This window comes from Citrobacter sp. wls716, from assembly GCF_005280975.1.
Classification (GTDB): domain Bacteria; phylum Pseudomonadota; class Gammaproteobacteria; order Enterobacterales; family Enterobacteriaceae; genus Citrobacter; species Citrobacter youngae.
This window is the reverse complement of the sequence record NZ_SZWX01000011.1, coordinates 1-57,671: the sequence shown is the minus strand read 5'-3', so window position 1 is coordinate 57,671 and position 57,671 is coordinate 1. Positions and strand designations below refer to the sequence as shown.

General features: G+C 51.7%; 55 protein-coding genes, 1 other RNA gene, 1 pseudogene and 1 other annotated feature (1 of these 58 running past the window's edge). Of the genes and pseudogenes, 34 read left to right on the top strand and 23 right to left on the bottom strand.

What is annotated here, in order from left to right:
• From FDX24_RS00395 to FDX24_RS00300, 19 genes are all read left to right on the top strand, one after another.
• Positions 1-945 carry the 3' portion of a phage major capsid protein gene (locus tag FDX24_RS00395; protein WP_137363657.1) on the top strand. It extends 273 nt beyond the left edge of the window, so 945 of the gene's 1,218 nt are visible here — the last part of the coding sequence; its start codon lies beyond the left edge, outside the window; it ends in the stop codon at positions 943-945.
• Positions 946-1,025: 80 nt separating this feature from the next.
• The gene (locus FDX24_RS00390; protein ID WP_137363656.1) at positions 1,026-1,349 is read left to right on the top strand and encodes a head-tail connector protein; all 324 of its coding nucleotides are present in this window, start codon (positions 1,026-1,028) and stop codon (positions 1,347-1,349) included.
• Positions 1,346-1,759, top strand: a complete 414-nt coding sequence (locus FDX24_RS00385) for a phage head closure protein (protein ID WP_137363655.1) — start codon at positions 1,346-1,348, stop codon at positions 1,757-1,759. The genes FDX24_RS00390 and FDX24_RS00385 overlap by 4 nt, the downstream gene beginning before the upstream one ends.
• Positions 1,734-2,237, top strand: a complete 504-nt coding sequence (locus tag FDX24_RS00380; protein ID WP_137363654.1) for a hypothetical protein — start codon at positions 1,734-1,736, stop codon at positions 2,235-2,237. Before FDX24_RS00385 ends, FDX24_RS00380 begins: the two co-directional genes overlap by 26 nt.
• A complete protein-coding gene (locus FDX24_RS00375; RefSeq protein WP_137363653.1) occupies positions 2,237-2,797 on the top strand; it encodes a hypothetical protein in 561 nt (186 codons plus the stop codon). The genes FDX24_RS00380 and FDX24_RS00375 overlap by 1 nt, the downstream gene beginning before the upstream one ends.
• An 8-nt stretch (positions 2,798-2,805) precedes the next feature.
• Entirely contained in the window at positions 2,806-2,982 is a 177-nt protein-coding gene (locus FDX24_RS00370; protein WP_137363652.1) for a DUF2635 domain-containing protein, read from the top strand.
• On the top strand, positions 2,972-4,471 hold the full coding sequence (locus FDX24_RS00365; protein ID WP_137363651.1) for a phage tail sheath subtilisin-like domain-containing protein: 1,500 nt from the start codon (positions 2,972-2,974) through the stop codon (positions 4,469-4,471). The genes FDX24_RS00370 and FDX24_RS00365 overlap by 11 nt, the downstream gene beginning before the upstream one ends.
• The gene (locus FDX24_RS00360; RefSeq protein ID WP_088583004.1) at positions 4,471-4,827 is read left to right on the top strand and encodes a phage tail tube protein; all 357 of its coding nucleotides are present in this window, start codon (positions 4,471-4,473) and stop codon (positions 4,825-4,827) included. Before FDX24_RS00365 ends, FDX24_RS00360 begins: the two co-directional genes overlap by 1 nt.
• The gene (locus FDX24_RS00355) at positions 4,827-5,114 is read left to right on the top strand and encodes a phage tail assembly protein (RefSeq protein WP_137363650.1); all 288 of its coding nucleotides are present in this window, start codon (positions 4,827-4,829) and stop codon (positions 5,112-5,114) included. Before FDX24_RS00360 ends, FDX24_RS00355 begins: the two co-directional genes overlap by 1 nt.
• Positions 5,115-5,234: 120 nt before the next feature.
• Positions 5,235-7,007 carry a phage tail tape measure protein gene (locus tag FDX24_RS00345; protein WP_137363649.1) on the top strand — a complete coding sequence of 591 codons (1,773 nt, stop codon included), beginning with the start codon at positions 5,235-5,237 and terminating at the stop codon, positions 7,005-7,007.
• 71 nt (positions 7,008-7,078) lie between these two features.
• A complete protein-coding gene (locus tag FDX24_RS00340) occupies positions 7,079-7,534 on the top strand; it encodes a hypothetical protein (RefSeq protein ID WP_137363648.1) in 456 nt (151 codons plus the stop codon).
• 58 nt (positions 7,535-7,592) lie between these two features.
• Complete coding sequence (locus FDX24_RS00335; RefSeq protein WP_137363647.1) at positions 7,593-8,894, top strand: DNA circularization protein; 1,302 nt, start codon at positions 7,593-7,595, stop codon at positions 8,892-8,894.
• On the top strand, positions 8,891-9,970 hold the full coding sequence (locus tag FDX24_RS00330; protein ID WP_137363646.1) for a phage baseplate assembly protein: 1,080 nt from the start codon (positions 8,891-8,893) through the stop codon (positions 9,968-9,970). Before FDX24_RS00335 ends, FDX24_RS00330 begins: the two co-directional genes overlap by 4 nt.
• Positions 9,970-10,518: a phage baseplate assembly protein V gene (locus FDX24_RS00325; protein ID WP_137363645.1), complete on the top strand. Its 549-nt coding sequence runs from the start codon at positions 9,970-9,972 to the stop codon at positions 10,516-10,518. Before FDX24_RS00330 ends, FDX24_RS00325 begins: the two co-directional genes overlap by 1 nt.
• On the top strand, positions 10,518-10,943 hold the full coding sequence (locus FDX24_RS00320; RefSeq protein ID WP_137363644.1) for a phage GP46 family protein: 426 nt from the start codon (positions 10,518-10,520) through the stop codon (positions 10,941-10,943). Before FDX24_RS00325 ends, FDX24_RS00320 begins: the two co-directional genes overlap by 1 nt.
• Positions 10,930-11,988 (top strand): baseplate J/gp47 family protein, encoded by a 1,059-nt coding sequence (locus FDX24_RS00315; RefSeq protein WP_137363643.1) that lies wholly within the window; start codon positions 10,930-10,932, stop codon positions 11,986-11,988. The genes FDX24_RS00320 and FDX24_RS00315 overlap by 14 nt, the downstream gene beginning before the upstream one ends.
• The gene (locus FDX24_RS00310; RefSeq protein ID WP_137363642.1) at positions 11,979-12,560 is read left to right on the top strand and encodes a YmfQ family protein; all 582 of its coding nucleotides are present in this window, start codon (positions 11,979-11,981) and stop codon (positions 12,558-12,560) included. Before FDX24_RS00315 ends, FDX24_RS00310 begins: the two co-directional genes overlap by 10 nt.
• An 11-nt stretch (positions 12,561-12,571) precedes the next feature.
• Entirely contained in the window at positions 12,572-13,165 is a 594-nt protein-coding gene (locus FDX24_RS23570; RefSeq protein WP_252362796.1) for a hypothetical protein, read from the top strand.
• Between the two features lie 3 nt (positions 13,166-13,168).
• Positions 13,169-13,582: a tail fiber assembly protein gene (locus FDX24_RS00300; RefSeq protein WP_137363641.1), complete on the top strand. Its 414-nt coding sequence runs from the start codon at positions 13,169-13,171 to the stop codon at positions 13,580-13,582.
• Positions 13,583-13,647: 65 nt separating this feature from the next.
• Here the strand turns inward: FDX24_RS00300 and FDX24_RS00295 are convergent, their stop codons facing one another.
• A complete protein-coding gene (locus FDX24_RS00295) occupies positions 13,648-13,890 on the bottom strand; it encodes a DinI-like family protein (protein ID WP_115642623.1) in 243 nt (80 codons plus the stop codon).
• A 72-nt stretch (positions 13,891-13,962) separates the two neighbouring features.
• On the opposite strand from FDX24_RS00295, the pseudogene FDX24_RS00290 reads away from it, so the two are divergent.
• Positions 13,963-14,358: pseudogene (locus FDX24_RS00290) on the top strand (S24 family peptidase); the annotation flags it as partial.
• Positions 14,359-14,524: 166 nt separating this feature from the next.
• Here the strand turns inward: FDX24_RS00290 and FDX24_RS23375 are convergent.
• The 3 genes from FDX24_RS23375 to FDX24_RS00280 are packed head-to-tail and all read right to left on the bottom strand — an operon-like array spanning position 14,525 to position 15,563.
• Positions 14,525-14,686: a hypothetical protein gene (locus FDX24_RS23375; RefSeq protein ID WP_164972480.1), complete on the bottom strand. Its 162-nt coding sequence runs from the start codon at positions 14,684-14,686 to the stop codon at positions 14,525-14,527.
• Entirely contained in the window at positions 14,673-15,212 is a 540-nt protein-coding gene (locus FDX24_RS00285; RefSeq protein ID WP_232190549.1) for an ImmA/IrrE family metallo-endopeptidase, read from the bottom strand. Before FDX24_RS00285 ends, FDX24_RS23375 begins: the two co-directional genes overlap by 14 nt.
• Positions 15,213-15,563, bottom strand: coding sequence for a helix-turn-helix domain-containing protein (locus FDX24_RS00280; protein WP_065944644.1), 351 nt, complete (start codon positions 15,561-15,563; stop codon positions 15,213-15,215).
• A 416-nt stretch (positions 15,564-15,979) separates the two neighbouring features.
• Here FDX24_RS00280 and FDX24_RS00275 point away from each other — a divergent pair, with 416 nt between their 5' ends.
• Positions 15,980-16,741: a BRO family protein gene (locus tag FDX24_RS00275; RefSeq protein WP_065944645.1), complete on the top strand. Its 762-nt coding sequence runs from the start codon at positions 15,980-15,982 to the stop codon at positions 16,739-16,741.
• 165 nt (positions 16,742-16,906) lie between these two features.
• Here FDX24_RS00275 and ssrA read toward each other — a convergent pair.
• From ssrA to smpB, 6 genes are all read right to left on the bottom strand, one after another.
• Positions 16,907-17,270: a transfer-messenger RNA gene (ssrA, locus tag FDX24_RS00270) on the bottom strand.
• A gap of 72 nt (positions 17,271-17,342) precedes the next feature.
• On the bottom strand, positions 17,343-18,506 hold the full coding sequence (locus FDX24_RS00265; RefSeq protein WP_137363659.1) for an HlyD family efflux transporter periplasmic adaptor subunit: 1,164 nt from the start codon (positions 18,504-18,506) through the stop codon (positions 17,343-17,345).
• Positions 18,507-18,513: 7 nt separating this feature from the next.
• Positions 18,514-20,700, bottom strand: a complete 2,187-nt coding sequence (locus FDX24_RS00260; RefSeq protein WP_137363639.1) for a type I secretion system permease/ATPase — start codon at positions 20,698-20,700, stop codon at positions 18,514-18,516.
• On the bottom strand, positions 20,697-22,106 hold the full coding sequence (locus FDX24_RS00255; RefSeq protein WP_048212944.1) for a TolC family outer membrane protein: 1,410 nt from the start codon (positions 22,104-22,106) through the stop codon (positions 20,697-20,699). Before FDX24_RS00255 ends, FDX24_RS00260 begins: the two co-directional genes overlap by 4 nt.
• A 101-nt stretch (positions 22,107-22,207) precedes the next feature.
• Entirely contained in the window at positions 22,208-33,130 is a 10,923-nt protein-coding gene (locus tag FDX24_RS00250; protein WP_137363638.1) for a BapA/Bap/LapF family large adhesin, read from the bottom strand.
• 579 nt (positions 33,131-33,709) lie between these two features.
• On the bottom strand, positions 33,710-34,192 hold the full coding sequence (smpB, locus tag FDX24_RS00245) for an SsrA-binding protein SmpB (protein ID WP_003031211.1): 483 nt from the start codon (positions 34,190-34,192) through the stop codon (positions 33,710-33,712).
• A 154-nt stretch (positions 34,193-34,346) separates the two neighbouring features.
• Here smpB and ratA point away from each other — a divergent pair, with 154 nt between their 5' ends.
• Both ratA and FDX24_RS00235 read left to right on the top strand, forming a co-directional pair.
• Positions 34,347-34,790 carry a type II toxin-antitoxin system toxin RatA gene (ratA, locus tag FDX24_RS00240; protein ID WP_003031213.1) on the top strand — a complete coding sequence of 148 codons (444 nt, stop codon included), beginning with the start codon at positions 34,347-34,349 and terminating at the stop codon, positions 34,788-34,790.
• Positions 34,774-35,070, top strand: a complete 297-nt coding sequence (locus FDX24_RS00235) for an RnfH family protein (protein ID WP_137363637.1) — start codon at positions 34,774-34,776, stop codon at positions 35,068-35,070. The genes ratA and FDX24_RS00235 overlap by 17 nt, the downstream gene beginning before the upstream one ends.
• A 50-nt stretch (positions 35,071-35,120) precedes the next feature.
• Here the strand turns inward: FDX24_RS00235 and bamE are convergent, their stop codons facing one another.
• From bamE to nadK, 3 genes are all read right to left on the bottom strand, one after another.
• Positions 35,121-35,465: an outer membrane protein assembly factor BamE gene (bamE, locus tag FDX24_RS00230; RefSeq protein ID WP_003826401.1), complete on the bottom strand. Its 345-nt coding sequence runs from the start codon at positions 35,463-35,465 to the stop codon at positions 35,121-35,123.
• A 149-nt stretch (positions 35,466-35,614) separates the two neighbouring features.
• Positions 35,615-37,276, bottom strand: coding sequence for a DNA repair protein RecN (gene recN / locus FDX24_RS00225; protein WP_137363636.1), 1,662 nt, complete (start codon positions 37,274-37,276; stop codon positions 35,615-35,617).
• 85 nt (positions 37,277-37,361) lie between these two features.
• On the bottom strand, positions 37,362-38,240 hold the full coding sequence (gene nadK, locus FDX24_RS00220) for an NAD(+) kinase (protein ID WP_005130436.1): 879 nt from the start codon (positions 38,238-38,240) through the stop codon (positions 37,362-37,364).
• 122 nt (positions 38,241-38,362) lie between these two features.
• Between nadK and grpE the strand changes: the two genes are divergently transcribed.
• Positions 38,363-38,956, top strand: coding sequence for a nucleotide exchange factor GrpE (grpE, locus tag FDX24_RS00215; RefSeq protein ID WP_048212941.1), 594 nt, complete (start codon positions 38,363-38,365; stop codon positions 38,954-38,956).
• A gap of 49 nt (positions 38,957-39,005) precedes the next feature.
• Here grpE and FDX24_RS00210 read toward each other — a convergent pair whose 3' ends face one another.
• Both FDX24_RS00210 and FDX24_RS00205 read right to left on the bottom strand, forming a co-directional pair.
• Positions 39,006-40,295 (bottom strand): HlyC/CorC family transporter, encoded by a 1,290-nt coding sequence (locus tag FDX24_RS00210; RefSeq protein ID WP_005130434.1) that lies wholly within the window; start codon positions 40,293-40,295, stop codon positions 39,006-39,008.
• An 18-nt stretch (positions 40,296-40,313) separates the two neighbouring features.
• On the bottom strand, positions 40,314-41,105 hold the full coding sequence (locus FDX24_RS00205) for an inner membrane protein YpjD (protein WP_048212939.1): 792 nt from the start codon (positions 41,103-41,105) through the stop codon (positions 40,314-40,316).
• A 165-nt stretch (positions 41,106-41,270) separates the two neighbouring features.
• Here FDX24_RS00205 and ffh point away from each other — a divergent pair, with 165 nt between their 5' ends.
• From ffh to rplS, 5 genes are all read left to right on the top strand, one after another.
• Entirely contained in the window at positions 41,271-42,632 is a 1,362-nt protein-coding gene (gene ffh, locus FDX24_RS00195) for a signal recognition particle protein (protein ID WP_048212938.1), read from the top strand.
• A 249-nt stretch (positions 42,633-42,881) separates the two neighbouring features.
• On the top strand, positions 42,882-43,130 hold the full coding sequence (gene rpsP, locus FDX24_RS00190) for a 30S ribosomal protein S16 (RefSeq protein ID WP_003031228.1): 249 nt from the start codon (positions 42,882-42,884) through the stop codon (positions 43,128-43,130).
• An 18-nt stretch (positions 43,131-43,148) separates the two neighbouring features.
• Positions 43,149-43,697 (top strand): ribosome maturation factor RimM, encoded by a 549-nt coding sequence (rimM, locus tag FDX24_RS00185; RefSeq protein WP_003031230.1) that lies wholly within the window; start codon positions 43,149-43,151, stop codon positions 43,695-43,697.
• A 44-nt stretch (positions 43,698-43,741) separates the two neighbouring features.
• Positions 43,742-44,509, top strand: coding sequence for a tRNA (guanosine(37)-N1)-methyltransferase TrmD (gene trmD, locus FDX24_RS00180; RefSeq protein ID WP_061068379.1), 768 nt, complete (start codon positions 43,742-43,744; stop codon positions 44,507-44,509).
• A gap of 39 nt (positions 44,510-44,548) precedes the next feature.
• Positions 44,549-44,896, top strand: coding sequence for a 50S ribosomal protein L19 (gene rplS / locus FDX24_RS00175; RefSeq protein WP_002914145.1), 348 nt, complete (start codon positions 44,549-44,551; stop codon positions 44,894-44,896).
• Between the two features lie 125 nt (positions 44,897-45,021).
• Here the strand turns inward: rplS and FDX24_RS00170 are convergent, their stop codons facing one another.
• The 4 genes from FDX24_RS00170 to FDX24_RS00155 all read right to left on the bottom strand — a co-directional run bounded on the left by FDX24_RS00170 (position 45,022) and on the right by FDX24_RS00155 (position 47,787).
• Positions 45,022-45,504 carry an OmpA family protein gene (locus tag FDX24_RS00170; RefSeq protein ID WP_048212937.1) on the bottom strand — a complete coding sequence of 161 codons (483 nt, stop codon included), beginning with the start codon at positions 45,502-45,504 and terminating at the stop codon, positions 45,022-45,024.
• Between the two features lie 12 nt (positions 45,505-45,516).
• Positions 45,517-46,743, bottom strand: a complete 1,227-nt coding sequence (dgcN, locus tag FDX24_RS00165) for a diguanylate cyclase DgcN (RefSeq protein WP_048212936.1) — start codon at positions 46,741-46,743, stop codon at positions 45,517-45,519.
• Positions 46,736-47,254 (bottom strand): YfiR family protein, encoded by a 519-nt coding sequence (locus FDX24_RS00160; RefSeq protein ID WP_040234078.1) that lies wholly within the window; start codon positions 47,252-47,254, stop codon positions 46,736-46,738. The genes dgcN and FDX24_RS00160 overlap by 8 nt, the downstream gene beginning before the upstream one ends.
• A 158-nt stretch (positions 47,255-47,412) precedes the next feature.
• Positions 47,413-47,787: a DUF2799 domain-containing protein gene (locus FDX24_RS00155; protein ID WP_137363635.1), complete on the bottom strand. Its 375-nt coding sequence runs from the start codon at positions 47,785-47,787 to the stop codon at positions 47,413-47,415.
• A 213-nt stretch (positions 47,788-48,000) separates the two neighbouring features.
• Here FDX24_RS00155 and aroF point away from each other — a divergent pair, with 213 nt between their 5' ends.
• Together aroF and tyrA are read left to right on the top strand one after the other, a co-directional pair.
• Positions 48,001-49,071 carry a 3-deoxy-7-phosphoheptulonate synthase AroF gene (aroF, locus tag FDX24_RS00150; protein ID WP_005130422.1) on the top strand — a complete coding sequence of 357 codons (1,071 nt, stop codon included), beginning with the start codon at positions 48,001-48,003 and terminating at the stop codon, positions 49,069-49,071.
• A gap of 9 nt (positions 49,072-49,080) precedes the next feature.
• A complete protein-coding gene (gene tyrA, locus FDX24_RS00145; RefSeq protein WP_137363634.1) occupies positions 49,081-50,202 on the top strand; it encodes a bifunctional chorismate mutase/prephenate dehydrogenase in 1,122 nt (373 codons plus the stop codon).
• Positions 50,203-50,244: 42 nt separating this feature from the next.
• Here tyrA and pheA read toward each other — a convergent pair whose 3' ends face one another.
• The 4 genes from pheA to bamD all read right to left on the bottom strand — a co-directional run bounded on the left by pheA (position 50,245) and on the right by bamD (position 52,975).
• On the bottom strand, positions 50,245-51,405 hold the full coding sequence (gene pheA, locus FDX24_RS00140; RefSeq protein ID WP_061068376.1) for a bifunctional chorismate mutase/prephenate dehydratase: 1,161 nt from the start codon (positions 51,403-51,405) through the stop codon (positions 50,245-50,247).
• A 21-nt stretch (positions 51,406-51,426) separates the two neighbouring features.
• Positions 51,427-51,552, bottom strand: a sequence feature (Phe leader region).
• Positions 51,504-51,551 (bottom strand): pheA operon leader peptide PheL, encoded by a 48-nt coding sequence (gene pheL, locus FDX24_RS00135; protein ID WP_100250063.1) that lies wholly within the window; start codon positions 51,549-51,551, stop codon positions 51,504-51,506. Its footprint overlaps the feature before it by 48 nt.
• Positions 51,553-51,654: 102 nt before the next feature.
• Positions 51,655-51,993, bottom strand: a complete 339-nt coding sequence (gene raiA / locus FDX24_RS00130) for a ribosome-associated translation inhibitor RaiA (protein ID WP_003031244.1) — start codon at positions 51,991-51,993, stop codon at positions 51,655-51,657.
• 244 nt (positions 51,994-52,237) lie between these two features.
• Positions 52,238-52,975 (bottom strand): outer membrane protein assembly factor BamD, encoded by a 738-nt coding sequence (gene bamD, locus FDX24_RS00125; protein WP_005130417.1) that lies wholly within the window; start codon positions 52,973-52,975, stop codon positions 52,238-52,240.
• A gap of 131 nt (positions 52,976-53,106) precedes the next feature.
• On the opposite strand from bamD, the gene rluD reads away from it, so the two are divergent.
• The 3 genes from rluD to clpB all read left to right on the top strand — a co-directional run bounded on the left by rluD (position 53,107) and on the right by clpB (position 57,518).
• Positions 53,107-54,087, top strand: a complete 981-nt coding sequence (gene rluD / locus FDX24_RS00120; RefSeq protein ID WP_005130415.1) for a 23S rRNA pseudouridine(1911/1915/1917) synthase RluD — start codon at positions 53,107-53,109, stop codon at positions 54,085-54,087.
• Complete coding sequence (gene yfiH / locus FDX24_RS00115) at positions 54,084-54,815, top strand: purine nucleoside phosphorylase YfiH (RefSeq protein ID WP_061068373.1); 732 nt, start codon at positions 54,084-54,086, stop codon at positions 54,813-54,815. Before rluD ends, yfiH begins: the two co-directional genes overlap by 4 nt.
• A 129-nt stretch (positions 54,816-54,944) precedes the next feature.
• Positions 54,945-57,518, top strand: coding sequence for an ATP-dependent chaperone ClpB (clpB, locus tag FDX24_RS00110; protein WP_115601639.1), 2,574 nt, complete (start codon positions 54,945-54,947; stop codon positions 57,516-57,518).
• The last annotated feature ends 153 nt before the right edge of the window (positions 57,519-57,671 follow it).

Here is a 57,671-nt window from a genome sequence, read left to right as displayed (position 1 = left end):
GACCGCCTGCTGCGTCATGGCTTTGGTGAACTGACGGCGGAAGAACGCCAGGCCGTTAAAGAGCTTCGCGCTCAGGGCACCACCCCTGACGATAAGGGCGGTTATACCGTACCGACCCAGATGCGCAATACCATCATTGATGCAATGAAGGCCTACGGCGGGATCGCGAGCGTTTCTCAGATTCTCAATACCTCCAACGGTCAGGATATTACCTGGTCCACATCTGACGGGACCGCTGAAGAAGGCGAACTGCTCGCAGAAAACAGTGCGGCCAGTGAAGGTGATGTGACGTTCGGCACCGCGATCCTGGGTGCTAAGAAGCTGTCATCCAAAATCATCCGCGTTTCTAACGAACTGCTGCAGGACAGTGGTGTAGATATCGAAGCATACCTTGCGGGGCGTATTGCGCAACGTATTGGCCGCGGCGAAGCTAAATATCTGGTGCAGGGCACGGGGGCTGGCGCACCGTTGCAGCCAAAAGGGCTGGCGGCTTCAGTTACCGGTACTGTTTCTGCGGCAGCAGCAGCTACATTCACCTGGCAGGAAATGAATAGCCTGAAGCATGCAATCGATCCGGCTTACCGGGGTGGTCCAAAATTCCGTTGGGCATTTAACGACGGGACGCTTCAGGTGATTGAAGAGATGGTGGATGATCAGAAACGTCCATTGTGGCTTCCTGATGTTGTTGGTGGCTCCCCTGCGACAGTTCTGGGTATTCCGTATGTAATTGATCAGGCAATTGATGCTGCGGCAGCTAGCAAAAAGTTTATTTTCCTGGGCGATTTTAACCGCTTCATCGTTCGCCGGGTTTCCTATATGACTCTGAAGCGCCTGGTTGAGCGTTATGCAGAATACGATCAGACGGCGTTCCTGGCATTCCACCGCTTCGATTGTGTGCTGGAAGATACGGCAGCCATCAAAGCGCTGGTGGGTAAACCGGCCTAAGCATAATTATTCATCCTGTTTTATATGATGCCGCGAGAGCGGTTTTTTTATGCCCGTCATCTGACGGGCACGGAGGTTTTATGCTTCTGACACTGGAAGAAATTAAAAGTCAGTTGCGCCTGGAGGACGATTACGACGATGAAGATGAGCTGCTGACACTTCTGGGCGGTGCGGTTCAGAAGCGTACAGAAAGCTTTCTGAATCGAACGCTATACGATGCTAATTCAGGTGTTTCAGATAATGATCCCGATGGACTGGTTTTAACCGACGATATCAAGCTTGGGATGCTGCTTCTCGTAACGCATTTTTACGAGAACCGCTCATCGGTATCCGAGGTTGAAAAAACAGAAATGCCACAGTCTTTCAACTGGCTCGTCGGTCCTCATCGGTTCATCCCATTATGAAACTGAGACAGGCGCAAACAAGTGCGACATACCTGCTACCCGATCCGGGGGAGCTTGATAAACGGGTGATACTCAGAAAACGGGTTGATGTCCCTTCTGCTGATTTTGGTACCGAATCTGAATATCCGGTGGTATTTCCGGTCTGGGCTAAGGTAATCCAGACCAGCGCGACGACATACCTGGAAACGGCTCAGACCGATAACGTGATCACGCATTACATCACCATTCGCTGGCGCCGCGGAATTACCAGCGATTTTGAAGTGGTGAAGGGAGATGAGGTGTACCGCGTGAAACGTGTTCGTGATCTAAACAGTAAACGACGGTTTCTGCTTCTTGAGTGCACCGAACTGGGTTCATTTACAGAAAATACCGGGGGGAATTCCAGTGGCGGAACCCTTTTTACACGTTGATTTTCAGCAGCCGAACGAAATGCGCTTCAACCGCGCGCGTGTCCGGCGTGCCTTTGTCACCATCGGCCAGCGCCATATGCGCGACGCACGCCGTCTGGTGATGCGTCGCGGTCGATCTGAACCAGGTGAGAACCCAGGATACCAGACAGGCCGCCTGGCAAAATCCATTGGCTACATGGTGCCAAAAGCAAGTGGGCGGCGACCCGGTTTTATGGCACATATTGCACCGAACCAGAGGAACGGGCAGGGTAACCGGCTCATCACTGGCGATTTTTACCCGGCATTTCTCTTCTACGGTGTGCGCGGTGGCGCAAAACGTCGGCGCAGTCATCACCGTGGTGCTTCTGGTGGTAGCGGCTGGCGTCTGGCCCCGCGTAATAATTTCATGGTTGAGACACTCAACAAAAACAACCCGTGGACGCGTTACTACCTGACGCGTGAACTGAGGCTATCACTCAAACCGGAGAGGCGACGCTGATGAAACTGGCCCCGATTATTGCAGCACTACGGGCGCGTTGCCCGGAATTCCAGAATCGTGTAGCAGGTGCTGCGCAGTTTAAGGACTTGCCGGAAGTCGGAAAGATGAAACTGCCGGCGGCTTATGTTGTTCCCGGCGATGATTCGCCAGGGGAACAGAAGAGCCAGACTGACTACTGGCAGGATTTAACCGAAGGGTTTGCCGTCATTGTGTTTGTCAGCAATGGCCGGGATGAACGCGGTCAGTTTGCCTCATATGATGTTGTTCACGATGTGCGACAGTCACTGTTTAAAGCGCTCCTGGGCTGGAATCCTGAAGAGTGCGGAAACCCGATCATCTATGCAGGTGGTACGTTGCTTGATGTGAACCGGCATGAACTGAGCTACCAGTTCGACTTCACTGTATTGAATGAGCTGTCAGAAGATGACACCCGCCAGCAGGATGAACTGAACGATCTGGCTGATTTTAAAACGCTGGCGATTGATGTTGATTTTATCGATCCGGGACATGGCCCTGATGGGGAGCCCGAGCATCACACAGAGATAACTCTTCCCTCCTGAGGAAACCCATGTTTGTAAAACCCCAAAACGGGCGGTCAGTACCTGACCCTGCCCGAGGCGACCTTTTGCCTGTTGAAGGGCGAAATGTTGAAGAAAGCAGTTACTGGCTGCGCCGGGAAGCCGCTGGCGATATCAGGCGCGTGAACAAAGTTAAACAGAAAAAGGTGGAAACCAATGACCGTTAGTTTCAGCACTATCCCGGCAAATACGCTGGTGCCACTGTTTTATGCTGAGATGGATAATTCGGCGGCAAATACAAGTCAGGAGTCAGCGCCGTCGTTGCTGCTGGGTCACGCAAACACTGGTGCGGCAATTGAGCCTGATTCGCTGGTACTGATGCCATCTGCTGATTATGCGAAACAGGTTTGTGGTCCCGGTAGTCAGCTTGCACGCATGGTTGCTGCGTATCGTAAAACAGATCCTTTTGGTGAGCTTTACATCATTGCTGTCCCTGAGCCAGCGGCAGGAGTGGCGGCCACGTATACCCTGACCGTAACTGGCGCAGCAACTGAGAGCGGCACGGTGAATGTTTATGTCGGGCGTACTCGTATTCAGGCGGCAGTTGTAAGCGGTGATGATGTTGAGGCTGTGGCATCGGGCATTAAAGATGCAATCAATGCTGATCCGACATTGCCGGTTATCGCTTCGTCTGCTGCTGGCGTGGTCACTCTGACAGCGCGTCATAAAGGGCTGAGCGGGAATGACATCCCCGTGGTTCTGAATTATTACGGTTACGGTGGCGGGGAGGTTTTGCCCGCAGGCATAGCTGTAGCCGTCGCCGCAGGCACTGCCGGAACGGGGGCTCCGGTACTCAACGGTGCTATTGCCGCCATGGCCGATGAGCCGTTTGATTATATTGGTCATCCGTTCAGCGATTTGGCTTCGGTGAATGCATTTGTCAGCGAAATGAACGATACCAGCGGTCGCTGGAGCTATGCGCGCCAGCTTTATGGCCACGTTTATACCGCAAAACTCGGAACGCTTTCTGATCTGGTTGCCGCAGGCGATCAGCTTAACCAACAGCACATCACCCTGGCCGGGTACGAGAAAGAAACTCAGACTCCGGCAGATGAACTGGCAGCCAGTCGCACCGCACGTAATGCGGTCTTTATCCGTAACGATCCGGCGCGTCCAACCCAGACAGGTGAACTCGTGGATATGCTACCGGCACCAAAAGGGAAGCGCTTCACGATGACCGAACAGCAGTCTCTGCTGTCGCATGGGATTGCAACGTCATACGTTGAAAGCGGCACGCTGCGCATTCAGCGCGACGTTACAACGTACAAGAAAAACGCCTATGGTGTTGCCGATAACAGCTATCTCGACAGCGAGACGCTGCATACCAGCGCTTATGTCCTGCGCAGGCTGAAATCGGTTATTACCAGCAAATATGGCCGTCATAAACTGGCGAACGACGGTACGCGCTTCGGTCCTGGTCAGGCGATTGTTACCCCGGCTGTTATCAAAGGGGAACTGCTGGCGGCCTATCGTCAGATGGAGCGTGCCGGGATCGTGGAGAACTACGATCTGTTCAAGCAATACCTCATTGTTGAGCGTGACGCGACTGACCCGAACCGGCTCAACACTCTGTTCCCACCTGACTATGTTAACCAGCTGCGAGTGTTTGCGGTCGTTAACCAGTTCCGCCTTCAGTATCAAGAGGAGTCCGCATAATGGCGCGCATTGCAGGTACCTGTTATTTCAAAATTGATGGCCAGCAATTATCCATGACCGGCGGTATTGAGGTGCCGATGAATACTAAGGTCAATGATGATGTCATTGGCCTTGATGGCTCGGTGGATCGTAAAGAAACGCACCGCGCGCCCTATATCAAAGGCACCTTCAAAGTGCCGAAAGATTTTCCGGTCAACAAGGTCACGACCTCAGACCAGATGACCATTACAGCCGAACTGGCAAACGGTCAGGTTTATGTCTTGTCGTCAGCCTGGCTGCACGGTGAAGCAAACCACAACGCCGAAGAAGGTACGGCGGATCTTGAATTCCACGGTGAAGAAGGGGATTACCAGTAATGAAAGAAATTAAACTCAGTAAATCAGTTAGTGCTCATGGTGATGAGCTCCATGTGCTGGAACTGCGCGAGCCGACGGGAAAGGATGTTCGTGAGCTCGGCTTCCCATATACAGCAAGTGGTGATGCTGGTGTGAAAATGGATGCAGGTGTAATTGCCAAATACATTTCACGGCTGGCCGGTGTTCCACCAAGTTCAGTTGATGAAATGCAACCTTCCGATCTGAATACTATCAGTTGGGAGATTGTGGGTTTTTTCCTCGGGAACTCAGCGCAGGACAACTCCTGAATCATTATTTTGATTGCGCCAAATATTGGCGCATCAATCCACTTGAAATGCTCGACGAACCGTTTTCAGTGCTCGGCTTATTTGCAGAACAGGCCAATCGCATAATTCAGGAAAATAAAAATGGCTGAATTTGAACTGAAAGCCCTTATTACTGGGGTAGACAAACTCTCTCCTGCGTTGTCTTCAATGCAGAAGAAAATTAAAGGTTTTCAGAAGGGCATTAAATCCAGCGGCTTGGGTGATTTTTCTGTAGGTGATCTGATTGGTGGCGGCGCATTTGCCGCCCCATTTATTGCAGGCGCGAAAGCTGCTATTGATTTTGAATCGCAGATGGCTGATGTTCGCAAAGTTGTCGATTTTGATACACCAAAGCAGTTCGCTGAAATGGGGGAAGACATCTTAAAAATGTCGGATCGCCTGCCAATGGCCGCGAACGATATTGCAAAATTGGTGGCGGCCGGCGGACAGGCTGGTATCGCGCGAGAAGATTTGAAGCAATTTGCTGAGGACGCCCTGAAAATGGGGGTCGCCTTTGACCAGTCTGCGGATCAATCTGGCGACATGATGGCGAAGTGGAGAACGTCATTTAAGATGACTCAACAGGAAGTTGTTTCTCTTGCGGATAAAATTAACTACTTGTCGAACAATGGCGCAGCTAATGCTCAGCAAATATCTGACATCATCACCCGTATTGGGCCACTTGGCGCGGTTGCCGGTATTGCTTCAGGTCAAATTGCAGCGTTAGGGGCAACCTTAGCTGGTGTTGGTGTTGAGCAGGAAGTTGCAGCTACAGGTATTAAGAACTTCATGCTGGCAATTACTGGTGGCTCAAAGCAGCAGCAGGAAGCATTCCAGTTCCTTGGGTTTAACTCCAAGAAGCTCGCCGCTGATATGCAAAAAGACGCCCAGGGCACAATGCTGAAGGTTCTCGAAAGTATTTCGAAACTGGATAAGGCCAGGCAGCCGAAAGCACTGAACGCGCTCTTTGGCAAGGAGTCTATTGGCGCAATTGCACCGCTGCTAACGAACCTCGACCTACTGAAGAAAAACTTCAATATGGTTGGAGATGCGTCGCAGTATACCGGCTCAATGCAAAAAGAGTATGAAGCTCGTGCGGCAACAACAGCAAACCAGTTACAACTCTTACGAAATCAGGCTATACATGCTGGTGTGGCGCTTGGTAATGCGCTATTACCACAGATTAATGCTAGCGCTTCTGGGCTAATGCCTCTTATTCAGAAATCAACGGATTTTGTATCACGAAACCCAGCCATGGTTCGTGCGTTGCTTGGCGCTGCTGCTGGCTTTGTGGCGCTTCGCGTCGCAGTGGCGGGAGTTAGTATGGCTCTGAAAGTTATGTCGTTCGTCGCTAGCGCTTCGCCAATAGGTTTAATTATCCGAGGTATTGCACTTGCAGCAGGGTTATTAATTGCGAACTGGGATGTTGTCGGCCCATTTTTTAAAAACATGTGGGAAGCAATATCGCCTTACTTCGCTACTGGTTGGGAGCTTTTTAAAACCGTGTTCGGCTGGACTCCCTTAGGTCTGATTATTAATAACTGGGGCCCTGTCGTGAAGTGGTTCCAGGACATGTGGGAAAAATTAAAACCGATCATTGAATGGTTCACTGATGGCGCTAGCGATGCCAGCGTTAGTATGAATGCTTCGCATTATGGCGCTGGTGGGTATGGGATGTATGGTTCAGGCACACCATACCAAGAATATAATCAATACAGCATAAATAAAATCCACAGCAAGCCAGAAGCAACAGTGACTGTAGACTTTAAAAATGCTCCAGTCGGAATGAATGTTACTGGCACAAAGTCTTCTGGCATCGATGTAAACCATGATGTTGGTTACACAAGAATTGGGAGAATTGGAATGGGTGGGTGATCATGCTTGACCAATAGAGCCATTTGTATGATGGTTAGCGTGAATGTAAGCACTCAAAACAGGGAATGGAAATGAAATACAATTTATTAGCTGTTGGGCTGCTGATGGCTTTGCCGCACTTAGCAATTGCGAAAGATGGTCTTGCCTCCTCATTTGTTAATGAGACTAAAACTGCAGCTGATGGAAATGGTGAGATAAACGCATCAATTGATATTGATTGCCCGATCAAGTCGGCTAGTGGGAAAATTGTAGTTTCGAATGTCTCCTATGATATTAATAAGTCAGTTGGAGCTTTTGTTTTTAAAGACTCAGGAGAAACCCCTGCCCAAATAACATCAATTGTCACCATGTCACCTGATGATAATTTTATGTCTGATGAAGTTATCGGTATGAGTTATATCTTTAAAATGCCAAGCGGACAGTTTTTTGTTGATATATTAAAGAAGGGGGAGGTAAGGGCTGGTGTTAATAAAAACGGTGAGTCTGGGATAAAATGGATTAACTGTAAGATAGTAAAACCTTCATGATTTCCTCTACATTCAAATAAATCCCGCTGCGGCGGGTTTTTTTATGCCCGGAGTTTATATGGCGTGGAAAGATCGGCTGGTGGATGCGTCGTTTCGTGGCGTTCCGTTCAAAACTGAAGACGAGAGTCTAACCGCTGGGCGGCGCGTCGAAACACACGAATTTGTGAACCGTAATAAGCCCTATACGGAAGACCTGGGTAAAGCAACTTCAAGACCTAAATTTTCTGGGTATGTCATCGGCGATGACTGCTATGAGCAACGTGACAGACTAATTGAGGCTCTCAATAAGCCGGGGCCGGGGACCCTTATCCATCCAGCATATGGCGAGATGAGCGTTTGCGTCGATGGCGAAATTAACGTGAGTTCATCCAGCAGTGAAGGGCGCATGGTGCGCTTTGATCTTCGTTTCGTTGAGGCTGGTGAACTAACTTATCCGACATCAGGGGCCGCTACGGCCAACACGCTGGTATCTTCCTGCTCTGCTCTTGATGACTGCATCAGCGATAACTTCGACCAGTTTGGCATGGACGGAATGCCTGATTTCGTCCAGAGCGGTGTGATTGACGATGCGACCAACATGCTGGGCTATGTCTCTGACAAAATGGTGATGGTCGATTCTGGTATTTCCGCCGCCGCACGGCTAATGCAGGGGGATATCTCTGTTCTGCTCCCGCCGCCATCTTCAGGCAAGGGCTTCGTTGACCAGCTGCAGGCAATGTGGCGTTCGGGGAATCGGCTCTCTGGTAATGCCAGCGACCTGTTTACAATGATCAAAAACTTTTCAGGTGTCTCCATGGGGAGTGATCTGGCACCGCGTGGCGTATGGAAAACGGACAGCAGGACGACACAGAGCCAGAAACAGCAAAATAATTATGTTGCCAGCGCGGTTCGCACAACAGCAATAAGCGAAGCGGCTTATGCTGTCACGACGTTACCTGCTCCAGTTGTCACGACAGGCGAGCAAAGCCAGCAGTCCACTGGCTGGCCTTCTGTTACTCATCCTGAGCTGAATAATGCTCCTGATGAAGCGACAGTTGTCGACGTGCCTACATGGGATGATCTGGTCGATATCCGTGACACGCTGAATACTGCTATTGATAAAGAACTATCCCGCACGACCGATGATCGTTTGTTTCTGGCTTTGCGCAGAGTGAAGTCTGACCTTAACAACGACATAAAACACCGCCTGATACAGACCCAAAAGACAGTTATCAGAACGCCTGATGAGGTAACTCCTGCACTGGTTCTGGCGGCAACCTGGTTCGATAACGCTTCACGGGAATCTGACATTGTCAGGCGCAATGCTGTGGCTCACCCGGGCTTTGTGCCGGTAGCTCCGCTGAGGGTTCCTGTACGATGAACGATAACGTGACTCTCCGTGTTAACGGTCGTGAGTGGGGGGGCTGGACGTCAATTCGTATTGGTTGCGGGATTGAGCGTTTGGCCCGAGATTTTAGTGTAGAGATTACCCGCCAGTGGCCCGGTGGTGATGGTGTTGCGTCACTTCAGCCCAGGGTTAAAAACGGCGACAAGGTTGAAGTTCTAATCGGTGTTGACCTGGTGGTTACCGGTTGGGTTGAAGCAACGCCGGTTCGCTATGATGCGCGATCAATTAGTGTCGGAATTAGCGGGCGGAGCCTTACCGCCGATCTGATTGATTGTTCCGCTGAGCCGACTCAGTTCAATGGACAATCCCTCGTTCAGGTAGCATCGGCGCTCGCCAGACCTTTCGGTATAGCGGTTGTAAACGCTGGTGCACCGGGTGGCGCTATTCCCGGTGTACAACCCGATCACGGTGAAACGGTTATCGAAGTCCTCAACAAGATGCTTGGACAACAGCAGGCGCTTGCCTACGACGACCCACGAGGCAGGCTTGTTATCGGCGGCATTGGTAGCACGCGGGCTAATACAGCTCTGGTGCTGGGTAAAAACGTTATTTCCTGCGATACCGAGAAAAGCATTCGTGAACGTTTTTCAACCTACCAGGTATCGGGGCAGCGTGCCGGAAACGATGATGATTTTGGGGCTGCGACAACAACGGCGCTTCGCGCAAAAACAACAGACGCATTAATTGGCCGCTATCGTCCCATGGCAGTACAGCAGACGGGCCAGTCAACAGGAGCCAGTTGTATTGCGCGTGCTGAATTCGAGGCGCGCCAGCGAGCTGCACGTACCGATGAAACCACGTACACAGTGTGGGGCTGGCGGCAGGGTGACGGTTCACTGTGGCAACCAAACCAGCGCGTTATCGTCTATGACCCCATTTGTGGCTTCAATAACCGCGAGCTGCTCATTTCTGAAGTGTCATTCACTAAAGACAACAACGGCACAATAACCGAACTACGTGTCGGGCCGCCGGATGCCTATCTGCCAGAACCTGAAAATGACAGCAAGAAGCGTGGCAAAAAACGGAAAGTCAAAGAGGACCCGTTCTGATGAACGTGATGCAAAGTCTGCAAAGGCAACTGTTAGGACTCATTGGCCGCGCTGTGGTGAAGAGTATCAACGCGGCTTCTAAGTGCCAGATGATAGATGTTGAGTTACTGGCTGGGCAGCAAAAGGCGGGCATTGAGCACCTTGAACCCTATGGCTTCACTTCTCGTGCAAAAGCGGGTGCTGAGGCTGTTGTTCTGTTTCCTGACGGCGACCGTTCTCACGCCGTTGCGATCACCGTGTCCGATCGTCGCTATCGCATGAAGGGGCTCAAAACGGGAGAGGTCGCTATCTACGATGACCAGGGGCAGTCAGTCACGCTGACACGCGCCGGGATTGTTGTTGATGGTGGTGGCAAGGTGATTACGTTCAAAAACGCGCCTAAAGCCCGCTTTGAAATGGATATTGAGTCAACGGGCCAGATCAAAGACCTCTGTGATACTTCTGGCCAGACAATGTCGGCGATGCGTGTTGCTTATAACGGGCATAAACACAGAGAAAATGGGCAGGGCAATAACACCGATACACCTGATAAACAAATGGGGGTGTGATGGAGCTTTGGCTTAAGGTAAATGGGAAACGGGTAAGCGCCGGTTCTCAGCTTGACCCGCTAACCCGCGCTGTAGTGATTTCTTTATTCACCCACCGCCGCGCCGATCCTGATGATAACGCTGATGTTCCGATGGGGTGGTGGGGCGATACCTGGCCGGTTGTCGCGAACGACCGTTATGGTTCGAAATTGTGGCTACTCCAGCGGAGCAAGCTCACTAATGCCCTGGTGAATACCGTGCGTAACTATCTGCGTGAAGCTCTTCAGTGGATGCAGGATGACGGTGTGGTATCTCGTATCGACATTGATATCCAGCGAACCGGTATTAATGAGCTGGGGAATACGATCGTCCTCTGGCGCCGGGATGGTCCGGTAACGATTTCTTTTAACGATCTGTGGAGTGTAATCACCAATGGCGGACAGTGAATTTCAGCGGCCAACATTGGCCGAAAACATCAGCATGATCCGCACAGACCTTTTTGCACGCCTTGACATCAATGATGAGCTTCGCCGCATGGATGAAGATGTCAGGGCCAAGGTTTATGCCGGGGCGCTGCATACGGTTTATGGCTATATCGATTATCTGGCGATGAATATGCTGCCTGATCTTTGCGATGAGTCATGGCTTTATCGGCATGCGGCGTTGAAACGCTGCCCGAGAAAAGAGGCTGTGTCCGCATCAGGTTTTATGCGCTGGGATGGCGTAACGAACGGGCTCAAAGTGAGTGCAGGATTGGTAATTCAGCGTGACGACCTCGTCCAGTACATCGTTCAGGCAGACGCAATAAGTGCCGGTGGCGTGCTTCGTGTACCCGTTGTCTGCAGCATGACAGGTATGACCGGAAATATGGATGATGGTGAGGCGCTCTCACTGGTTACGCCGGTTAACGGACTTCCTTCCGGCGGCATGGCCGATACGATCGCTGGCGGTTTTGATATTGAAGACCTTGAGGTCTGGCGGGCACGGGTTCTGGAACGTTACTACTGGACCCCGCAAGGCGGCGCTGACGGTGATTATGTTGTCTGGGCAAAAGAAGTGCCTGGCGTAACACGCGCGTGGACATACCGGCACTGGATGGGGACGGGAACGGTTGGCGTTATGATTGCCAGTAGCGACCTGATTAACCCGATTCTTGATGATGCAACAGTTGCTGCGGCTCAGGCACATATTGAACCGTTGGCACCCGTAGCGGGTTCAGACCTCTATGTATTTAAGGGGACGCCAAAAACGGTCAACTACACCATTGACCTGAACCCGGATACTCCTGAAATACGCGCCGCAGTTGAGGCCGAGCTTCGTTCATTCCTGCTGCGTGACGGCTATCCGGAAGGGACGCTTGAGCTGTCCCGTACAAACGAGGCAATTTCTATAGCCGCCGGTGAGTACAGCCATAAGCTACTTTCTCCAACAGTTGATACGCCAGTTGCAAAAAATGAACTGGCTGTACTGGGGGTAATAACGTGGGCGTGAGTAATGATGATTATGTCCAGTTACTGAGTGCGCTGCTTCCACCCGGACCTGCATGGTCAGTTGACGATGTTGCGATAAGTGGCGTAGCGCCTTCTTTGCTCAGGGTGCATCAGCGTGCTGATGAACTCATGCAGGAGTTTGATCCGCGTACCACAGCAGAACTTATTGGCCGATGGGAGCGGTGCTGCGGTCTGCCTGATGAATGCATACCATCAGGCACACAGACGTTACGGCAGCGACAGCAACGGCTGGACGCAAAAGTTAATCTTACCGGAGGAATCAACGAAGATTTCTATCTTCGTCAACTGGCCGCTTTGGGGAAGCCCGGCGCCACTATCACGCGCTATAACAAGGGACCTTTCAAATGTACGTCGTCGTGTATGGATGCGACCTATTCAACTGAATGGCGTTATTACTGGCAGGTAAATATGCCTGCTTCAACGGACGCCACCTGGATGACCTGCTCAGACAATTGCGAAACGCCCATTCGTTACTGGGGTGATACTGTTGCCGAGTGCGTTATCAATAAACTTTGTCCGTCCCATACCTACGTAATATTCAAATATCCGTAACCGGAGACATTATGCATCGTATTGACACACCTACTGCGCAGAAAGATAAATTCGGCGCGGGCAAGAACGGCTTTACTGCTGGTAACCCCCAGACAGGAACCCCGGCCACAGATCTTGATAACGATTATTTTGATATGTTGCAGGAAGAACTAGCGGGAGTTGTAGAAGCAACCGGCGTTAATCTGGATAAATCAAAACATAACCAGTTACTTACTGCCATGAAGGCGCTGCTGTTAAGCCGTGCACATCCTTTTGCAGATATTAAGGCAGACGGAGCTGCAGCAATTGCAGAGGCTCTCTCAAACCTTGGTTTTGGAAGTTTTCCTCAATACCAGAACTTGGGTGCGGGACAGCACCTCTTTGCGCATGGTTCAGGGGGAACTAACAGCTCAGGAATTGTCGATATCGTTTTCCCGAAAGCGTACACAGCTACAGATAACCTTAATGTTATAGCAACCGCGACGGCGGGCACTCCATCAAACTATATCGTTACAGTCGGGACTCCAACGTTAACTGGTGTGCGTATTTATATAACTGGTGCGAACGCAGGAAACATACCGGCACCAATGGCAATCGGATTTAACTGGTTCGCAACCGGGAGATAATTGATGAAAGTTTTTTACAGTGCCAGCCAAAACGGTTTTTATGATGATAACCAGACTCTTCCTGCAGATGCGGTCGAAATTGCTGAGTCGCTCCGAACTGAGTTAATTAGCGCCCAGAACATAGGTGGCGTAATTAGGCCGGGAAGTGATGGGATGCCAGTGATCATCCCATCCGCAGATTATGTCCCGGAATTAACTGAAGAAGAGCAGCGGTGGTTTGCTGAATCCAAAAAACAGTCACTGTTGTCAGAGGCAACCAATCGAATTGGACCTCTACAGTACGCGGTCGATGCAGGCAAAGCGACGGCTGAAGAGGCCGCCGACCTGATAAACTGGCAGGACTACCGGCTTGATTTGATGCGGGTTGATACGTCAAAACCTGTCTGGCCTACGCCTCCGGGGGAACAAGCCAGTTAACATGCCCAGTGTGTCATGATCCCGCTACAGCACGTTTTTACAATCAAGCTGTAGCGGACAGAATTTTATTCACTGACTAACCAGAACTCAGCCTCTTCAAACATTTCCTGAACAGTCCGACTTATCTGTTCTTTCTCATGTTTGCTGGCGTCAGTGTTGATCGCCGGCAGCGTCATCATCGGTTTAACCCGGACATCAGCATCGGGGAAAATCCGGTGAACCCTCTTACTCAGTTCGCCCAGAATGATGTCTTTTGCACCGGGAAGACCATCAAAATTCCTTTTGTCATAAACGAGTTCCACGAACATTGATTATTGCCTCTTTACTGGATGGATATACAGTATTTATACTGTGTTTTTATCCGGTATTCAAGAGAGGGCGTAAACATGGGCTTTCCTTCACCTGCGGCTGATTATGTTGAAAAAAGGATTTCCCTCGATCAGCAACTCATCAGGCACCCCGCAGCGACTTATTTCATGCGGGCATCACGTTCACATTTCAGGGAAGGAATACTCCAGGGAGCGCTGCTGGTTGTGGATGCGTCACTTACTGCTTGTGATGGCTCGCTGCTGATATGTGCGATAGACGGGGAATTCAGGATCAAGCGATATCGGACTCACCCTCAGCCCCACCTGATAAATCTGGAAAACGGGAGAAGGGAGGCGCTGCCAGTAGATGATGGCGGTTACAGTTCTGCACCCGCTATATTCGGGGTCATCACGTACATCATTAATGATGCCAGGAATGCGGAGTTTGATGATTGTCCTGCTATATAATAAAAAAAGGCCCTGGGGGAAACCAGGGCCTTTGCTTAATGAAGATTAACCACGATACTTAGAAACTGGAATCTTGATCGGAAAGGCTGAAAGACCTTTCTGATGAGCGAAGATTCGCTTACCCTTTACAGTAATAAAAGGGCGATAAATAGTGATATACTCTTCGTTACTGGCGTTTGTAATACTCATGTATAGGTACCTTTAAAGTTTCGCTGTTGACAAAACCTAAGGTAAGCGTATACTCACAACCGCCAAGTTTTTCGTATTCGCTTACGATAGGAGAAGCCAGCGACAGCGGTTCGCTGGCTTTTTCGTTATCTTTTAACATTTTTTCTCATCCACGTTTCAGCTGCCTGCAAGCTAACCCCGAATGTTATGCTAACGTCCTCAGCATTCATCGCTGGAGAGACTAATCTTGCATCTATAAGGAAATGGCTGGCAAAGACATCTGCTTGCCACTCACTGTCCTCATAAATTTTGTGTCCACCATTGCTCTTACTACGAGCGTATGCTCCTTGATTGCGGTGCATAATCAGATGACCAATTTCGTGTGCAACAGTAAATCGTGCATGATTTTCTCCACAACAGAGGGCATCATAAACAGACTGTTGCAAAACAATCTTGTTTTTGTCTGGGTAAGTTACTGCGTACCGTTTAGGCAACTCGTGATCTTCCACAATTTCAAGGTCGATGCTTTCTGAGGCCATAAGACCTTCTAGCAATACATCCAGTCTCAGATATGTATGATTCGATATCTGAAGAACATCCCTCAAACGCTGCGCATAAGATTTAATCATGTCATTGCTGAGAGGTGAAACGCGATGGCCAAGTTCTCGTTTCGCAATAGTCATCATCTAGTCCTTTAACATTTTGTTGAGTTTATCAAGCTGTTCAGGACTCAGATCTTTGAACTTACGGGCAAAGACAAGCATCAATTCTTTATTCTGATCCTCTGCATCGGACATATCGACTTTCAGTGATGGTTGAGAAATCTCAGCCTGTTTCCTAAGGTCGCTGGCTTCTTGACCACTTAATCCGAATGCAGCAGCTACTGAATTTACTAATGAGTCAGGTATGGCTCGCTTACCTAATTCAATGGCTGACAAGTAAGCTGAGCTCACCCCCAACATATCAGCCATATTCTTGAGTACCATACCCCGGTCTATTCTCAGTTTTCTGAGAGCTTTACCAAAGCTAGTTACCATGTTGTGCCTCCTACAAGTCCTGCTTACTTTATACTGAAAGCCAAACCCAAAATCAACAAAATCTGTAGAAATTTTTAAGCTCAACGTGTGCACTTAATTTACAAATTTTTTTCTCAAAGTGCAATGCTTAACCAAAAATAACTATATATTGTATGTACGTTGGTTTTTGTGCCTGTATATAGTTCACTATCAACCACTATCTTTCAGAACCATGCATTGTGTTTACAGCAGTTCTGGGGAAGAAGAACGGAGAGGTTGGCGATGTGAATGTGATTGTTTTTTGAACTGTTCGGGGTTGGGTGGAATTCATCCTAAGTATTCGATTTTTCAGTTTTGTAGGAAAATGCGACTTATTACTATACCCATGACAATTTTGCTGCCGACGGTATAATCAAAAAAAACTAAGGAGGGGTAGCGTGCAAAAAAACTTGTTACAACTTTGCTACGAAGGGGAGTGTGGCGAAAATTACATTCGTAGTATGAACGAAAAAGGACAGCTTTTTGTTTCACTCTCGGACGTTTTGAAGACTCTTTCAGCAGAAAACAGAAAGCTTGATGGTAAAACATCCCAAAGTCTTATCACTGTTCTTAAAGCAGTAATTAAGACGCTAGATCCAGATGAATTCAGAAACGTTCCTCTTATTGTAGATGGCGAGACAATTTCTGAAACTTTCCTCACTGAGCCAGGTTTATACAGGGTCCTTGCTCAAGATACGACGGCAGCAGGGAAAAAATTCCAGCGCTGGCTCTTTCATAGTGTTCTGCCCTCAATTCGCGAGTTTGGTGTTTATCCGCCCCCTCCTAAGCAGGAACGTTCGGAACTGAGTGCTTTCGCAAATAGTCTTCAGCAAACAGTTCAAGCTTTAGTGATGGAGATTGAAAGGCGTGAAGAACTCGAGAGCCGGGTAAACCAGGTTGAACTAAAAGTTAACTCGTTAGAAAGTTTAAGGGATTTATCAAAATTCAGGAGTGTTCCGCAACGCCTGTTAGAACTTGGCCTTGAGGGATACTCTGTCGAGGAGATCTGGCAGTGGTGTGAGAAACTACGTAGCGAAACTGGTGCCGAGAAGATTAAATGCCCTTCAGGGATTAATATCAACACTTGCTATCCATTGGCCCTGGTTGATGAAGCAATCACACTGTATCAAAAAGTTATCGAGGCAAGAATTCGACTTTGAGCTAATGAATACAAAAAGGCCCGCGTCAGCGGGCCTTTTTGTCACTCGGGAGCCGCGGCTCCTTTGCGTATCCTTTTTTGTCCCCTCACCGTCTGGACGGTGTCCAACTGAGACTGCTAACTTCCTGTTATTGCTAGTGATGTCCTATCACTGTCCAATCATGATTGGTGGAGCTGGCGGGAGTTGAACCCGCGTCCGAAATTCCTACATCCTCGGTACTACATGCTTAGTCAGTCTTTACATTCGCCTGGCACCTGCGGACAGACACGCCACTACCAGACTAGCCTGATTAGTTTTAACGCTTCAACCCCAGGCAGGGCATCCACGCGATCTCTTTTGGGTTTGACCTCTCTTTGATCCCCGTCTTAAGAGCGGAAGCTAGGGAGAGAGGGCTCAGAGCAGGTTATTAAGCTGCTAAAGCGTAGTTTTCGTCGTTTGCGACTATTTTTTTGCGGCTTTTTACGAGGCCAACCGCCCCTCGGCATGCACCTTGGGTTTCGCGAATCCCGTCGAATCCAGAATCAGCCCCAATGTGTTAGAACAAGTATAACAGACTTGTGACACGCGTGACCAGCCCCCACAACCCTTTAACCGCAAGGATTTACCGCTCGCGCAGTGCTTCTTTTGCACGATTAAATGGTTTGATTAAATAGTCGACGATGGTTTTTTCACCTGTTTTTATATCCACAGTGGCAATCATGCCCGGTACGATAGAAAAATGGCGTCCCAGCTTGTTCTGCAAGAAGTCCTGATGGGTACGGATAAACACGCGGTAGTAGAAAATTTCCGGTTTCACTTTGTCCTGAATGGTGTCCGGGGAGATGGTTTCGACCACGCCCTCCAGCCCTCCGTAAATGGCGTAGTCATAGGCAGTAATCTTCACCAGCGCCCGCTGTCCGGGGTGGATAAACGCGATATCGCGCGGTGACAGGCGGGTTTCAATCAGTAAATGATCGTCTACCGGGACAATCTCCATCATTTCACCGTTAGGAGGGATCACGCCGCCAATTGTGGTGACCTGGATGTTTTTTACGATACCGCGCATCGGGGCGCGAACGGTCAGGCGGGTGACGGAGTCTTCGCGACCTTTTAAGATAGCCGCCAGCATATCTACCTCGGCGTTGGCCTTCGACAGCGCTTCACGCGCCTGCACGTAATATTGCGAGCGCAGATCGGTTATTTTGAGTCCAAGATCGCTTTTTTGTCGTTGCAGGCGCAGCACTTCTACGTGGCTGGCGGCACCGCTTTTCTCCAGCCGCTGAGTAATGGCCAGTTCTTTATTTACCGAGACCAGCGCATCCTGTAGTTCCGCCATAGAATCAGCAAGCTGCGCGCGACGGCTTTTATACAGACGCGTTTCAGAGGCGATAAGATCCGGCCAGGCCTGCAGCGAGCTGGGGAACGTTAGCGGCAAATCGTTGACTTCGGCATTCAGTCTGGCGCTTGACGCTAAAGATGCGCGATAGCGGGCGGCGCTTTCACCCACGTTGGACTCCGAACGCGTTGGGTCGAGGCGGGCGACAATCTGGTTGGCCTGAACTTTATCTCCTTCGTGCACGCTGAGTTCGGCGAGGATCCCTCCGTCAAGCGACTGCAATACCTGTTCGCGCGAGCTGGGGATCACTTTCCCGCTGCCCGTCGAGACTTCATCCAGCTTGCCGAAATATGCCCAGATCCCCAGGACTGCAAACAGCAGCGTGCTGAGCAGGATAATGCGACTGGCGCCGGAAAAACGGTGTTCCCGGCGGATATCGAGATCGTCCATGGCGACGTCATGCGGATTGGTTTTCATTTTTCCACTCCCGACCGTGAGTTGGGGCTGGTGCCCGGCTCGCATTCAACGCCTGCGCTTTCGGGGCATCCATGACCAGTTGACCTTCTTTGAGCACCACCACGCGTTCGACCAGTTCCAGAACCGGTACGCGATGGGTTGCAACAATCAATGTGCGGTTGCCCAGCCACAGGTTCAGACGCTGAATAAACTCCCGTTCGGTGTGTTCATCCAGAGAGGCGCTGGGTTCGTCGAGCAGCACAATATTGGGTGAGCGTAGCAGCATTCTTGCCAGCAGGATCGACTGCCGTTGGCCGCCGGACAGACCGTTGCCGCCTTCCATAATGGGGTGCGCCAGCCCTTTGGCGAGCTGTTTAACGAAAGCCGCCGCGCCGCTGACCTCCAGCGCGTCGAAGATCTGCGCGTCGCTGGCATGCGGTGCGCCGAGAGTCAGGTTCTCGCGCAGGGTGCCGAAAAACAGCCGCGCATTCTGGCTGAGGAAACCGATGTTGCGACGTAAATCGGCCATATCGATCTGCGCCAGGCTCAGGTTATCGAGCCGGACATCGCCCTGGATAATCTCCACGCCACCCGCCATGGCCTGAAGCAGAGTTGATTTTCCGGCGCCGTTACGCCCGAGGATCGCCACCCGTTCGCCGGGCATGACCTCCAGACGCGAGATGCGCAGTGGAACGCGCTGATCGTCGCTGTGGTAGCGAAAGTGTGCGTTCTCAAACAGATAATGGCCGTGAAAAATCTCCTGGTGTACCCGGTCTTCATCGTGCTGCGTCTCGGTGGGAAGTTGCATAATGCTGTCCAGCCCCATTTTGGCTGCTTTGACCTGCTGCCAGCGGGCCAGCACACCACACAGGTTAGCCATCGGGGCGATCATTCTGGAACCGAGCATTGAAGCCGCCACCACGGCGCCGGTGGTCATCGTGCCTTCAATAACCATCGGCGCACCAAACATAATGATGGCGGCGTAAACCAGGCTTTGTACTGACATCCCCCAGCCGATCAGCCCCTGAGTCAGCCTGCGCGTGCGCAGCCCGGACTCTCCTGTAATGCGGATATAGCTGTTCCATTGCTGTAAAAAGCGGTTTTCCGCCTGCATCAGCTTGATGTCTTCCAGCCCCTGAACACTCTCGACCAGCACCGCGTTGCGCAGAGTGGATTCATGGGCAGCCTGGTTGGCGAGCACCGCCAGCTTCTTCTGTAACAGTAAGCCAGGCAGGATCATCAGCAGGGCCGCGACAGGTGCAATCCACGCCAGCGGTGGGGCGATAAATGCCAGCACCACGATAAACAGAAAGAAAAACGGCAGATCGACAATGGTCGACATGGTCGAAGAGGTGATCATCTCACGAACCTGTTCCAGCTCGCGCAGTTGAGAAATAAAGCTCCCCGTTGAGCGGGGGACGGCGCTGTTGCGCAGCCGCAATGCGTGGCTAAACACGCGATCGGAAATGCGCATATCGGCGCGTTTGCCGAGCAGGTCCATTATGTGGGTACGCGCTTCGCGCAGCAAAAAGCCAAACAGCACCGCGACCAGAACACCGGTAGAGAGAACATACAGCGTTGGATAAGACTGGGCGGGGATCACCCGGTCATAGACCTGCATCGAAAAAATAATCCCGGCGAGCGACAGGACGTTAATCAGAAAGGCGGCAATCATGACCGGCAGGTAAGGGCGGATATCTTGTAAAACCAGCTCGCGTATCCAGTCGGGTCTAAAGCGCGAAATATAGCGATCAACCCGACCGTCTTTTAACGCCGATAACGGGCGCAGTGCGGTGATAGTATGGATTTCTGGCAGAAGCTCAGCCACTGCCAGCCGGTTGCGTTGTCCCTCGTCGGCGATGATAAAAACATCCAGGGCATCTTCACCGTTAAAATGTTCGATCACCATGATTTGGCCGTCGTGCAGTTCCGCCACCACCGGTAAACGCCATTGGTTAAGTACCTGCTTTGCGGTATCCAGCGTATGAAAGGAAAGTCCCGCCTGGCGCGCTAATTGCGTCAAAGCAAGGGTTTTGCTTTTCCCCTCAAACCATGGGGCGTTAGCCTGAATAGCACCAGGCGAACAGGCAACGCGATAGTGGCTGGCAATATGCGTCATTGCCTGCGCCCACTGGCTCAGGGCGGGTTCGCCAATAGCATCTTCAACAACAGGCTCGACGTCGCTCATAGCTGGATCTCCACCGATTGAATGCTGCGGTTATTTAAGGCGAACGCCTGGCGCAACGATCCGGTGTTGTAGAGGCAGTTCAGTTGTAGCTGGCGAAGCTGGCTTTGGGTCTGGAGTTCGGCAAAACGGGCCTGGTACACCTCCTGTTCGGCGTTAAGAACATCAAGTAATGGGCGTGAGCCGAGATCCAGATACTGCTGTTGATACAGCTCGCGCGTTTGTTCGCTCAGCCGCTGCTGGCGGCGCAGGATCTGCAATGCAGTCGCGAGACTCATTGCCTGGCTGCGGGATTCCAGTAATTTCTGTCGTACTTCGAGTCGGGTGCGCTGAATAGAGTACTGTGCGGACTCTACCGCGTGGCTGGCGGCGTTGCGTCGGGCGGTGAGCCCGCCTCCCTGATACAGCGGCATTTCGACTTTTACCCACGCTGAGTACTGCGTTTTGTCGAGCACCTCATGGCTGGGGTATTTGTCGTTGAGATAGTGCTGAACAGATGGCTCCAGGGAAATGGTTGGCGTCATCTGTGCGTTGGCGTAATCGAGGTTGGCCTGCGCGACGTTCGCCTGCGCCCAGGCCGCCAGCACTGCAGGAACTAACTTATCCTCCGGTTTTACCACATCGCAACTGCTGTCCAGTTTTACCGGAAACTCATTGCTGATGCCGTTAAGCGAGTTCCAGCCGAGATAGCTCATCAATGTCGCTTTGCTACTGTCGAGATTGGCCTGATATTGCGCCAGTTGAGAACGTGCGGACTCGATACGCGCATCGGTTTGCACTACGTCTGACAGCGAGGTCGCCCCTTCATCATTACGTTCTCTGGTCAGTCGACCAATACCGTTTAGCGCGACCAGTTGCTCTTCGGCGGCATCCACCATCTGTTGCCATGTCTGAACCTGGACGATGGCATTGGCGGTAGCGTGAGCGACAGTATCGATGCTGAGTAACACGTTTGCCTGTTGCTGCGCTGAACCGGCGGTTTCGGCGCGCACCTGGCTGGCGACTTTGCCGAAGTCATACAGCATTTGTGACACCGAAATGACCAGTGCAGGGCTGAAGCCATGGTCAGTGTAGGTATTGCTGTAGCCGTTGTTCATTCCGGCTGTAACTTGCGGGTAATATTTCGCTTTCGCCACGTCTATCTGCTCATTTTGCGAGAGCAGTTTGCCAATGGATTCACGAATAGAAGGATGCCAGCTCACGGCGCGACTCACCGCGTCGTTAAGCGTCAGGCTTCCGGGAGCGGCAACGCTTAGCGGTAGATCGGCCACAGAACCATCCAGAGAGGGAAGCATCTGACTGGTTGCCAGCCCTTCCGGCGTAATAATTTGCGGTTCATCTTCGGCATTCGCACGAACGGAACAAAACGTTAATGCCAGCAGTACAGCAACAGGGGCGACATTTCTCATAGTTTATCCCTTGCAAAATAGGGCAGTGACGATTGTTATTGCCCCGGACGTCATGGCATCCGGGGCTGTTGTTATATCGTTATAGCGGTATGGCGTTCGTTTCAGGTCACAATGTGATTTTGTTGGATCAGCTCATCGAGCGTGGTGTGTACGTTCTCCAGCGTTACGAGGTTAGTGGTGTGGTACGTGTTGCCTGTACCGTCGCGATCAATGGACACGATGGTGTTGTTACCGCTGGTGGTCACTGTGAGGTAGTTGCCGAGCGTGGCATTTTGTCCGTTCCAGCCTACCAGCAGGTCGCCGATGTCGATTTTGTCGCCCTGAGCCAGTGAAAAGTTGGTCCAGTTGTCCGCAGTCCCGTTACCGCCGGTAGCGTCGTTGGCATTGAGCAGGTGATAAATCAGCGTATCGCCGTAGACCGATCCGGTGATCACGTCATGCTGTGCGGTGCTTGCCATCTGCGGGTTCATATTGATGGTCAGCGTAGCGGTGTCCGTGTGCCCGTTTTGGTCGTTCAGCGTATAGGTAAAGGTCTCTTTGCTGATTATCGACGCTACGGTTGTACCCGGCTTCAGCGTGTAGATGTATGAACCATCCAGGTTCATGGTCAGTGAACCATAATGACCCTGAATGGTTGCGCTACTGGCGCTGCCGGCCGGATTGAGGGTGGCGGTACTGCCGTTAAAACCGGTGACAGTGAGCTGGGTATGGACGGTTGAGAGCTGATCGTGCGCGCCAGCGGCATCACTGCCATCAAAAATATTGCCATTCACCGTCGTGGTGTTAACGTCCCAGGTATTGAGGTGCCATGTCGTACCCGTGACGTTTGGCGTAATGCTGACGTTGCCAACGGCCAGTCCCCCCATTGTTCCTGTGAAGCTGATGCTGTAATGACCAGCGGCTAGCTCAGCATTACCCAGCGAGACGGCAATTGAACTGCCTAACAGGCTGATAGAGCTGGCGGGTACAGAGCCAGAAAGCGAGAATCCGTCAGGACCGGTGATTGTCCAGGTTACGCCCAGCGTACCGACGGTGATAAGTGTGCCGATGCTAAAGTTGAGCGTGGCACCTTTCAGTACGTCATTTGTTGCGATATCAAACGAACCTGTACCGGTTGCTTTGCTCCCCAGCGTCGGAATTGTCGCGGTGCCCAGCGCGCCACTTCCATATGCCGCAGAGTCCTGAATGGTACTTACAGCCATCATGCTGCTGACGTCATTTACTGCGTCCAGCGCTTGCGGGGTCGCCGTAATGTTCAGCGAGGCGCTTCCTGTATCGCCATTGGGGGCTTTGACCGTATAGACGAAACTGTCCGGTGTGCTGATACCGTCTGCACCCAGTCCGCTTTTCAGCGTGTAGGTGTAGTTCCCTTTTGCATCAATAGTCAGCGTGCCGTACTGCCCGTTAATGGTGGTAGTGCCCGTTGCGTTAACGGCGACACCGTTCACTTCGGTGATAACGGTATTAGCCGGAGCCGAGTCGTTGGCCAGCAGATTTCCATTGGTTGCCGCACTCAGGCTGTCGACGGCGTAGGTGTGATCGGCCTGAATATTCAGGGTATAGCTGGTCAGCAGCGTCAGGCCGCCGGAAGCGTTAAGCAGGAACAGATAGTCACCGCCCGGCAGCGTAATGGTATACGCCGGTGAATTGCCGCTCAGTAGGGCGGTTACCCAGTTCGGTTGTACCCGGTACTGCTCATACTGCTGAATAGACTCGTTGAAGCGGTAGACATAGAGATCAAAGCCGCCCAGCGTTACGCCAAGTACGCTGGCCTGAACCGTTATCGTTCGGGTCGCGCCGTCATCAACGTTGAATTTAATCGGGTTGGTCAAACCGTTGACCAGGCTGACATCCAGCAATTGTCCCAAACCAACACTGGCGAGCGTGAAGCCGGTTTGTTGTGATGGATGGTTGTCGACTGCGATGACCTGCGTCCCGTAAGTCAGCGCAGCCACATCGTCTGCCGCCGTTACCGTACTGGTGGTCGGGGCCTGACCCAGCGTGACCACCAGTTTTGCCGAGGAGTGATCGCTACCATGCGTTAGCGTGTAAGTGAAACTTTCGGAACGGCCATACACTGAGATTGACGTATTGGTCAGGGTATAGGTGTAGCTACCATTCTGATTGATATGCAGAATGCCGTATTTCCCCTGCACATCAATGCCGCCCGCCGGGACGTTCACGACGTTGCCGTTACCGTCAGTGATAGCGGTGACCAGCGTGCCGGAAGGGGCGTTATCTTGACCGTTAGTTGGATCGGTATCGGTGATGATGTTACCGGATTCTGTGGTCCCCCCAGTGATGGTTCCGCCGTTGGTTTTCACCACGGCAACGTCCAGGCTGGTGTATGCGCCAGTCGCCAGCAGGTTAGTGTTGAAGCTGACCACGCGATAATCCCCGCCTGTCAGCCCATCATAATTGAGCGTCACTCCAGAGGCTCCGATGGTCAGCAAACTGGCAAAATTGGGTTTTGAGGTATCGACCACGGTTATCCAGGTGTTGAGCAAGGAGTCATAGCGCTGGATAACAATCTCCATTGAGCTTAATAGTGACAGCACAATGCCGGTCGCCGCGGCGTTAATGGTGATGGAGCCACTACCGCCAGACTGGATGCTGAAATTAACACTTGCCGTGTCGTTACCCAGCACATTGGCGACATTACCCAGTGCGTTCACCAGCAGGAAACCGTAATCGCTTTGATGCTCAGTGCTGATTGTCACGTCAGTCTGTAGCGGCAAACGGGTGACATTATCTTCAGCCAGCAGGGGGAGTACCGGCGCGATGACGCTGGCAGGCGATGACGTGTTACCTGCCGCGTCGGTTGCCGTTGCAGATAACGACTGACCTTCAATCTGGCGTACAGGCAAGGTGGCACTGTAGACGCCACTGCTGTTGGCGACCGCTGTCACGCTGGTGCCGCCAGGCAGGGATATCGTCACCGTACTGCCGGCTTCGGCAATGCCGCTCACTGTTCCGCCATCGGCGCTGATCAAAATCGTAGGAGGTGGCGGTGGCGTGGTATCCACAATGACGCTGAACGAGCCAGACAAAACGCTCGAGCCGTTGGCATTTGTGGCGTTGGCAGTAAACGCGTGGTTGCCTTCGCTGAGCGCACCGGATGGGGTAAAGCTCCAGATCCCATTCCCGTCTGCGGTTGTGCTCCCCATCAACGTGCCGTTGTTATACAGGTTGATAACGGCGTTTGCCTGCGCAGTTCCGCTCAGTGTTGGGCGGGTATCATTCGTGGTTTTCCCGGCGGTGACCAGGCCCGTGATAGTGCCGACATCATCGAATACGCTGGAGATCACTGGCGCAGGCGGTACGCCGGTAAACGGGGCCAGCACGTTACCCGCCGTACCGATGTTGCCTGCGGCGTCCTGTGCGCTAACCAGCAGCGTTTGTCCACTAATTTGCGGTGGATTCAGGGTAAAGGTGAAGTTACCGGAAGCATTCGCTGTCGTGGTGCCGAGTACCGTTCCGCTACCAGAGGTGATAATGACCGTACTGTTCGCTTCGGCCACGCCGGTTAACGCCGTACCATTGGCGTTGACCGCCAGCCCGGTTGGAACACCGGGTGCGATGGTATCGACCACAATGGCTGCCGCAGACGATAATCCACTGGTATTCCCCGCCGCATCTGTCGCCGTGATGGTAAAAGAATGAGCCCCTTGAGCCAGAGCAGTGGACGGCGTGTAACTCCAGTTGCCGGTGCTGTCAGCCGTTACGCTGATAACAAAACTGCCATTATCATAAATATCGACTCGCGCGTTGGCCTCTGTGGATCCGTTCAGGGTTGGGCGTGAGTCATTGGTGGGCTGGTTGCTGCCAATCGCACCGGTGTTGGGGCCAACATCATCAATAATGCTACTTATTGAAGGCTGTGCCGGGGCTGTGGTGTCCACCACCACGGTAAAACCTGCTGTTGCGCCGCTGGTATTACCTGCCGCATCGGTAGCGGTCACAGTGAAGGTATGGGACCCGGTCGCGAGCGGCGTGGTCGGAGTAAATGTCCAGCTATTATTGCTTTGCACCAGCGCAGTACCAAGCAGAGTGTTCCCGTCATAGATGCTGACAGTGCTACCGGCTTCGGCGGTACCGTTGAGCGTTGGGCGGGCATCGTTGGTTAGCTGCCCATTGTTCAGCGCTGTATTGAAAACTCCCCCTGCGATGTCATCTATGACCGAGATCAGTTGTGGGATTGGCGGTGGGGTCGTATCGATATTAATAATAAATCCGCTTGAGGTGGCACCGATATTGCCTGCGGCGTCGGTGGCGATAGCAGTGAATGTATGTTGGCCGTTGCTCAGTGTGGATGGCAGATATTCCCACGTCCCATCTATTGTGGCTGTTACCGTCCCCAGCAGCGTGCCGTTATCGTAAATCGCGACCCGGGCATTCGCTTCCGTTGAGCCACTGAGCAGCGGACGGGTGTCATTGGTCCAGGCTCCACTGGACAGAGTCCCGGTGCCGGGCTGTACATCATCGACGGCCTGGATAATGGTGGGGGCAAGCGGGGCAACGGTATCCACAATGATGTTAAATGCGGCGGATGACTGACTGACGTTTCCGGCTGCATCCGTGGCGGTCACCGTGAGCGCATGGTTACCATTTCCAAGTCCGGCTGTTGGCGTGAAGTTCCAGGCTCCATTGGCGTCTACCGGAGCGGTACCGAGATAGGTGCCATTGTCATAAATTTTGATCGTGGAATTGGCTTCTGCCGTACCACTGAGCGTGGGTTGCGCATCATTTGTGGCCTGGCCGTTGTTCAGATTGCCCGTCAGCGGGCCGACATCATCTGCGACCTGAGAAATGACGGGTATACCCGGCGATATGGTATCGACGATGAGCCCAAAGCCGTTCGACGCAAGGCTGGTGTTACCTGCACTGTCGGTCGCGGTGACGGTCAATGTATGTGGTCCGTTGCTCAGAGCATCCGTTGGGGTAAAGTTCCAGATACCTCCCGCACCCACGGTGGTAGTGCCAATGGGTTGACCATCGCTCAGAACGGTAATGGTCGCTCCCACTTCGCCCGTGCCACTCAGTGCCGGACGTGTTTCGTTTGTCGTCTGCCCATTGGTTATCGCGCCTGTTGTGGGCGCCGTATTGTCCAGCACCGTGCTAATGATGGGGGGCTGTGGGGCGATAGAATCCAGTTCGAGGGTAAAGGACGAAGATACCCCACCCATATTGCCCGCCTGGTCGGTGGCAACGGCGGTAAAGATGTGTTGCCCCTGAGTCAGTGGGGCATCCGGCGTGAAGCTCCAGTTGCCGGATTCATCAACCTGGGTTGTACCAATATCAACGCCTTTATCGCGGATGGTGATAGATGCGCCGATCTCTCCTTTGCCGTTCAGCGTGGGTTGTGCATCGTTAGTCAATTGTCCGTTAGTCAGCGATGTGTTGCCGGGTTGATCGTCAATCACCGAGGTAATGTTCGGCGCCGCGGGCGGCAGCGTATCAACTACCAGAACGAAAGGTGGGCTTGCCGGACTGATATTGCCAGCGCCATCCGTGACGGTTGCGGTTAACGAATGATTGCCTTCACTAAGTGCTGGAGCCGGTGTAAAGCTCCAGTTGCCGTTTTCATCGCTGGTGGTTGTGCCAATTACCGCGCCATTATCGCGAATGGTAACCACTGAATCGGCCTCGGTGACGCCAGCAAGCGTTGGGGTGTTGTCGTTGGTTAGCTGTCCGGATGTAAGGGATTGCGGGGTACCGACGTCGTCCGTTACCGTCACAATAGAGGGCGCGCTTGGGATTAACGTATCGACAATAATTCGGAAGCTGTTGGAGGGATCGCCCTGGTTGCCTGCCGCATCCGTTGCGCGTGCGGTAAAGATATGCTCGCCTTCTCCCAACCCATTTGTCGGAGTATAGCTCCAGTATCCGCTGCCACTCACGGTGGTTGTGCCAATCGCGATACCTTTATCGTAAAGGGTGATAGTCGCACCCGCTTCGCCGGTTCCATTGAAGGTCGGGCGTGCATCGTTGGTAATTTGTCCGGTATCTAACGATCCTGTACCTGGTAACACGTCGTCAATCACACTGGTGATCGCGGGTGCTTGTGGGGCGGCAGTATCGATAGTGATGGCGTAATTGGGCGACAACCCACTGGGTTCTGAGTTTACAGTTTGCGATACGGTGAAATTGTAGGTCGTGCCGTTTGTCAGTGGAGTGGATAATGGATAGCGCCATGCGCCGGAAACGGCATCGGCGGTGACCGTAGCGATTACATTCCCATCCTGATAAATTGTAACCGTTGCTCCTGCCGTGGCGGTTCCTTGTAACAGCGGTGAGGTGTCATTGGTGGATTTACCGTTGCCAATCACTCCTGTAACGGGAGAGACATCATCAATGATTTCGAGAGTTGGCGGATGCGGAATACTGGAAGTGGCCGCGTTAAACGGCGTAGGGTCGCTGCTATTGCCCGCCTGATCCTGGGCGATTGCATTCAGATTCTGCCCTGTAGTTTGTGCGGGTGATATCGTGACGGTGTAGACACCTGTAACGCTGTTCGCAATGCCCTGGCCCAGTACCGTGGTACCATTTCTGATGATGACGGTACTGCCCGGCTCGGCTGTCCCGCTCACCAGCGTGCCGTTCGGGTCAACATAGGTGACGATTGGCTCGGCAGGAGGCTGCGTATCGAGTATCAACATCACAGGGTTTCCTGCCGCCAGGGAATTACCCGCGGGATCCCTGGCGCCGAACGTCAGCGTGTGCGGGCCATCGCCCGTCAGCGTAATCTCAATACTCCAGCTACCATTCGCCGCAACGAGGGTTTCGGCAATGGGATTGCCGCCATCGAAAATGACTACCGTACTGCCCGGCGCACCGGTCCCGCTGATTGTTGGGGTGGTATCATCCGTGACGCTACCGTTGGTCAATGAACCGATAATGACGCCAGCGTCATCTTCAATATCTGTAACCTGCGGTAGGGTCAGCACGGTGCTGCTAACCGTAAACGCTACGCTGTTTGATGGGGTACTGGCGTTCCCCGCCGCATCGGTTGCAATGGCCGTTAGCGTATAACTTCCGTTTGCCAGTGCCGTCCCAGGAGTAATACTCCAGGTGGTGCCAACCACCGTTGTGGTACCGATAATCGTACTGCCGTTGTACAGCGTGATCGTGTCGCCGTCAGTGCCGGTTCCGCGAATAGTTGGCGTCGTATCATCTGTTATTGCGCCAGGTGCAAGATCGCCCTGGAAACCACCGACATTATCATTGACGGCAAGAATAACAGGGGAGGCAGAGGGCGTTGTATCGATTTCCAGGAGGATGGCATCTGATGGCGGGCTGACGTTGCCAGCAGGATCGGTCGCCGTAATGGTCACCTGATAAACATCCTGGGGAAGTGGCACTGATGGTGTAAAGCTCCAGCTACCGTCTGCCCCAACCGTTGCGGTACCCTGCGACGAAGAGTTGCCATTAAGATAGAGGGTAATGAGATCGCCGACACTCCCCGTGCCGCTGAACGTTGGCGTGGTGTCGTTAGTCATGCCGTTTGTCACGACCCCGGTTATCGGATTGACGTCGTCCGTAATGGTGGGCGGGAGCGGTTGCGTTGGCGGCAGATTATCCACCGTCAGCGTAAAGCCCGCCGATGGGATCCCTGTGTTGCCCGCCGCGTCGGTCGCCGTGGCGGTGAATTTATGCGGCCCATCGGCAAGTGAGGTCGGGGTAAATGTCCAGGTGCCGTCTGGCTGTACGGTAGTGATGCCGGCGAGACCGCCATTCTCATAAATCGTAATTGTCGCACCCGGCTCACCTGTTCCGGACAGTTTAGGGTTGTCGCTTTTCGTGCTGCCGCCATTACTCAGTGCTTTAGTTTCAATGCCAATAAGCCCTTCCGCTGAGGTGATGATCGGGGCCGCGGGTGGTGTTGTATCGACAGTCAGCATGAAACTTCCGGCGGTACTGGCGTTACCCGCCGCATCTGTCGCGATAGCTGACAACGTGTGCGAGCCTTCACTAAGTGGCTGGGTGACCGGGAAACTCCAGCTTCCTCCGGCCACAACGGTGGTCGTTCCAATCGGTGTGGCACCATCGTAGATAGTGATGGTGGAGCCAACTTCTCCGGTCCCCTTCAGTGACGGCAGGTTATCGTTTGAACGGCTACCAGAAGGCAAGTCAACGGGTGCATTGCCGATGTCATCTGTGGCGGCTGAAATAACCGGAGCCCCAGGAGGCTGGGTGTCAACGGTAATGGTGACAGTGACGGGGGAGGTGACGACGTTACCGGCGGCATCTGTTGCGGATACTGTAAAATGATGGTCGCGATCGGCAAGCTGCTTGTTGTCCGGGACGGTATAGCTCCAGGCACCTGACTTGTCGATGAGCATCACCGTCATCAGCAAACCATTATCATACAGGTTCACCAGCGAGCCTGGCTCGCCGGTCCCGGAGAGGGTCGGCGTGTTGTCGTTGGTTACCCCGTTGTTATTCGCGATGTTACCGGTGATGGTTCCGACGTCATCGCTAATCAGAGTAATAACCGGGACGGTCGGCGCGACGCTATCGACAATGATTTTCCAGCTGGCGGCGCTACTGGTGTTGTTGGCGGCATCAGTTGCCGTAACCGTAAACACGTGTGCGCCCTGGCTCAGCGCGGTGGTCGGCGTGTAGTCCCAGTTACCATTGATATCGGCGGTAACGGTGGCTAGCAGGGTGCCATTATCATAAATTTTTACCTGCGAGCCCGCTTCGGCGGTGCCCTTAATTTCCGGTTTATCGTCGTTTGTCAGCGTGTTGTTATCAATTTTTCCGATGACGTCGGGAACATCATCTAAGACGGCAATAATAATCGGTTGGTCTGGCGCGGTAATATCCGGAGCCAGCGCGGAAGCGGGCAGACTTTCGTTGCCTGCGCTGTCCGTTGCGGTCACTTTTACCGTTTCACCATTGTTTTGTGACGGGGTGATCGACACGGCAAAGTGACCGCCGCTGTCTGCCTGACCCACGCCAATCGTATTCCCGTTGCTGTCTTTTACGGTGATAGTGCTGCCGATTTCAGCATGTCCACTGACTGAACCACCATCCCCGGCGACAATTACCCCTGTCGGTGCGTCAGGGGCGGTGCTGTCTGGCGCGGTGACTGCTGTGTTATCACTGGTATTACCTGCTGCATCCGTTGCATTGGCGACAAGATGTTCGCCGTTCGTTTGTGGCGGAACCAGTGTGGCGGTGAAATCTCCGTCAGCATCAGCGGTGGTCGTGCCAATGATAGTGCCACCAGGATTGAGAATATGTACGGTACTGTTGGGCTCTGCCGTGCCGGAAACCTCATCGCCCGCGTTATTGATTGTCAGGTTTGCGGGCGGTAGCGGGGCGGTGATATCGGGAGCGAGTGCTGTTTCTGGCAAACTCGGGTTTCCTGCTGGATCGGTAGCGATAGCGGCTATGGTTTCGCCATTGGTTTGTGGTGGGTTTATGGTGATAGTAAACGAGCCATCTGGCCCGGTAACGCCACTGCCGATTAAATGATTATTATTGTCGGTTATAGTCACGGTACTGCCGGGTTCAGCCGTACCAGTGACGACAGCACCATCGGCAGATACGTTCAGATTGTCTGGTGATAACGGCGGCTGAGTATCGATATTGATATTGAATGCCGTCGATATTCCCCCCGTACCCAGGTGGTTGGTTGCCGTAGCGGTGAAGGCGTATGAGCCGTCCCGCAAGTTTGTGCTGGAGGTCCAGTCCCAACTACCGTTGCTGTCGGCGACGACGCTGTCGATATATGCCCCGTTATTGTAAATTTTAACCGTACTGTTGGCGTCAGCTGTCCCGGAAAGCGTTGGGGTCGCATCATTAGTGGACTGATTGTTGGTCAATGACCCAACGGAGGGCGCGACATCATCCATAACGCTGACAATCACGGGGACGCCTGGATAACCGGAATTTGAGGCACTGAATGAGGTATCTGGCCCTATATTGCCTGCTTCATCCTGAGTCTTTGCTGTCAGCGTTTCACCATGTGTTTGCGAGGGTGATATGCCAATAGTGAAGGTGCCGCCTGAACCGACGATTGCTGAACCCAGAACCTGGTTGTTACTGCCAATGATGGTGACAGTGCTTCCGGGCTCTGCACTACCCGTCACCATGGTGCCTTCCAGGTTCACTGAAGAAATTACTGCGGCGGCAGGTGGGGTGGTATCGACGGTAATGACCCAACTGTCTGAGATTGCGCTGCTGCCCGCATTGTTTGATGCGCTGACCGTAAACTGGTGAGCGCCTTCCGCGAGCGGGGAAGATGGAGTAAACGTCCAGTTGCCGTTGGCATCGATAGTGACCTGTCCTATTTCGACACCGTTATCAAAAATATGTAAGGTGGCATTTGCGGGGCCAGTGCCCTGAAGAGTAGGCGTATTATCGTTGGTGGATTCCTGCTGATTGACAGGGCCTGTAATCAGCTCCTGATTATCGATCACGCTGGTAATAACGGGCACGTCTGGCATGTTAGGGGTTGTTGTCGGCGGATCGCCACCATCGCCGTTGCTGTTGCCGTTGCCGTTGCCATTGCCGTTGCCATTGCCATTGCCATTGCCATTGCTATTGCCGTTCCCACCATTATCGTTTCCGGCGTTGTTATCGCTCCCCCCACCGCCACCGCCGCCACCTGCAGCGAGGCCAACTCCGCCAGCGACCGCGATCCCGCCAAGAACCCAGGGCCAAACTGCGCCTCCTTCATGACTGCCTTCGCTCGCCATCAATGGGGTGAGATCGTCCAGATGCTGATAGTGGAATGCGCCATCCGTATCCTGAACCCACCATAGTGCGCCGTTGCTATCTTCAAGTACGAGCTGGCTTTGTTCATCACCTTTGCCAACGTAAAAGTTTTTAATTGTGATAGTTTCACCAGAGCGGAGTGTGACAATCAGATCCTGATTTACGCGGGTAAGCTGACTGATTTCTTCACGAGAAACAGACAGCTTCACGATGGAAGGTGAATTGAGCGTGACTTCTGAAGCTTCAATATTTGTGGAAACACCAGTCAATTTTGATACAACGGCGAGTAGACGCATATATTCACTCCTGATGGCAGGCCGAGAGTATTAATCCACAATAGCGTGTTGGGAGAATGAGCTGACAGGTGCCCGTTCATCGTATAGATGAGTTTGCACATGTGGTTTCATTGATTAGGTCACGCAGGTATCAGTTTGTTTTTCGAATACGTCAGGGCCTCTGAGTCTGAATAGTTCTTTCGTATTAGATGATATAGTCAGAAAGGATGTATTACGCAAATTATCTATATTAAAAATACATTGAGGTAATTGAAAAGGATACTTTCCAGTACGTGTTTTGGTTGTTGTTGAAATCTAACTCACTGTATATAATGTTGTTTTTCTTCTTTGTGGTTTTTTATAAATCTAATAAACACCAGTAATAATAGTGTTATTGGTGAGGCGTAAAATATAAACAATACGCTCTTGAAGTTTTATTTTATTAAGCTATGGACCCGATAAAATAATGAAAAGACTATTTTAGGTTTGAACGATTCAGCGGTGTAAAAACTATAATTTTGGTGAATATAATGGGTGGGTTTCAATAACTAAACAATAAGGGCCAGCCTCATGATGAGAGACTGGCCGCTGAGAGGGGATTTATCGACCTGCATTTTTCATAATACGAGCTTTGTCCAACTGCCACTCACGTTCTTTTACATCGGAACGCTTGTCGTGCTGTTTCTTCCCTTTTGCGACGCCAATTTTGACTTTGCACCAGGCATTCTTCCAGTACAGCGAAAGTGCCACGACGGTGTAACCGTCACGATTCATGCGTCCATATAAGGAGTCAAGTTCGCGTTGGTTTAACAGAAGCTTACGGGTGCGAGTAGGGTCACACACGACGTGCGTTGAGGCAACGGCCATCGGCGTGAAGTTGGCGCCAAACAGGAACGCTTCGCCGTCTTTGAGAATGACATAGCTATCGCCAATATTGGCCTTTCCTGCGCGCAGGGATTTGACTTCCCAGCCTTGCAGTGCGAGTCCAGCTTCGAACTCTTCTTCAATAAAATATTCGTGTCGTGCGCGCTTGTTGAGCGCGATTGTGGCTGAGCCAGGTTTGTGTGCTTTTTTCTTCGTCATAATGCCGCTCAGTATAGGTAATCTGGAATTGAAAAACACCCCATTTCATCCAGCGGGGCGCAAGGCGCTATCTTAGCACGAGTTGGGCTATAGCGTTTTTTTTAGCGGATGATAAATGGTATTATTTGCACGATTGATATTGATGGAAATTGTTATGCCTCAGATTAGCCGGACCGCTTTAGTACCTTACAGTGCGGAACAGATGTATCAGTTAGTGAATGATGTTAAATCCTATCCTCAGTTTTTACCGGGTTGCACCGGAAGCCGCGTCCTGGAGTCGACTCCGGGGCAAATGACGGCCGCTGTGGATGTCTCGAAAGCAGGGATCAGCAAAACGTTCACCACGCGTAATCAACTGACCAGTAACCAGAGCATCCTGATGCATCTGGTCGATGGACCGTTCAAGAAACTGATTGGCGGCTGGAAGTTTACGCCACTAAGTCATGAAGCGTGTCGTATTGAGTTTCATCTCGATTTTGAGTTCACCAATAAGTTAATCGAACTGGCGTTTGGCCGCATCTTTAAAGAGCTGGCTTCTAATATGGTGCAGGCCTTCACGGTTCGCGCGAAAGAGGTTTACAGTGTCAGCGTCGGCTAAAATTGTCGTTGAAGTAGCGTACGCGCTGCCCGAGAAACAGTATCTGCAGCGCGTGACGTTGCAGCAGGGCGCAACCGTCGAAGAGGCGATTCGCGCTTCGGGATTGCTGGAGCTACGTACTGATATCGATCTCAGCAAAAATAAGGTGGGCATCTACAGCCGTCCGGTTAAGCTTGCTGATGTTTTGCATGGCGGCGATCGGGTGGAAATTTATCGGCCATTGATTGCTGATCCGAAAGAACTGCGCAGGCAGCGAGCAGAGAAATCCGCTAAAAAATAACAGACAATAAAAAAGGTGCTCATTGAGCACCTTTTTTTGATCTATCAAACCTACTTGTTGTCGGTCAGAGCAGGTTTGTTATCAATGTTGGTTAATACGCCGCTGCTGTTAAAGGTCAGCGTCAGCGTTTGCTGAGTAACGCCTTCATGCCCTGGCTGCTGACGGAACACATAAAACCAGGTGTTAGTACCAAAAGGATCGGACATCATTGGTGTACCCAGTGCATAAGCAACTTGTTGCTGCGTCATACCTGTACGCACTTTGGCGACATCGGTAGGTGTCAGATAATTTCCCTGGTTGATGTCAGGGCGGTAAACCACTCGCTCCAGAGTGGAACAGCCTGCAGTCAACATCAGTAGTACTGCTGCAGCAGCAGTCAGCGTTTTACAGCGCATAGTGATTTGATTCCTTTTCGGGCCCGAGCAGTACGCGGCTCATATGTAATATGCCGATGATAATAGACCTTTCACCACTTTAAAACCTTTTGCTGTCGGGTCGGTCGGCGATTTTATGTTGAACTCAGACCGTCACAAGGTAAAAAAGTTTATGCCGCCAGCAGTTCTTTTGCATTTGCGAGGGTATTACGTGTCACTTCGCTACCGCCAAGCAGGCGAGCTAATTCCTGCAGGCGAGCGCGTTTATCCAGCGGCTGCATGTGTGTTTCGGTCATTGCGCCGTCAGTTTCTTTGCTGACATAGAAATGTTGATGACCGCAGCCAGCAACCTGCGGCAGGTGAGTCACACACATCACCTGGGTTGATTCACCCAATTGACGCAGTAGCTTACCCACAACCGCTGCCGTCGGACCACTGATACCAACGTCGACTTCATCGAAAATCAGCGCAGGAGTTTCCATTTTACGCGCGGTAATCACCTGAATAGCCAGCGCAATGCGCGACAACTCACCACCGGAAGCGACTTTCGCAATCGGCTGTAACGGCTGACCCGGGTTAGTGGTAACTTTGAATTCCACACGATCGGCACCGTCTGCGCTCAGATGGTGTTCCTCAAATTTCACATCAATGCAAAAGACACCGTGCGGCATCGAGAGAGCATGCATGCTTTCTGTGATGAGTTTCCCCAATTCCTGAGCATAATGCTGGCGCTGTTGGTGCAGCATTTTTGCCGTTTCCAGCGCCTGCTGGTGGTGCGTGTTTACCGCCAGGGTTAAGGTTTCGAGCGAGTCAGCCTGATCGTCAAGCTGCTGTTGTTCATCAAGCAGGGACTGGTAAAACTGTGGCAGTGCTTCAGGGGCGACGTGATGCTTACGCGCCAGAGAGATTTGCTTAGAAATTCGCTGTTCAAGCTCGAACAAACGGTTAGGGTCTAAATCCAGACGATCGCAATAGTGGCGCAGCTCATCGCTGGCTTCGCTGAGCTGGATTGTCGCCTCTTCCAGCATGTCCAGAATACCGGAGAGCTTACCGTCCATTCCCGCCAGTTCGCTGACCAGCTGTTTTGCCGTGTACAGCTGGCTTTGCAGGTTAATGTCTTCGCCGTCTGCCATGATAGCCAGCGCTTGCTGGCTGGTGGTGAGCAACTGCCCGCTGTTAGCCAGACGCTTGTACTCTTCATCAATTTGCTCAAACTCGCCTGCCTGGGGGTTGAATTCGTTCAGCTCTTTTAGCTGATATTGCAACAGTTCCGCCCGGGCAGCGCGCTCCTGGCTTTGTTGCTGATGATGCGCCAGGTCGCGGCAGCTTTGGTGCCAAAGCTGGTAGCGCGCGGACATTTCCTGAATCAGGGATGCTTCATTAGCGTAACCATCAAGCAGGGACTTTTGGTGTTCCGATTTTGCCAGGAGTTGATGTGCATGCTGGCCATGGATTTGAATAAGCAACTGGCCCAGTTCACGGAGCTGTGACAGGGGAACGGCAGTGCCATTGATAAATCCGCGGGAGCGTCCGTCGCTGCTGATTACGCGGCGTAACAAACACTCACGACCTTCTTCAAGCTGGTTCTCTTCCAGCCAGCGTAGCGCCGCAGGGGTATCTTTTAAAGAGAAGCGCGCGCACAGATCGGCGCGTGTGGCATCTGTACGCACCATGTCGGCCTCTGCCCGCCCGCCCAGACACAACCCGAGAGCATCAATGGCAATGGATTTACCCGCACCGGTCTCGCCGGTGATGACGGTCATTCCGCTTTGGAAATCGATCTCCAATTCACGAACGATAGCAAAATTGCTGATGGTCAGTTGTGCCAACATAGTTGTTTTCCTGTATGAAAAACCATAACTGTGATTACATACAGTATAAACTGGTTTTTTATACAGTAAAGAGGTTGACGTTAAATTAGAATAATTTTTTTGACCAGCCTAATTTAGTGCTTAATGTATTGAAATAACTGTAATCTTTTGGGTGTATCAGGTTCAGATGATAATCACAGCGGCGAATCAATACGTCTTCACCTTCCTGGATAGGCAGGGCGATCTGGCTGTCACAGCTGATCTCAAGATCGTTGCGGCGATGAGAAAAGCGCAGGCGAATGGTACTGCTACTGTTGATTACCAGCGGTCGCGCGGAAAGCGTATGCGGGAACATCGGCACCAGCGTAATAGCATCCAGGGAAGGGGTGAGGATGGGACCTCCGGCAGAGAGCGAATAGGCGGTAGAGCCGGTCGGGGTGGAGATAATTAGCCCGTCTGAACGCTGGGAGAAGGCAAAGATTTCATCGATATAGACTTCAAATTCAATCATGTGCGCCACTTTACCGGGGTGCAGCACAACTTCATTGATGGCAGTGCTAATGCGCTTCTGGCAATCCTGCTGGCACACCTGGGCTTCGAGTAAAAAGCGCTTTTCGCTGATGTAGTGGCCTTCCAGTACGTCAGCTAATTGCTGTTGGGCATTGTCCGGGTCAAGATCGGTCAGAAAACCGAGATTGCCGCGGTTAATCCCGATAACTTTGATGTCATAGCGTGCCAGGGTGCGTGCAGCCCCCAGCATATTGCCGTCGCCACCGACGACTACGGCGAGGTCTGCTTGCTGACCAATTTCTGCGAGCGTACCGGTTTTCACATTTTTCAACTGCAGCTCGTGGGCGATTTGTTGCTCAACGATAACCTCATAACCTTTGACGCACAGCCAGCGGTAGAGCATTTCATGTGTGGTCAGTGCAGTGGGGTGACGTGGATGCCCCACAATGCCAATACACTTGAAATGTTTGTTCATTTTCTCGAGGTCCTTGTAACGAAGATTAGTGACAATGTGAGTACTTCCCTTGAAACCCTGAATCTTATCCCCATAATAATCCAGGTTAGCGAGATGAATGCGAAAAAAACGCGGAGAAATTCATGAGTAGTAAAGAACAGAAAACGCCTGAGGGGCAAGCCCCGGAAGAAATTATCATGGATCAGCACGAAGAAGTTGAGGCGGTAGAATCAGACGCTTCTGCTGAGCAGGTGGATCCGCGCGATGAAAAGATTGCGAATCTGGAGGCTCAGCTTGCAGAAGCTGAAACGCGCGAGCGTGACAGCGTGTTGCGTATCAAAGCGGAAATGGAAAACCTGCGTCGTCGTACCGAACTGGACGTAGAAAAAGCGCATAAATTTGCGTTGGAAAAATTCGTCAACGAACTGCTGCCGGTGCTGGATAGCCTGGATCGCGCGCTGGAAGTGGCGAACAAAGATAATGACGCGATGGCGGCGATGGTTGAAGGTATTGAACTGACCCGCAAGTCGATGCTGGATGTTGTGGCGAAGTTTGGCGTGCAGGTGGTTGCGGATATCGATGTGCCGATGGACCCGAACGTACACCAGGCTATTGCAATGGTTGAGTCTGATGAAGTTGCTGCCGGTAACGTGCTGATGGTCATGCAGAAAGGCTATACCCTTAATGGACGTACCATTCGCGCGGCAATGGTGTCTGTGGCGAAAGCAAAAAGCTAATCAGCCTCAGACCGGGTAGTGCTGATGCGTTACCCGGTCTGGATTATCCTCACTGGTCAGATACGCTTTCTCGTAGCGGTTTGACCGGCAATACCTGCACCTGCTTAATCATATTGTCCTGCACGTCGAGAATATCGATATCGTACTGCCCAATACGCACTCGGGTGCCGGCAACGGGGATCTCTTCCAGTGCTTCAAGAATAATACCGTTTACCGTTCGCGCATCATCTTCCGGCAAATGCCAGTTAAATGCCTTATTGATTTCACGAACGTTGGCGCTGCCATCAATAATTACTGAACCGTCATTCTGCGGCGTGACTTCTTCGGCAAGCGTTGGTGACATTGACGTGGTGAAGTCACCGACAATCTCCTCCAGAATATCTTCAACGGTGACCAACCCCTGAATATCGCCATATTCGTTGACCACCAGGCCGACCTTCTTCTTATTACGCTGAAATTTGATCAACTGAGTGCTGAGCGGGGTGCCTTCCGGGACAAAGTAGATCTCGTCGGCGGCGCGTAGCATGGTCTCTTTGGTGAACTCCTTTTTCTCGGCCATGAGTCGCCACGCTTCACGCACGCGCAACATGCTAATGGCATCGTCCAGCGAGTCGCGGTACAGCACAATACGCCCGTGCGGGGAGTGAGAAAGTTGGCGGACGATAGACTTCCAGTCATCGTTAATATCGATACCGATGATTTCGTTACGCGGGATCATAATGTCATCGACGCTGACTTTTTCCAGGTCCAGCACGGACAGCAGCATATCCTGGTTACGACGAGAGATTTGCGAGCGCGATTCATTCACCAGCGTGCGTAGTTCATCTTTACTCAGCGAACCGCTCACCACGATATCCGTTTTGATGCCCATCATGCGCATCAGCAGCCGCGTGATGGTGTTGAGTAGCCATACCAACGGCATCATCAGAATCTGCAGGGGAGCCAGCAGGACACTGCTCGGATAGGCGACTTTTTCCGGATACAGCGCGGCAATGGTTTTGGGCAATACTTCAGCAAATACCAGTACCACAAAGGTCAGGACCCCGGTGGCGATTGCCACGCCCGCATCGCCATACAGACGCATACCGACAATGGTACCGAGTGCGGAGGCCAAAATATTCACCAGGTTGTTGCCAATGAGGACCAGGCTTATCAGACGGTCGGGCTTACGAAGTAATTTCTCAACGCGTTTTGCCTGACGATTTCCCTGTTTTGCCCGGTGTCGCAGACGGTAGCGGTTCAGGGTCATCATTCCGGTTTCGGAACCGGAAAAATAGGCGGAAATGACCACCATAATGAGAAGCGTGACAATAAGCGTGGTGGTGGAGATGTGTTCCACGTAGGGTTCCTTAAAGATTTAACTCACGAACTGCTGCAGGATGCGGCTGCCGAAATAGGCCAGCGTCAGAATACCTGCGCCTGCGACGTTAAACCAGACGACACGACGTCCGCGCCAGCCTTCATGGTAATGTCCCCACAGCAGAACGATATAGACAAACCATGCCACGATAGACAGAACGGCTTTATCAATATTTTCTGTGCTGAACAGGTTGTGCATATAAAACAGGCCAGTACACAGCGTCAGCGTCAGCAGAACCACGCCTATCTGGGTGATATGAAACATCTTCCGCTCAATGCTCATCAGCGGTGGCATTTCATTGCTGAAGGCCAGTTTTTTGTTTTTCAACTGGTAGTCAATCCATGCCAGTTGCAGCGCATAGAGCGCGGCGATAATCAGCGTGGCGTAAGCGAACAGCGATAACCCGATGTGAATCATCATGCCCGGAGTTGCTTCGAGATGGGTGATGTATTCGTTGGGCATAAACGTAGCGCATGCCAGATTGATTAATGCAAACGCATAGACGATCGGTAGCAATAGCCAGCCGCGGTTGCGCGAGGCCACAATGGTCATGACGGTACAGATCATCAGGCTCACCAGCGAGCCGACGTTCAGCAGGCTCAGGTTTTGTCCGCTTTCACCACCTGGCAGAATACGTGCTTCCAGGGCAAACGCGTGACAGACCAGCGCGATAACCGCAGAAAGAATAGCCATACGCCGCCAGCCGCTGTTTTTTTGCAGCAGGGCGGGAACGATCAGCGCAAGGCTGACGGAATAGGCGACAAGGGCTAACAGAGCAAAAACGGGCATATGGGTGTCGACAGTTGGCCAAGGATAAAGAAAAGCAGTATAGCGTTACGTGACCGCTGCTCCAACCGTTGCATAACAACAAAGGCGGCTTCATGTTATACTGCGACAAATTTCTGTTGATGTGTCGCTGTTGCGACCGACCGTTTCCACCTCAGGCGAGAGACAATGTTTGATAATTTAACCGATCGTTTGTCGCGCACGCTGCGCAATATCAGTGGCCGTGGACGCCTTACTGAAGACAACGTTAAAGAGACGCTGCGCGAAGTGCGCATGGCGCTACTGGAGGCTGACGTTGCGCTGCCGGTAGTGCGTGAGTTTATCAATCGCGTAAAAGAGAAAGCGGTTGGTCACGAAGTTAACAAGAGCCTGACCCCGGGTCAGGAGTTCGTTAAAATCGTTCGTAGCGAACTGGTTTCGGCGATGGGCGAAGAGAACCAGACGCTAAACCTGGCGGCACAGCCACCGGCCGTGGTGCTGATGGCGGGCCTGCAGGGTGCGGGTAAAACCACCAGCGTCGGTAAGCTGGGTAAATTCCTGCGCGAGAAGCACAAGAAGAAAGTGCTGGTGGTCTCTGCCGACGTCTATCGCCCGGCGGCGATCAAACAGTTGGAAACGTTGGCCGAACAGGTCGGCGTGGACTTCTTCCCGTCGGATGTCGGCCAGAAGCCGATTGATATTGTTAATGCCGCGCTGAAAGAAGCTAAGCTCAAATTCTACGACGTGCTACTGGTGGATACCGCCGGTCGTCTGCATGTTGATGAAGCGATGATGGACGAAATCAAACAGGTTCACGCTTCTATCAATCCAGTAGAAACGCTGTTTGTGGTCGATGCCATGACCGGTCAGGATGCTGCGAATACCGCGAAAGCGTTTAACGAAGCACTGCCGCTGACCGGTGTGGTACTGACTAAAGTCGATGGTGACGCCCGTGGCGGTGCGGCATTGTCTATTCGTCATATCACTGGTAAGCCGATTAAATTCCTCGGCGTTGGTGAGAAAACGGAAGCGCTGGAGCCGTTCCATCCGGACAGAATTGCCTCACGTATTCTCGGCATGGGCGACGTGCTGTCGCTGATCGAAGATATCGAAAGCAAAGTTGACCGTGCACAGGCAGAGAAATTAGCAAGCAAGCTGAAAAAAGGCGACGGCTTCGATCTGAACGATTTCCTTGAACAGCTTAAGCAGATGAAAAACATGGGCGGCATGGCAAGCCTGATGGGCAAGCTGCCGGGCATGGGTCAGATCCCTGACAATGTGAAATCGCAGATGGACGATAAAGTGCTGGTGCGTATGGAAGCCATCATCAACTCGATGACGATGAAAGAACGCGCTAAGCCGGAAATCATCAAAGGCTCCCGCAAACGCCGTATCGCACTGGGCTGCGGGATGCAGGTACAGGACGTTAACCGTCTTCTGAAACAGTTCGACGACATGCAGCGCATGATGAAGAAAATGAAGAAGGGCGGAATGGCGAAGATGATGCGGAATATGAAGGGGATGATGCCGCCCGGCTTCCCTGGTCGCTAATCGGCCTGGCTCGTTTGCCATTTCGGCACCGGGGTGTGCTCGCCATCCTCACGTACTGCGTGTACGCTCCGGTGGCTGCGCGCGCACCGGCACCGAACTGACGGCACCACCGACGGCCTTTTATAGCAGAGTTATCAACTGCTGATTGCATTTTCCCCAGAAATCAGTAAAATTTTCGGGCTTTTAATATGACACCCGGGCTCCGTTCCTCGATGGGGCCTGGGTGTTTTATTCACACAAGAGGATGTTATGGTTACTATTCGTTTAGCTCGTCACGGCGCTAAAAAGCGTCCGTTCTACCAGGTTGTTGTTACCGACAGCCGTAATGCACGCAACGGTCGCTTCATCGAGCGCGTTGGCTTCTTTAACCCGATCGCTAGCGAAAAAGAAGAAGGCACTCGCCTGGATCTGGATCGCATCGCTCACTGGGTTGGCCAGGGCGCGACTATTTCTGATCGCGTAGCTACGCTGATCAAAGCAGCAAACAAAGCAGCTTAATCTGTCACGGTGGTCATGATGAGCAAGCAACTCGCCGCACAGGCTCCTGTAGAACCCATCGTTTTGGGGAAAATGGGGTCTTCTTACGGTATCCGTGGTTGGCTCAGAGTGTTTTCTTCCACTGAAGACGCCGAAAGCATTTTTGACTATCAGCCCTGGTTTATCCAGAAGGCGGGTCAGTGGCAGCAAGTACAGCTGGAAAGCTGGAAGCACCACAATCAGGATCTGATCATCAAGCTGAAAGGCGTTGACGATCGTGATTCGGCGAATCTACTGACTAATTGCGAAATTGTCGTGGATTCCTCGCAGTTGCCAGCGCTGGAAGATGGTTCCTACTACTGGAAAGACCTTATGGGCTGCCAGGTAGTGACCACTGAAGGCTACGATCTCGGTAAAGTCGTCGATATGATGGAAACCGGTTCGAATGACGTCATCGTCATCAAGGCAAACCTGAAAGATGCGTTTGGTATCAAGGAACGTCTTGTGCCGTTCCTCGATGGGCAGGTTATCAAGAAAGTCGATCTCGCTACTCGTACTATCGAAGTAGATTGGGATCCTGGTTTTTAAACCACCGGATAAACGGTAAAAGTCGGCGTTATGGGGATTGGCTTGTGTTTATAGGTATCGTTAGCCTGTTTCCAGAAATGTTCCGCGCAATTACCGATTACGGGGTAACTGGCCGGGCAGTAAAAAATGGCCTGCTGAACATCCAGAGCTGGAGTCCTCGTGACTTTACTCATGACCGGCACCGTACCGTGGACGATCGTCCGTACGGCGGCGGACCGGGGATGTTAATGATGGTGCAACCTTTACGGGACGCCATTCATGCAGCAAAAGCTGCGGCTGGTGAAGGCGCAAAGGTGATTTATCTGTCACCTCAGGGACGCAAGCTTGATCAAGCGGGCGTTTGCGAACTGGCAACGAATCAAAAGTTGATTCTGGTGTGCGGTCGCTATGAAGGAATAGATGAGCGCGTGATTCAAACCGAAATTGACGAAGAATGGTCAATCGGCGATTACGTTCTCAGCGGTGGTGAGTTACCGGCAATGACGCTGATCGATTCCGTTTCCCGGTTTATTCCGGGGGTTCTGGGTCATGAGGCTTCGGCAATCGAAGATTCGTTTGCTGACGGGTTGCTGGACTGTCCACACTATACCCGACCTGAAGTGTTAGAGCAGATGGAAGTACCGGCGGTATTACTGTCGGGGAACCACGCTGAGATACGTCGCTGGCGTTTGAAGCAGTCGCTGGGCCGGACCTGGCTTAGAAGACCTGAACTTCTGGAAAACCTGGCTCTGACTGAAGAGCAAGCAAGGTTGCTGGCGGAGTTCAAAAAGGAACACGCACAACAGCAACATAAACATGATGGGCAGGCGTAAGCCCCCAATATCAGTTTACCCAGGATAAGAGATTAAATTATGAGCAACATTATTAAGCAACTTGAACAAGAACAGATGAAGCAGGACGTACCTTCCTTCCGTCCGGGTGATACCGTGGAAGTGAAAGTATGGGTTGTTGAAGGTTCCAAAAAACGTCTGCAGGCATTCGAGGGCGTGGTTATCGCTATTCGTAACCGCGGTCTGCACTCTGCATTCACTGTTCGTAAAATTTCCAACGGCGAAGGCGTTGAGCGTGTCTTCCAGACTCACTCTCCGGTAGTTGACAGCATTGCTGTTAAACGTCGTGGTGCTGTTCGTAAAGCTAAACTGTACTACCTGCGTGAGCGCACTGGTAAGTCTGCTCGTATCAAAGAGCGTCTTAACTAAGATTCGCGCAAGCGACATCCTGTTAGAAAAGGGCTGGCCGAAAGGCTGGCCCTTTTTTTATTCCGACCTTTATTTTTTGTTTTTTTATTAGATGACTGCGCGACGCGCAGCCAGTTGGATATTGATTACGGTGTCGAGATCACGACTGCAACGCGGCGGTTTTCGGCACGGCCTTTTGACGTCTGGTTGCTGGCAAGCGGGTATTTCTTCCCGAGCCCTTGGGTTGTCAGGTTAGTTCGTGGAATATTGGCACCCCGAGCCCAGGCGTCTGCAACCACATTGGCTCGTTTGAGCGACAGAGCTTCGTTGTAGCTGTCCTCGCCATAGTTATCGGTGTGACCATCCAGACGAGCATGGTTTAACCCGGTAGCAGCCAGTTTGGATGCCATTTCCTGGATTTGTTTTTCACTTTCAGGGCGGAGTTTATAGTCGTTTTTGTCAAACAGGATGGTGTCAGACAAACCCAGAGACCAGTCTCCTGAAGCTTCAGTAAATCCGTACGATTTCATAGCTGCAATTTGCTCTGGGGTAAATTTCCCCTGAGGTGCCTGACAGCCTGCCAGAATCAGCATGATGAGAATAAACGGGGATAATAAACGTCTTAGCATGTGTGTAATTCCTTATTTTTTAATAATGCGCTCAGCGCGCAAATTTTTAGCCTGATACATATTATGATCGGCAAGTTCTTGTAATTTCTCGGCAGAGGCATGTTCCCACGTCAGCGCAAAACCAATACTGAGTGTCATGCTTGCCAGATGACCGTTATGCAGGTCAAAAGGTCGATTAAACTCTTGCGACAACGCCGCGCAGATACGTTGAACTTCGTATTCAGAATGGACGCTGTAAAGCACCATGGCAAATTCATCGCCGCCAAGTCGGTATGGGTGATGCCGATTACCACCAAATTCGGCCAGCCTTTTTGCGACTTCAATCAGGACCCGATCGCCCGCAGCGTGTCCCCAGGTATCATTAATAAATTTAAAATTATCGCCATCAAGGAATAACAACGCAGAGCTGCTGTGGGCCGCGTCGTCGTTCATCAGTGCGTTAATACTGCTGCGAAATGCGGCACGGTTCGCAAGACCAGTCAAAGGGTCATGTAGCGCGGTACGCAACAGTTGGGCATTCTTTGCCTGGAGACGTAGTTGCCACTCTTCCATTTCATCCAGCAGGCTATTAAAGTCCTGCGCAAACAGATGAAATTCTTCAATCCGTTCTTCAGATACGCGCCGTGAGAAATTACGATTGGTACGAACATCATGTACCACCTCAGTAATATTTTGCAGGGCGTCCACGACACCATTATGTAAATAACGAGTAAGCATTAATGCAATACCCGATGCCAGTAAAATGCATCCGGTAAGAACCGCCAGCGACAAATAAATGAAATGACTAATAACGCTGTCGCGAGCAATCAGGCGCACCTCACCAATAACGTCGCCATTGTGCAAAATGGGTTGAGTTACTGGTTGCGGGAACAACCAGTGGCTGATGATACTGCTGATTTTGTCAGTAGTATCCTGCGCGTCATAGCGCCAGGTGGCGATCACTTTCTGCTTTTGATTGCGGACTTCTGCAACTGAAAATTGCCCTTGCTGTCCCAGTGCCGCCAGCGTTTCCGACGCTGCGACGCTATCCGAAAAGACTAATGCTGCTTCGAGCGTGCGGGTCATGGTTGCTGCCGTGAGATCCAGATTCTTTTGTGCGTATTGCTTCAGAGCCAGCACAGACGAAATGCTAAGCAGCAGCCAAATCAGCGTCATGGTTACCAGTACGCTGACGATGCTGATACGCCGCAGCGTCCGCTTAAACGTTGGGCGTTTTATGGGAGAAGGACCCTTATTCATGCTTTTTATTCCGCGCAAGCATCAATACGTCTGGACTTACCCTTACACCGCTGCGTGACAGGGAATCCATATTTACGGAAAATCTCACGTCTTCATCTTTAATTATGAGGCAAAAAGCGCTGCCAATAACGCATTCGGGATTCTGTTCGGCAATTAATAACAATGCTTTAGTAGGATATTTATTCTTTAGTTCCGCCTGATATGTAGGACTTTCTTTTCCAAAATAAAAACCATCACACTGCGCAACTAAGACTTCTTGTTCCGTATGAATGATGACAGGAAGATAGGGTAGTGCTCCTGCTCGGGTATCTTCCAGCACGCTGGAAAAGCGCGAAGAAGAGAATATACACAGTTTTGGTGGCCCTGAAAGTGCTGGCCAGCGTGTATAACTGACGATACCGGAAACCATAGAGCGCACAGATTTTGCCTCTTCCGTGACGCTGTGAGCGTACAGAGGTAATCCGGTCAGAAGCAGTGCCAGTAGAAGTATGAGTCGGTAAGAAAAGCTCATGAATAGGTACCTACCAGCGTTTGCCGTATTGCGTCGATATACATTCAAGATTGTTTGCAACAAAATAACATTATTTTCCCAGGGCGTCATTCTTCCTGGAATGAGTGCATTGAGTATTTAAGCTAAATCTCATTAATTTATAAAATTTAAGCTCTTGTTTAATTTAACCTTGTTGAGGCTGCTCCTTCGTTTGCTCCTTTTTGCCATGCTTCATGTAATCGGCTGACATTGTCTACCGTGTCGCAACTGGCGGGGAAGGTTTTGCCGGTCAATCCTCTCGCGTAAACAAAGTCCTGCTGACAGGTTTTCCTTTGTCCTTCGGCGTACCCCTTAAGATATTGGGCACGATCGACCTCCGGGTCATTGTAGTTGTCGGCAAGTGTCTCGTTATCTTTAACGACATGGCCTGAAATGGCATCCTGTATTCCGGCATCAAACCAGTCGGTACCTGTCCAGGTAGGGGAAAAAGTATAGGGATCTTTCTGACATCCGCTGAGAAATAATACAAATAAGGTACAGATGAGTTGCTTCATTGCCTGTTCTCCCCGTTTTTTAAAGCATAGCGGATTCATATATAGAAGGTTGTAAATTTAATTGTACGGAATTTTGCAGTGTTTTTGCTGTAAAAAGGTCTTCTGTAAATAAAAATTTACGGAATGTGGATTGAAATCTTTACCTGTTGTGTTATCGTGATTATCTCCTCGCTGAGGAAAACTATCGCAAACGAGCTAAACAGGATCACCATCATGCAAAAAGACGCGCTGAACAACGTACACATTACCGACGAACAGGTTCTGATGACCCCAGAGCAGCTTAAAGCGGAATTTCCGCTGAGCCTTGCACAGGAGGCGCAAATCGCTCAGTCGCGTAAAACCATTTCAGACATTATCTCTGGGCGCGACCCGCGACTGCTGGTGGTGTGTGGTCCATGCTCGATTCACGATCCTGAAGCGGCTATTGAGTACGCTCGTCGATTTAAAGCCCTTGCCGCAGAGGTCAGCGATAGCCTCTACCTGGTGATGCGCGTCTACTTTGAAAAGCCCCGTACCACCGTCGGTTGGAAAGGGTTAATTAATGATCCTCATATGGATGGCTCTTTTGATGTTGAAGCAGGCTTGAAAATTGCGCGTCAACTGCTGCTTGAACTGGTGAATATGGGGCTACCGCTGGCAACAGAAGCGTTAGATCCAAACAGCCCGCAATACCTGGGCGATCTGTTTAGCTGGTCTGCTATCGGTGCGCGTACCACTGAATCACAGACGCATCGTGAAATGGCTTCTGGTCTTTCCATGCCGGTTGGTTTTAAGAATGGTACAGATGGGAGCCTGGCGACGGCAATTAACGCCATGCGCGCCGCAGCACAATCACACCGCTTTGTTGGTATTAACCAGGCGGGGCAGGTTGCACTACTGCAAACTCAGGGTAATCCAGATGGTCACGTGATCCTGCGTGGCGGTAAAGCGCCGAACTACAGCCCAGCGGATGTCGCCCAGTGTGAAAAAGAGATGGAGCAGGCAGGACTACGACCTTCTCTGATGGTAGATTGCAGTCATGGTAATTCAAATAAAGATTACCGTCGCCAGCCAGCCGTGGCTGAATCTGTGATCGCCCAAATCAAAGATGGCAATCGCTCAATCATCGGCTTGATGATTGAAAGTAATATTCACGAAGGCAACCAGTCCTCCGAACAGCCGCGTAGCGAAATGAAATACGGCGTCTCCGTAACTGATGCCTGCATTAGCTGGGAAATGACGGATGCGCTACTGCGTGAAATTAGCCAGGATTTAAACGGCCAACTGACGGCGCGTGTAGCATAAGAGGTTGGTATGGTTGCTGAATTGACCGCACTACGCGATCAAATTGATGAAGTTGATAAGGCGTTGCTGGATTTACTGGCACGGCGTCTGGAGCTGGTTGCCGAAGTCGGTGAAGTCAAAAGCCGCTTTGGGCTGCCGATCTACGTACCCGAGCGGGAAGCCTCGATGTTGGCTTCCCGCCGTGCAGAAGCTGAAGCGCTGGGGGTGCCGCCAGATCTGATCGAAGATGTATTGCGTCGGGTTATGCGCGAGTCTTATTCCAGTGAGAATGACAAAGGCTTTAAGACGCTTTGTCCTTCTTTGCGTCCGGTGGTGATCGTCGGTGGTGGCGGACAGATGGGGCGGCTGTTCGAGAAGATGCTGACGCTGTCTGGTTATCAGGTGCGGATCCTGGAACAGCAGGACTGGGATCGCGCCACGGAGATCGTCGCCGATGCAGGCATGGTGATCGTCAGTGTGCCGATCCACGTCACCGAACTGGTAATCGCCAAATTACCGCGCCTGCCGTCTGACTGTATTCTGGTGGATCTGGCCTCAGTGAAAAATGGTCCTCTGCAGGCGATGCTGGCGGCGCACGATGGCCCGGTGGTGGGATTGCATCCGATGTTTGGCCCGGACAGCGGCAGTCTGGCCAAGCAGGTCGTGGTTTGGTGTGATGGGCGACAGCCAGAATCCTATCAGTGGTTCCTTGAGCAGATTCAGGTTTGGGGCGCGAGATTGCATCGGATTAGCGCCGTTGAGCACGACCAGAATATGGCGTTCATTCAGGCGTTACGCCACTTTGCGACATTTGCGTATGGGCTGCATTTAGCGGAGGAGAATGTGCAACTGGAGCAGTTACTGGCTCTTTCTTCACCTATTTACCGTCTTGAACTGGCAATGGTTGGCCGTCTGTTTGCCCAGGATCCGCAGCTCTATGCCGATATTATTATGTCGTCGGAGAGCAACCTTGCGCTGATCAAGCGCTACTACCAACGTTTTGGTGAGGCGATCGGTTTACTGGAGCAGGGCGATAAGCAGGCTTTTATCGACAGTTTCCGTAAGGTGGAACACTGGTTTGGCGACTATGCGCAGCGCTTCCAGAGTGAAAGCCGTACTTTGTTACGCCAGGCGAATGACAGCCGTCCTTAATTAAGATGCCGGATAAGCGTAGTGCCATCCGGCATTGTCATGTTAGCTCGGGTCGACCGGCACCACGTTTTCACTCGGATAACATCCCAATACTTTCATCGAACGCGTAATCTCACCCAACTCCTTCAATGCTTTTTGCATCTGGGGTGATTCCAGGTTGGCCTGAATATCGAGATAAAACATCTCTTCCCACGGATTGCCGTGAATCGGGCGTGATTCCAGCTTGGTCATAATCAGATTATGGTTACGCAGCACCAGCAATGCTTCTACCAGCGCACCTGCCTGTTGTCCTGTCGCCATCAGCAACGTTGTTTTCGCTGGAACCTGGTCAGAAACATTGATTGCTTTACGTGCCAGTACCACGAAGCGGGTAATGTTTTGTGTCTGATTAGCTTCAATATGCTCAAGTACCTGCAGACCATGCAGTACACCACCGGCTTCGCTTCCCAGGGCTGCCACGCGTGGCGAATTAGCCTGGGCGACCTTTTCCATCGCAGCTGAAGTGCTTTCAGTGTATTCAATCTTCCAGTGCGGGTAGCGGTTCAGGAACTTGCTGCACTGCTGGAACGGTTGTGGGTGGCTGTATACCGTGTCGATGCTCTCCAGATCGGTTGTTCCCGACACCAGTACGCAATGATCGATAGTAATCGTCATCTCGCCAACGATAGACAGGCTGGTGTGCTGCAGCAGATCGTAAACGTCATTAATCGCACCGGAACTGGTGTTTTCAATAGGCACTACCGCGTAGTCTGCCTGTCCGGTCTCAACCTGATTAAAGATATCGGCAAATTTCGCGCAGCCGCTTTCAATAAACTGCTCAAAATGACGTGCGGCATACTGACGGGCGGCGAGGTGTGAGTAAGACCCTTTTGGTCCCAGGAAGGCAACACGAGCGGAATGCGGGTTGCTCTTATTCAGATGCTGCTGAAGGAGCGCCTGCTGGGTCAGGACGGAGTCTTCGATAATCAGCTGGAACAGGCGAGTAATGTAATGAGCATCAAGATGATGTGCTTTGCCAAGCTGAATCAGGCGGTCTAACAGGTCGCGCTCACGGTCGATATCACGAACCGGACGATGTGAAAGCAGTTTAGCTTTGCCAACTTCTACGGCCAGTCCACGTCGCTCAGCCAGCAGGGCCAGTAATTTTTCATCCAGCGTGCTGATCTTATCGCGCAGCGCCAGCAATGGGTTTTCCGATGTCATAGTGTTGCCTTTCTTGTTATCAAAAAAAAGGCCTCCCGTTGTGGGAGGCCTTATTGTTCGTCTTCGCATTCTTTATCACACGACGAAACGCCTCCCATTCAGGGGAAGGTAAAAAAGAATGCGAAGAAGAACGGGACAAGTTTCATGTAATTTTCCTTTGGCTACATCAGTAAAGTACCCGTACTGTTTTCACCATGTCAACAAAAAACGCGCCCGAAGGCGCGTTGGCGATACACTCAATGTAAGGGACTACTCTTCTTCTGCTTCGACGAAGTTGGCGTCTTTTACTGAAGTTGTTGCACGACGGGCTTCGCCTTTGTGCTGCACTTTATTGAGCTGCCGTTCCAGCTTGTTGATCAAATCGTTAATGGCGGTGTACATATCCTCGTGTTTTGCGCTGGCGACCAGATGTCCGTTCGGTGTATTGATGGTGGCATCAGCAATGAAACCCTGTGGCTCCTTAGACAGAATGATATGTGGATTAATCAGATGAGTTTGCCATTTTTCAAGTTTGGCGAGACGGTCTGCGACATGCTGGCGAATTGCCGGAGTAATTTCCATTTGTTTACTGGTAATGTTCATTGTCATAAATTTTACCTCTTGTCTTTCCCGTCTTGGTGATTCCAGCATACCGTTCCTAATGTCAAAATATGTGATCTAAATCACATATTTTTGTCGCTTTTTGTCAAGAAAACCTTTTTGTGAGGCACCGCAGGAACAGGCGATTTTTTACTTGAGGAATACCTGAAAGCAGGCCATATTTGATAGGATGCGTCGCAGCTAAACCGCTTCAGTTGTGCCCTTGGGCTGCCGTTTTGCATTCTGAGGTCAATCAGGTGTTGCTGCTGTTAGCGGCAATGATTTTCGCTACTTTTTCTGCCTGGGCATTCATCTGCATTTGGCGATAAGCGTTTTCCATCAACGGCAGGGCATCACGCGTTGCCTGGGTATCCGGATAGTCACGCAGCATACCTTCCACACGGTTCACGACTGCAACCCATGCGCCACGGGCGGTATAGTACTCAGCAACAGAGTATTCATACTTCGCCAGACGATCTTTCAGGAACACCAGACGCTTCGTGGCATCGGTTGTGTACTGGCTGTTCGGATAACCACGTACCAGTTTGGAAAAGTCATTAAACGCAGCTCGGGCGTGCTGTGGATCGCGATCGCTACGATCGACGCCAAAGAATCCTTGCAGCGCGCTATCGTCCAGCGCCATATTGGTCAGGCCACGCATGTACATGACATAATCAATGTTCGGGTGAGTCGGGTTCAGACGAATAAAACGATCGATGGCAGCCTGAGCAAGTGGCAGATCGGCGTTTTTGTAGTAGGCGTAGATGAGATCTAATTGCACCTGCTGAGAATACGGTCCAAATGGATAGCGGTTATCCAACGCTTCCAATTGCGTTATTGCCTGTTTCCAGTTACCGTCCTGCAGCTTTTGCTGAGCAGTCGCGTAGATTTCATTTGGCGGATTATCGGGCACCTCTTCCTTTGAACCAGAGCAACCCGCCAAAAACAGGCTCAACGTGGCTGCTGCCACCAGATATTTCATGCGCGTCATGACGTTTTGACTTTCCTCAAAATGTAATACGGGAGATTCTCTGTTCCTGCTCCCGGTTAAGACCAGCTACAATAGCACACTATATTAAACGGCAAAGCCGTAAAACCCAACGTTAAACGAAGAAGCAGTTTATGGCACAACGAGTAGAACTCACCGCAACAGTCTCCGAAAATCAGCTTGGTCAACGCTTAGATCAGGCTTTGGCCGAATTGTTCCCTGATTATTCGCGATCGCGCATAAAAGAATGGATCCTCGACCAGCGCGTACTGGTAAATGGCAATCTTTGCGATAAGCCGAAAGAAAAAGTGTTAGGTGGAGAGCGTGTCTCCATCAATGCTGAAATTGATGAAGAGGTTCGTTTTGAAGCTCAGGATATCCCGCTGGATATCGTTTATGAAGATGACGACATTCTTGTCATCAACAAACCTCGTGACCTGGTGGTACATCCGGGCGCCGGGAATCCTGATGGTACGGTATTGAATGCGTTGTTGCATTACTACCCGCCAATCGCGGATGTTCCTCGTGCCGGTATCGTACACCGTCTGGATAAAGACACAACCGGACTTATGGTTGTGGCAAAAACTGTCCCGGCGCAAACGCGCCTGGTCGAGTCATTGCAGCTGCGCGAAATCACTCGTGAGTATGAAGCCGTGGCGATTGGCCATATGACAGCGGGCGGTACAGTCGAAGAACCGATCAGCCGTCATCCAACCAAACGTACGCATATGTCAGTGCATCCAATGGGGAAACCTGCGGTAACGCACTATCGCATTATGGAGCATTTCCGTGTGCACACGCGTCTGCGGTTGCGTCTGGAAACCGGACGTACGCACCAGATCCGCGTGCACATGGCGCATATCACCCATCCGCTGGTGGGCGACCAGGTCTACGGTGGTCGTCCGCGTCCACCGAAAGGCGCTTCTGACGAGTTTATCTCCGTGCTGCGTAAGTTTGACCGTCAGGCGCTGCACGCGACCATGTTGCGTTTGTATCACCCGATTTCCGGTATTGAGATGGAATGGCATGCGCCGATTCCGCAAGATATGGTGGAGCTTATCGAAGTGATGCGCGCTGATTTCGAAGAGCATAAGGATGATGTTGCCTGGCTATGAGTAAGCTAATTGTCCCGCAGTGGCCGATACCTCAGGGTGTCGCGGCCTGTAGTTCTACCCGCATTGGCGGCGTCAGTCTGTCGCCTTATGATTCGCTTAACCTGGGTGCCCATTGTGGTGATAACCCGGAGCATGTGGAAGAGAACCGCAAGCGGCTGTTTGCTGCGGGCAATCTGCCTTCGAAACCCGTCTGGCTTGAACAGGTACACGGTAAAGACGTCCTGAAATTGAGCGGCGGGCCATACTTATCTAAACGTGCAGATGCGTCCTACAGTAATACGCCGGGCACCGTATGTGCGGTGATGACGGCGGACTGTCTGCCGGTGCTGTTTTGTAATCGTGCTGGAACAGAGGTGGCGGCGGCCCATGCGGGCTGGCGCGGGTTATGTGAAGGTGTGCTGGAAGAAACGGTGGCGTGCTTTGCCGATAAACCGGAAAACATTATCGCCTGGCTAGGCCCGGCGATTGGCCCGGACGCGTTTGAAGTGGGAGCAGAAGTCCGCGAAGCGTTCATGGCGAAAGATCTGCAAGCGGACATCGCATTTGTACCGCGTGGTGAAAAATATCTGGCGGATATCTATCAGCTTGCACGTCAACGTCTGGCAAATGTGGGGGTTGAGAACGTCTACGGTGGTGACCATTGCACCTTCAGCGAAAGTGAGACGTTCTTCTCTTATCGTCGCGACAATACCACGGGTCGTATGGCAAGTTTTATTTGGCTGATATAACCTAAAGAATCAAGACGATCCGGTACGTGTAATTTTCTTTTCACATAATTCAGGTCATTCACCTTGAATAATTGAGGGATGACCTCATTTAATCTCCAGTAGCAATTTTGGCCTGTTATGGGAGGAGTTATGCGTCTGGATCGTCTTACCAATAAATTCCAGCTTGCTCTTGCCGATGCCCAGTCACTCGCATTGGGGCACGACAATCAATTCATCGAACCACTTCATCTAATGAGCGCCTTGCTGAATCAGGAAGGGGGATCGGTTCGTCCTTTGTTAACGTCCGCTGGCATTAATGCTGGCCAGTTACGCACAGCGATTGACCAGGCGTTGAGCCGCTTGCCGCAGGTAGAAGGTACCGGTGGTGATGTGCAGCCTTCTCAGGATCTGGTGCGCGTACTGAATCTTTGCGACAAGCTGGCGCAAAAACGTGGGGACAACTTTATTTCGTCAGAACTGTTCGTTCTGGCGGCGCTTGAGTCACGCGGTACGCTGACAGATTTATTAAAATCAGCTGGAGCGACAACCGCCAATATCACTCAGGCAATTGAACAAATGCGTGGAGGTGAAAGCGTGAATGACCAGGGGGCTGAAGACCAACGTCAGGCCTTGAAAAAATATACCGTCGACCTGACCGAACGCGCCGAACAAGGCAAACTCGATCCGGTTATTGGTCGTGATGAAGAAATTCGCCGCACTATTCAGGTGCTGCAACGTCGTACTAAAAATAACCCGGTTTTGATCGGTGAGCCAGGTGTTGGTAAAACCGCTATCGTCGAAGGGCTGGCACAGCGAATCATTAACGGTGAAGTACCTGAAGGGTTAAAAGGTCGTCGCGTGCTGGCGCTGGATATGGGCGCGCTGGTGGCCGGGGCGAAGTATCGCGGTGAATTTGAAGAACGTTTAAAAGGTGTGCTCAACGATCTCTCGAAACAGGAAGGCAACGTCATTCTGTTCATCGATGAGTTGCATACAATGGTCGGTGCAGGTAAAGCCGATGGCGCGATGGACGCCGGCAACATGTTGAAACCAGCGCTGGCGCGCGGGGAGCTGCACTGCGTAGGGGCCACCACGCTTGATGAATACCGCCAGTATATCGAAAAAGATGCGGCGCTGGAACGTCGTTTCCAGAAAGTGTTTGTGGCTGAGCCATCAGTAGAAGACACCATCGCCATTTTGCGTGGACTGAAAGAACGTTACGAGCTGCACCACCATGTACAGATTACTGACCCGGCAATTGTTGCGGCAGCTACGCTGTCTCACCGCTATATTGCCGATCGTCAGTTGCCGGATAAAGCTATCGACCTCATTGACGAAGCGGCATCCAGCATTCGTATGCAGATTGACTCCAAACCGGAGGAACTCGACAGACTCGACCGTCGTATTATCCAGCTCAAACTGGAACAGCAGGCGTTAATGAAAGAGTCTGATGAGGCGAGCAAAAAACGTCTTGATATGCTTAATGAAGAGCTGGACGACAAAGAGCGCCAGTACTCTGAGTTAGAAGAAGAGTGGAAAGCTGAAAAAGCGTCCCTCTCCGGCACGCAAACCATCAAGGCAGAGCTGGAACAGGCAAAAATCGCTATCGAACAGGCGCGTCGTGTCGGCGACCTGGCGCGCATGTCCGAGCTGCAGTACGGCAAAATTCCGGAACTGGAAAAACAGCTGGAAGCAGCCACCCAGTCTGAAGGCAAAACCATGCGTCTGCTGCGTAATAAAGTGACGGATGCAGAAATTGCAGAAGTGTTGGCGCGCTGGACCGGGATCCCGGTGGCTCGTATGTTGGAAGGCGAGCGGGAAAAATTATTGCGGATGGAACAGGATCTGCACAGCCGCGTGATTGGCCAGAACGAAGCGGTAGAAGCGGTATCTAATGCCATCCGCCGTAGCCGTGCGGGTTTGTCCGATCCGAATCGTCCGATTGGTTCATTCCTGTTCCTTGGCCCAACCGGTGTCGGTAAAACCGAACTGTGTAAGGCGCTGGCTAATTTTATGTTCGACAGCGACGACGCGATGGTGCGTATCGATATGTCCGAGTTTATGGAGAAACATTCTGTCTCTCGTCTGGTCGGGGCGCCTCCGGGATATGTCGGTTATGAAGAAGGTGGGTATCTGACGGAAGCGGTACGCCGTCGTCCTTACTCTGTCATTCTGCTGGATGAAGTGGAAAAAGCGCATCCGGATGTATTTAACATTCTGTTGCAGGTGCTTGACGATGGTCGTTTGACTGACGGGCAGGGGAGAACGGTCGATTTCCGTAATACGGTTGTCATCATGACCTCGAACCTTGGCTCTGATCTGATTCAGGAACGCTTCGGTGAGCTGGATTATGGTCACATGAAGGATATGGTGCTGGGCGTCGTGAGCCAGAACTTCCGCCCGGAATTCATCAACCGTATAGATGAGGTTGTTGTATTCCATCCATTGGGTGAGAAACACATTGCTTCTATTGCTCAGATCCAACTGCAGCGTCTGTATAAACGTCTGGAAGAGCGTGGCTATGAAATTCACATCTCTGACGAGGCGCTTAAACTGCTGAGCGCGAATGGTTACGATCCGGTATATGGTGCACGTCCATTGAAACGTGCTATCCAGCAGCAGATCGAAAACCCGCTGGCGCAGCAAATCCTGTCTGGTGAGCTGATTCCAGGCAAAACGATTCGTCTGGAAGTGAATGACGATCGCATTGTGGCAGTGCAGTAAGTCACAAAACCTCAATAAACGGGCCCTGCGGGGCTCGTTTTTGTTTAATAACCAGGCAAGAATAGAGCTGTTGATTAAAAAGTAATCGCTTGATAAGTTTTTTGTATTTTTAACTTGTCAGTCTGAAATAACTCCCTATAATGCGCCTCCACT

Coding starts and splice junctions, on each gene's coding strand:
- FDX24_RS00390 (WP_137363656.1), top strand. CDS start 1,026: ATGCTTCTGACACTGGAAGAAATTAAAAGTCAGTTGCGCCTGGAGGAC.
- FDX24_RS00385 (WP_137363655.1), top strand. CDS start 1,346: ATGAAACTGAGACAGGCGCAAACAAGTGCGACATACCTGCTACCCGAT.
- FDX24_RS00375 (WP_137363653.1), top strand. CDS start 2,237: ATGAAACTGGCCCCGATTATTGCAGCACTACGGGCGCGTTGCCCGGAA.
- FDX24_RS00370 (WP_137363652.1), top strand. CDS start 2,806: ATGTTTGTAAAACCCCAAAACGGGCGGTCAGTACCTGACCCTGCCCGA.
- FDX24_RS00365 (WP_137363651.1), top strand. CDS start 2,972: ATGACCGTTAGTTTCAGCACTATCCCGGCAAATACGCTGGTGCCACTG.
- FDX24_RS00360 (WP_088583004.1), top strand. CDS start 4,471: ATGGCGCGCATTGCAGGTACCTGTTATTTCAAAATTGATGGCCAGCAA.
- FDX24_RS00355 (WP_137363650.1), top strand. CDS start 4,827: ATGAAAGAAATTAAACTCAGTAAATCAGTTAGTGCTCATGGTGATGAG.
- FDX24_RS00345 (WP_137363649.1), top strand. CDS start 5,235: ATGGCTGAATTTGAACTGAAAGCCCTTATTACTGGGGTAGACAAACTC.
- FDX24_RS00340 (WP_137363648.1), top strand. CDS start 7,079: ATGAAATACAATTTATTAGCTGTTGGGCTGCTGATGGCTTTGCCGCAC.
- FDX24_RS00335 (WP_137363647.1), top strand. CDS start 7,593: ATGGCGTGGAAAGATCGGCTGGTGGATGCGTCGTTTCGTGGCGTTCCG.
- FDX24_RS00330 (WP_137363646.1), top strand. CDS start 8,891: ATGAACGATAACGTGACTCTCCGTGTTAACGGTCGTGAGTGGGGGGGC.
- FDX24_RS00325 (WP_137363645.1), top strand. CDS start 9,970: ATGAACGTGATGCAAAGTCTGCAAAGGCAACTGTTAGGACTCATTGGC.
- FDX24_RS00320 (WP_137363644.1), top strand. CDS start 10,518: ATGGAGCTTTGGCTTAAGGTAAATGGGAAACGGGTAAGCGCCGGTTCT.
- FDX24_RS00315 (WP_137363643.1), top strand. CDS start 10,930: ATGGCGGACAGTGAATTTCAGCGGCCAACATTGGCCGAAAACATCAGC.
- FDX24_RS23570 (WP_252362796.1), top strand. CDS start 12,572: ATGCATCGTATTGACACACCTACTGCGCAGAAAGATAAATTCGGCGCG.
- FDX24_RS00300 (WP_137363641.1), top strand. CDS start 13,169: ATGAAAGTTTTTTACAGTGCCAGCCAAAACGGTTTTTATGATGATAAC.
- FDX24_RS00295 (WP_115642623.1), bottom strand. CDS start 13,890: ATGTTCGTGGAACTCGTTTATGACAAAAGGAATTTTGATGGTCTTCCC.
- FDX24_RS23375 (WP_164972480.1), bottom strand. CDS start 14,686: ATGTTAAAAGATAACGAAAAAGCCAGCGAACCGCTGTCGCTGGCTTCT.
- FDX24_RS00285 (WP_232190549.1), bottom strand. CDS start 15,212: ATGATGACTATTGCGAAACGAGAACTTGGCCATCGCGTTTCACCTCTC.
- FDX24_RS00280 (WP_065944644.1), bottom strand. CDS start 15,563: ATGGTAACTAGCTTTGGTAAAGCTCTCAGAAAACTGAGAATAGACCGG.
- FDX24_RS00265 (WP_137363659.1), bottom strand. CDS start 18,506: ATGGACGATCTCGATATCCGCCGGGAACACCGTTTTTCCGGCGCCAGT.
- FDX24_RS00260 (WP_137363639.1), bottom strand. CDS start 20,700: ATGAGCGACGTCGAGCCTGTTGTTGAAGATGCTATTGGCGAACCCGCC.
- FDX24_RS00255 (WP_048212944.1), bottom strand. CDS start 22,106: ATGAGAAATGTCGCCCCTGTTGCTGTACTGCTGGCATTAACGTTTTGT.
- FDX24_RS00250 (WP_137363638.1), bottom strand. CDS start 33,130: ATGCGTCTACTCGCCGTTGTATCAAAATTGACTGGTGTTTCCACAAAT.
- smpB (WP_003031211.1), bottom strand. CDS start 34,192: ATGACGAAGAAAAAAGCACACAAACCTGGCTCAGCCACAATCGCGCTC.
- ratA (WP_003031213.1), top strand. CDS start 34,347: ATGCCTCAGATTAGCCGGACCGCTTTAGTACCTTACAGTGCGGAACAG.
- bamE (WP_003826401.1), bottom strand. CDS start 35,465: ATGCGCTGTAAAACGCTGACTGCTGCTGCAGCAGTACTACTGATGTTG.
- recN (WP_137363636.1), bottom strand. CDS start 37,276: ATGTTGGCACAACTGACCATCAGCAATTTTGCTATCGTTCGTGAATTG.
- nadK (WP_005130436.1), bottom strand. CDS start 38,240: ATGAACAAACATTTCAAGTGTATTGGCATTGTGGGGCATCCACGTCAC.
- grpE (WP_048212941.1), top strand. CDS start 38,363: ATGAGTAGTAAAGAACAGAAAACGCCTGAGGGGCAAGCCCCGGAAGAA.
- FDX24_RS00205 (WP_048212939.1), bottom strand. CDS start 41,105: ATGCCCGTTTTTGCTCTGTTAGCCCTTGTCGCCTATTCCGTCAGCCTT.
- ffh (WP_048212938.1), top strand. CDS start 41,271: ATGTTTGATAATTTAACCGATCGTTTGTCGCGCACGCTGCGCAATATC.
- rpsP (WP_003031228.1), top strand. CDS start 42,882: ATGGTTACTATTCGTTTAGCTCGTCACGGCGCTAAAAAGCGTCCGTTC.
- rimM (WP_003031230.1), top strand. CDS start 43,149: ATGAGCAAGCAACTCGCCGCACAGGCTCCTGTAGAACCCATCGTTTTG.
- rplS (WP_002914145.1), top strand. CDS start 44,549: ATGAGCAACATTATTAAGCAACTTGAACAAGAACAGATGAAGCAGGAC.
- FDX24_RS00170 (WP_048212937.1), bottom strand. CDS start 45,504: ATGCTAAGACGTTTATTATCCCCGTTTATTCTCATCATGCTGATTCTG.
- dgcN (WP_048212936.1), bottom strand. CDS start 46,743: ATGAATAAGGGTCCTTCTCCCATAAAACGCCCAACGTTTAAGCGGACG.
- FDX24_RS00160 (WP_040234078.1), bottom strand. CDS start 47,254: ATGAGCTTTTCTTACCGACTCATACTTCTACTGGCACTGCTTCTGACC.
- FDX24_RS00155 (WP_137363635.1), bottom strand. CDS start 47,787: ATGAAGCAACTCATCTGTACCTTATTTGTATTATTTCTCAGCGGATGT.
- aroF (WP_005130422.1), top strand. CDS start 48,001: ATGCAAAAAGACGCGCTGAACAACGTACACATTACCGACGAACAGGTT.
- tyrA (WP_137363634.1), top strand. CDS start 49,081: ATGGTTGCTGAATTGACCGCACTACGCGATCAAATTGATGAAGTTGAT.
- pheA (WP_061068376.1), bottom strand. CDS start 51,405: ATGACATCGGAAAACCCATTGCTGGCGCTGCGCGATAAGATCAGCACG.
- raiA (WP_003031244.1), bottom strand. CDS start 51,993: ATGACAATGAACATTACCAGTAAACAAATGGAAATTACTCCGGCAATT.
- bamD (WP_005130417.1), bottom strand. CDS start 52,975: ATGACGCGCATGAAATATCTGGTGGCAGCAGCCACGTTGAGCCTGTTT.
- rluD (WP_005130415.1), top strand. CDS start 53,107: ATGGCACAACGAGTAGAACTCACCGCAACAGTCTCCGAAAATCAGCTT.
- yfiH (WP_061068373.1), top strand. CDS start 54,084: ATGAGTAAGCTAATTGTCCCGCAGTGGCCGATACCTCAGGGTGTCGCG.
- clpB (WP_115601639.1), top strand. CDS start 54,945: ATGCGTCTGGATCGTCTTACCAATAAATTCCAGCTTGCTCTTGCCGAT.